47 protein-coding genes (1 of these 47 only partly in view) are annotated in these 57,671 nt (G+C 72.8%); 19 read left to right on the top strand and 28 right to left on the bottom strand.

The genetic code is table 11. The features are described 5' to 3' along the window. The 4 genes in view from ACIHAA_RS08025 to ACIHAA_RS08010 are tightly spaced (at most 1 nt apart) and all read left to right on the top strand, a layout consistent with a single transcriptional unit that may run on beyond the window. Positions 1–28, top strand: the final stretch of a protein-coding gene (locus ACIHAA_RS08025; protein ID WP_399814350.1) for an ABC transporter permease. Its footprint begins 935 nt before the window's first position; the window shows 28 of its 963 coding nt (coding positions 936–963); the start codon falls outside the window, past its left edge; it ends in the stop codon at positions 26–28. Beyond that, a complete protein-coding gene (locus ACIHAA_RS08020; protein ID WP_399814348.1) occupies positions 25–2,022 on the top strand; it encodes a dipeptide/oligopeptide/nickel ABC transporter permease/ATP-binding protein in 1,998 nt (665 codons plus the stop codon). The genes ACIHAA_RS08025 and ACIHAA_RS08020 overlap by 4 nt, the downstream gene beginning before the upstream one ends. Further along, a complete protein-coding gene (locus ACIHAA_RS08015; RefSeq protein WP_399814346.1) occupies positions 2,019–3,131 on the top strand; it encodes an oligopeptide/dipeptide ABC transporter ATP-binding protein in 1,113 nt (370 codons plus the stop codon). The genes ACIHAA_RS08020 and ACIHAA_RS08015 overlap by 4 nt, the downstream gene beginning before the upstream one ends. Position 3,132: 1 nt before the next feature. Continuing rightward, the gene (locus ACIHAA_RS08010; protein WP_399814344.1) at positions 3,133–4,068 is read left to right on the top strand and encodes a dihydrodipicolinate synthase family protein; all 936 of its coding nucleotides are present in this window, start codon (positions 3,133–3,135) and stop codon (positions 4,066–4,068) included. Between the two features lie 70 nt (positions 4,069–4,138). Here the strand turns inward: ACIHAA_RS08010 and ACIHAA_RS08005 are convergent, their stop codons facing one another. The 3 genes from ACIHAA_RS08005 to leuA all read right to left on the bottom strand — a co-directional run bounded on the left by ACIHAA_RS08005 (position 4,139) and on the right by leuA (position 8,061). Continuing rightward, positions 4,139–5,341: an exo-alpha-sialidase gene (locus tag ACIHAA_RS08005; protein WP_399814342.1), complete on the bottom strand. Its 1,203-nt coding sequence runs from the start codon at positions 5,339–5,341 to the stop codon at positions 4,139–4,141. A 112-nt stretch (positions 5,342–5,453) separates the two neighbouring features. Further along, positions 5,454–6,158: a TerB family tellurite resistance protein gene (locus ACIHAA_RS08000; RefSeq protein WP_399814341.1), complete on the bottom strand. Its 705-nt coding sequence runs from the start codon at positions 6,156–6,158 to the stop codon at positions 5,454–5,456. 181 nt (positions 6,159–6,339) lie between these two features. Further along, the gene (gene leuA / locus ACIHAA_RS07995; protein WP_399814340.1) at positions 6,340–8,061 is read right to left on the bottom strand and encodes a 2-isopropylmalate synthase; all 1,722 of its coding nucleotides are present in this window, start codon (positions 8,059–8,061) and stop codon (positions 6,340–6,342) included. A gap of 357 nt (positions 8,062–8,418) precedes the next feature. Between leuA and ACIHAA_RS07990 the strand changes: the two genes are divergently transcribed. The 9 genes from ACIHAA_RS07990 to era all read left to right on the top strand — a co-directional run bounded on the left by ACIHAA_RS07990 (position 8,419) and on the right by era (position 16,987). Then, the gene (locus tag ACIHAA_RS07990) at positions 8,419–9,486 is read left to right on the top strand and encodes a M4 family metallopeptidase (RefSeq protein ID WP_399814339.1); all 1,068 of its coding nucleotides are present in this window, start codon (positions 8,419–8,421) and stop codon (positions 9,484–9,486) included. Between the two features lie 34 nt (positions 9,487–9,520). Next, positions 9,521–9,787, top strand: a complete 267-nt coding sequence (locus ACIHAA_RS07985; protein WP_399814338.1) for a protealysin inhibitor emfourin — start codon at positions 9,521–9,523, stop codon at positions 9,785–9,787. 65 nt (positions 9,788–9,852) lie between these two features. Further along, complete coding sequence (locus ACIHAA_RS07980) at positions 9,853–11,169, top strand: GH1 family beta-glucosidase (protein WP_399814337.1); 1,317 nt, start codon at positions 9,853–9,855, stop codon at positions 11,167–11,169. Beyond that, positions 11,166–12,446, top strand: coding sequence for an MFS transporter (locus tag ACIHAA_RS07975; RefSeq protein WP_399814335.1), 1,281 nt, complete (start codon positions 11,166–11,168; stop codon positions 12,444–12,446). The genes ACIHAA_RS07980 and ACIHAA_RS07975 overlap by 4 nt, the downstream gene beginning before the upstream one ends. A 151-nt stretch (positions 12,447–12,597) precedes the next feature. After that, entirely contained in the window at positions 12,598–13,674 is a 1,077-nt protein-coding gene (locus ACIHAA_RS07970; protein WP_399814333.1) for a PhoH family protein, read from the top strand. A 12-nt stretch (positions 13,675–13,686) separates the two neighbouring features. Continuing rightward, positions 13,687–14,184 (top strand): rRNA maturation RNase YbeY, encoded by a 498-nt coding sequence (gene ybeY, locus ACIHAA_RS07965; RefSeq protein WP_399814331.1) that lies wholly within the window; start codon positions 13,687–13,689, stop codon positions 14,182–14,184. After that, on the top strand, positions 14,181–15,488 hold the full coding sequence (locus ACIHAA_RS07960; protein WP_399814329.1) for a hemolysin family protein: 1,308 nt from the start codon (positions 14,181–14,183) through the stop codon (positions 15,486–15,488). The genes ybeY and ACIHAA_RS07960 overlap by 4 nt, the downstream gene beginning before the upstream one ends. Before the next feature lie 78 nt (positions 15,489–15,566). Next, positions 15,567–15,920: a cytidine deaminase gene (locus tag ACIHAA_RS07955; protein WP_399814327.1), complete on the top strand. Its 354-nt coding sequence runs from the start codon at positions 15,567–15,569 to the stop codon at positions 15,918–15,920. A 116-nt stretch (positions 15,921–16,036) separates the two neighbouring features. Beyond that, positions 16,037–16,987: a GTPase Era gene (gene era / locus ACIHAA_RS07950; RefSeq protein WP_399814325.1), complete on the top strand. Its 951-nt coding sequence runs from the start codon at positions 16,037–16,039 to the stop codon at positions 16,985–16,987. Positions 16,988–17,011: 24 nt separating this feature from the next. Here the strand turns inward: era and ACIHAA_RS07945 are convergent, their stop codons facing one another. After that, positions 17,012–18,073, bottom strand: coding sequence for a carbohydrate kinase family protein (locus tag ACIHAA_RS07945; protein ID WP_399814539.1), 1,062 nt, complete (start codon positions 18,071–18,073; stop codon positions 17,012–17,014). A gap of 193 nt (positions 18,074–18,266) precedes the next feature. Beyond that, positions 18,267–19,652: a glucarate dehydratase family protein gene (locus ACIHAA_RS07940; protein ID WP_399814323.1), complete on the bottom strand. Its 1,386-nt coding sequence runs from the start codon at positions 19,650–19,652 to the stop codon at positions 18,267–18,269. A gap of 376 nt (positions 19,653–20,028) precedes the next feature. Here ACIHAA_RS07940 and ACIHAA_RS07935 point away from each other — a divergent pair, with 376 nt between their 5' ends. Beyond that, positions 20,029–21,378 (top strand): MFS transporter, encoded by a 1,350-nt coding sequence (locus ACIHAA_RS07935; RefSeq protein WP_399814321.1) that lies wholly within the window; start codon positions 20,029–20,031, stop codon positions 21,376–21,378. A gap of 49 nt (positions 21,379–21,427) precedes the next feature. Here the strand turns inward: ACIHAA_RS07935 and ACIHAA_RS07930 are convergent, their stop codons facing one another. The 10 genes from ACIHAA_RS07930 to hrcA form a co-directional block, all read right to left on the bottom strand. Beyond that, positions 21,428–22,420 (bottom strand): adenosine deaminase, encoded by a 993-nt coding sequence (locus tag ACIHAA_RS07930; protein ID WP_399814320.1) that lies wholly within the window; start codon positions 22,418–22,420, stop codon positions 21,428–21,430. 21 nt (positions 22,421–22,441) lie between these two features. Next, a complete protein-coding gene (locus tag ACIHAA_RS07925; protein WP_399814318.1) occupies positions 22,442–23,347 on the bottom strand; it encodes a ribonuclease Z in 906 nt (301 codons plus the stop codon). 6 nt (positions 23,348–23,353) lie between these two features. Further along, complete coding sequence (locus tag ACIHAA_RS07920) at positions 23,354–23,707, bottom strand: histidine triad nucleotide-binding protein (RefSeq protein ID WP_399814316.1); 354 nt, start codon at positions 23,705–23,707, stop codon at positions 23,354–23,356. Between the two features lie 118 nt (positions 23,708–23,825). Further along, complete coding sequence (locus ACIHAA_RS07915) at positions 23,826–27,047, bottom strand: S41 family peptidase (RefSeq protein ID WP_399814314.1); 3,222 nt, start codon at positions 27,045–27,047, stop codon at positions 23,826–23,828. 69 nt (positions 27,048–27,116) lie between these two features. Next, a complete protein-coding gene (locus ACIHAA_RS07910) occupies positions 27,117–27,659 on the bottom strand; it encodes a hypothetical protein (RefSeq protein WP_399814313.1) in 543 nt (180 codons plus the stop codon). Positions 27,660–27,744: 85 nt separating this feature from the next. Then, positions 27,745–28,137, bottom strand: a complete 393-nt coding sequence (locus ACIHAA_RS07905; protein ID WP_399814311.1) for a VOC family protein — start codon at positions 28,135–28,137, stop codon at positions 27,745–27,747. Positions 28,138–28,153: 16 nt separating this feature from the next. Beyond that, positions 28,154–28,891 carry a 16S rRNA (uracil(1498)-N(3))-methyltransferase gene (locus ACIHAA_RS07900; RefSeq protein ID WP_399814310.1) on the bottom strand — a complete coding sequence of 246 codons (738 nt, stop codon included), beginning with the start codon at positions 28,889–28,891 and terminating at the stop codon, positions 28,154–28,156. After that, positions 28,888–29,964, bottom strand: coding sequence for a nitronate monooxygenase (locus tag ACIHAA_RS07895; RefSeq protein WP_399814308.1), 1,077 nt, complete (start codon positions 29,962–29,964; stop codon positions 28,888–28,890). The genes ACIHAA_RS07900 and ACIHAA_RS07895 overlap by 4 nt, the downstream gene beginning before the upstream one ends. A 133-nt stretch (positions 29,965–30,097) precedes the next feature. Beyond that, positions 30,098–31,234, bottom strand: coding sequence for a molecular chaperone DnaJ (gene dnaJ, locus ACIHAA_RS07890; RefSeq protein ID WP_399814306.1), 1,137 nt, complete (start codon positions 31,232–31,234; stop codon positions 30,098–30,100). After that, positions 31,235–32,251, bottom strand: coding sequence for a heat-inducible transcriptional repressor HrcA (hrcA, locus tag ACIHAA_RS07885; protein WP_399814304.1), 1,017 nt, complete (start codon positions 32,249–32,251; stop codon positions 31,235–31,237). 194 nt (positions 32,252–32,445) lie between these two features. On the opposite strand from hrcA, the gene ACIHAA_RS07880 reads away from it, so the two are divergent. Further along, positions 32,446–33,192: an MBL fold metallo-hydrolase gene (locus tag ACIHAA_RS07880; RefSeq protein WP_399814302.1), complete on the top strand. Its 747-nt coding sequence runs from the start codon at positions 32,446–32,448 to the stop codon at positions 33,190–33,192. Positions 33,193–33,238: 46 nt separating this feature from the next. Then, entirely contained in the window at positions 33,239–34,042 is an 804-nt protein-coding gene (locus tag ACIHAA_RS07875) for a DUF3097 domain-containing protein (protein WP_399814301.1), read from the top strand. On the opposite strand, the gene ACIHAA_RS07870 is transcribed toward ACIHAA_RS07875, so the two are convergent. The 5 genes from ACIHAA_RS07870 to lepA form a co-directional block, all read right to left on the bottom strand. After that, positions 34,026–34,595, bottom strand: a complete 570-nt coding sequence (locus ACIHAA_RS07870; RefSeq protein WP_399814299.1) for a Uma2 family endonuclease — start codon at positions 34,593–34,595, stop codon at positions 34,026–34,028. The two genes, ACIHAA_RS07875 and ACIHAA_RS07870, sit on opposite strands and share 17 nt — an antisense overlap. 103 nt (positions 34,596–34,698) lie before the next feature. Further along, complete coding sequence (gene hemW / locus ACIHAA_RS07865; RefSeq protein ID WP_399814297.1) at positions 34,699–35,931, bottom strand: radical SAM family heme chaperone HemW; 1,233 nt, start codon at positions 35,929–35,931, stop codon at positions 34,699–34,701. Between the two features lie 99 nt (positions 35,932–36,030). Further along, positions 36,031–37,971, bottom strand: coding sequence for a SpoIIE family protein phosphatase (locus ACIHAA_RS07860; protein WP_399814296.1), 1,941 nt, complete (start codon positions 37,969–37,971; stop codon positions 36,031–36,033). 298 nt (positions 37,972–38,269) lie between these two features. Next, the gene (locus ACIHAA_RS07855; RefSeq protein ID WP_399814294.1) at positions 38,270–40,264 is read right to left on the bottom strand and encodes an AMP-dependent synthetase/ligase; all 1,995 of its coding nucleotides are present in this window, start codon (positions 40,262–40,264) and stop codon (positions 38,270–38,272) included. A 234-nt stretch (positions 40,265–40,498) separates the two neighbouring features. Next, positions 40,499–42,367, bottom strand: coding sequence for a translation elongation factor 4 (gene lepA / locus ACIHAA_RS07850; protein ID WP_399814292.1), 1,869 nt, complete (start codon positions 42,365–42,367; stop codon positions 40,499–40,501). Positions 42,368–42,779: 412 nt separating this feature from the next. On the opposite strand from lepA, the gene rpsT reads away from it, so the two are divergent. Then, positions 42,780–43,046, top strand: coding sequence for a 30S ribosomal protein S20 (gene rpsT, locus ACIHAA_RS07845; protein ID WP_399814290.1), 267 nt, complete (start codon positions 42,780–42,782; stop codon positions 43,044–43,046). Positions 43,047–43,312: 266 nt separating this feature from the next. Here the strand turns inward: rpsT and holA are convergent, their stop codons facing one another. From holA to leuS, 8 genes are all read right to left on the bottom strand, one after another. After that, positions 43,313–44,302, bottom strand: a complete 990-nt coding sequence (holA, locus tag ACIHAA_RS07840) for a DNA polymerase III subunit delta (protein WP_399814288.1) — start codon at positions 44,300–44,302, stop codon at positions 43,313–43,315. Positions 44,303–44,374: 72 nt separating this feature from the next. After that, positions 44,375–44,620 carry a hypothetical protein gene (locus ACIHAA_RS07835; protein WP_399814287.1) on the bottom strand — a complete coding sequence of 82 codons (246 nt, stop codon included), beginning with the start codon at positions 44,618–44,620 and terminating at the stop codon, positions 44,375–44,377. Between the two features lie 64 nt (positions 44,621–44,684). Beyond that, positions 44,685–45,503, bottom strand: a complete 819-nt coding sequence (locus ACIHAA_RS07830) for an arylamine N-acetyltransferase (protein ID WP_399814285.1) — start codon at positions 45,501–45,503, stop codon at positions 44,685–44,687. A 4-nt stretch (positions 45,504–45,507) separates the two neighbouring features. Next, positions 45,508–48,096 (bottom strand): ComEC/Rec2 family competence protein, encoded by a 2,589-nt coding sequence (locus ACIHAA_RS07825; protein WP_399814284.1) that lies wholly within the window; start codon positions 48,094–48,096, stop codon positions 45,508–45,510. Then, positions 48,093–48,878 carry a helix-hairpin-helix domain-containing protein gene (locus ACIHAA_RS07820; RefSeq protein ID WP_399814282.1) on the bottom strand — a complete coding sequence of 262 codons (786 nt, stop codon included), beginning with the start codon at positions 48,876–48,878 and terminating at the stop codon, positions 48,093–48,095. Before ACIHAA_RS07820 ends, ACIHAA_RS07825 begins: the two co-directional genes overlap by 4 nt. Positions 48,879–49,449: 571 nt before the next feature. Beyond that, positions 49,450–50,295: a DegV family protein gene (locus ACIHAA_RS07815; RefSeq protein WP_399814280.1), complete on the bottom strand. Its 846-nt coding sequence runs from the start codon at positions 50,293–50,295 to the stop codon at positions 49,450–49,452. A 72-nt stretch (positions 50,296–50,367) separates the two neighbouring features. Continuing rightward, on the bottom strand, positions 50,368–51,108 hold the full coding sequence (locus ACIHAA_RS07810) for a hypothetical protein (protein WP_399814278.1): 741 nt from the start codon (positions 51,106–51,108) through the stop codon (positions 50,368–50,370). Between the two features lie 143 nt (positions 51,109–51,251). Then, entirely contained in the window at positions 51,252–54,134 is a 2,883-nt protein-coding gene (leuS, locus tag ACIHAA_RS07805) for a leucine--tRNA ligase (protein WP_399814275.1), read from the bottom strand. A 476-nt stretch (positions 54,135–54,610) separates the two neighbouring features. Between leuS and ACIHAA_RS07800 the strand changes: the two genes are divergently transcribed. Both ACIHAA_RS07800 and ACIHAA_RS07795 read left to right on the top strand, forming a co-directional pair. Then, positions 54,611–55,921, top strand: coding sequence for a cytochrome b/b6 domain-containing protein (locus tag ACIHAA_RS07800; protein WP_399814273.1), 1,311 nt, complete (start codon positions 54,611–54,613; stop codon positions 55,919–55,921). After that, a complete protein-coding gene (locus ACIHAA_RS07795; protein WP_399814272.1) occupies positions 55,922–57,535 on the top strand; it encodes an NADH-ubiquinone oxidoreductase-F iron-sulfur binding region domain-containing protein in 1,614 nt (537 codons plus the stop codon). Positions 57,536–57,671 lie beyond the last annotated feature (136 nt).

Here is a 57,671-nt window from a genome sequence, read left to right as displayed (position 1 = left end):
CCCGCGGCTGCGGGAGGCCGCCCGATGATCACCACACGCGGGGGCCTCGCCCGGGCCCTGTCCCGTCCCGGTGTCCGGCTGCGCGGCTGGCGGAGGCTGCCGCCGCTGTCGAGGGGCGCGCTGTGCTTCCTCGCGGCCGTCGTCCTGGCCGCGCTGCTCGCACCGCTCGTCGCCCCGCACGACCCACTGGACCAGCAGGAGCCGGTGGACGGCACCGGGCACCCCTCCACGGCCCACTGGATGGGGCAGGACAGCCTGGGCCGGGACATCCTCAGCCGACTGCTGTACGGGGCGCGCTGGTCGCTGGCGATCGGGCTCGGGGCGACCGCGCTGGCCCTGGTCGCGGGAGCCCTGCTCGGCGCGGTCGCGGCGACCTCCCGCAAGGCCGTCGACGAGACCCTCATGCGCTGTCTGGACGTGGTGATGGCGTTCCCCGGCATCGCGCTCGCGGCCGTCCTCGTCTCCGTCTTCGGCGGCGGCATCACGGTGCTGATCTGCGCGATCGCCTTTCTGTTCACCCCGCCGGTGGCCCGGGTCGTCCGGGCGAACGTACTGGACCAGTACGGCGAGGACTACGTCACCGCCGAGCGGGTGATCGGCGCGCGCACCCCCCACATCGTGCTGCGGCATGTGGCGGTCAACTGCGCCGCGCCGGTGCTGGTCTTCTGCACGGTGCAGGTCGCCGAGGCCATTGTCTTCGAGGCGTCGCTGTCCTTCATCGGGGCGGGTGTCCGGCCCCCGGACCCGTCCTGGGGCAGTGTCATCGCGGACGGCAAGAACATGGTGCTCACCGGCGGCTGGTGGGCCACGGTCTTCCCCGGGCTGCTGATGCTGGTCACGGTGCTGTCGCTGAACATCCTGTCCGAGGGCGTCTCGGACGCCTGGGCGGCCCCGGCTCCCCGCCCTGTCGAGGCGGGGGCCGGGAAGGACGCACGGGACGCGGCCGAGGGGCCCCGGGCGGCGGAGCCCGGCGGCGGGGAGGTGGTGGCGCTGCCGGGGCTGGCCGAGGCGGCACGGCGGCTGCGCGCCCGGGCCCGCCCCGTGCCGGACGGGCCGCCGGTGCTGGCGGTGGAGGACCTCGCGGTCGGCTTCCCCGGGCGGCACGGGGGCGTGGACATCGTCGACGGCATCAGCTTCGGGGTGCGCCCCGGGGAGGTCCTCGGGCTGGTGGGCGAGTCGGGCTGCGGGAAGTCGCTGACCGCGCTCACGGTCATGGGCTTGCAGCCCAGGGGCGCCCGGGTGCGCGGCCACATCCGCTTCGGGGACCGGGACCTGGCGGCCGAGCCGATGCGTCTGCGGCGCAGGCTGCTCGGCCATGAGATGGCGATGGTGTACCAGGACGCCCTGTCCTCCCTGAACCCGGCGATGACGATCCGGGCCCAACTGGCCCAGGTGGTACGGCGGGGCGGCCGCCGGAGCCCGGCGGAGCTGCTGTCCCTGGTCGGCCTGGATCCCGGGCGCACCCTGCGCAGCTACCCGCACGAGCTGTCCGGCGGCCAGCGCCAGCGGGTCCTGATCGCCCTGGCGCTCTCCCGCGACCCGCGGCTGGTCATCGCCGACGAGCCGACGACCGCGCTGGACGTGACCGTGCAGGCGCAGATCGTCCAACTGCTGCTGGGGCTGCGGGCGGAGCTGGGGTTCGCGCTGATCCTGGTCTCGCACGACCTGGCGCTGGTCGCGGACGTCACGGACCGGGTGGTGGTGATGTACGGCGGGCAGATCGTGGAGAGCGGGGTGACCGCCGATCTGGTGGCGGCGCCCGCCCACCACTACACCCGCGGACTGCTCGGCAGTGTGCTGTCGCTGGAGTCGGCGGCCGAGCGGATGACGCAGATCAGGGGCGTGGTCCCGGCGCCCGCCGACTTCCCGGCGGGCTGCCGCTTCGCGGACCGCTGCCCGCGGGCGAGCGGGCTGTGCCGGACGACGGCGCCCGCTCCGGCGGGCACCCCGGCGCACACGGCGGCCTGCCACCACCCGGCGGTCGACCTGGTCACCACGGAGGAGAGCGAGGCCGTGACATGAGTGCGACCGCCGAGCCGTCCGGGACCCCGGGCCCGCTCGTGGAGCTGCGCGACGCCCATGTCGTCCACCGGGATCGCAGCGGCGGCCTGTTCGCCCGGGACCGGGTGTACGCCCTGACCGGCGCCGCGCTGCGGGTGGCGCCCGGTGAGACGGTCGGTGTGGTCGGGGAGTCGGGCTGCGGCAAGTCGACGCTGGCGAAGGTGCTGGTGGGCGTGGAGCGGCCGACGTCCGGGAGCGTGCTCTTCCGGGGCCGCGACCTGTGGTCGATGCCCCCGGCCGAACGCCGGGCAGCCGTCGGCGGCAGCACCGGGATGGTCTTCCAGGACCCGTCGACGGCCCTGAACCGCAGGCTGACCGTGCGCCGGATCCTGCGGGACCCGCTGGATGTGCACCGGCGCGGGACACCCCGGGAGCGGGAGGAGCGGGTACGGGAACTGATGGGCCTGGTGGGCCTGCACCGGGCCCTCGCCGACGCCCTGCCCGGGCAGCTCTCCGGCGGCCAGCGGCAGCGGGTGGCCATCGCCCGGGCGCTCGCCCTGGATCCCGAGCTGGTGGTCGCCGACGAGCCGACCAGCGCGCTGGATGTGTCGGTCCGCGCACAGATCCTCAACCTGCTGCTGGATCTGCGGGAACGGCTGGGTCTGGCGCTGGTCTTCGTGTCGCACGACATCCAGACCGTGCGGCGGATGAGCGACCGGGTCGTCACCATGTATCTGGGGCGGATCGTCGAGGAGGCCCCGGCCGGGCGGGTCACCGCCCATGCCCGCCACCCCTACACCCGTGCCCTGTTCTCCGCCACGCCCGGCCTGCTGGATCCCATCGACCCGATCCCGCTGGCCGGTCCGGTGCCGTCGGCCACCCGGCCGCCGAGCGGCTGCCCGTTCCGCACCCGCTGCTGGAAGGCGGACGAGGTGTGTGCCGCGGCGATGCCGGACTTCTCGGGCGCGTCGGCCGCCGGACACCGCTTCCGCTGCCACCATCCTGTGCAGGAGGGCGAGCCGACCCGCGACCTGGTGCGCCGGGCGGCCGGCCCCTCCCCGGCCGCCGCCCCGGCCGGGGAACCGCCGCACCCCGTACTGCCCGACCAGAAACACGCCCGGGAGCCCTGAGATGACCCTGCCCGCCCCGCTCACCGGTGTGGTCCCGCCCGTCTGCACGCCCCTGACACCGGAGCGCGAGGTGGACGTCCGCTCGCTGCTCGCGCTCGTGGACCATCTGCTGTCGGCCGGGGTGGACGGGCTGTTCGTGCTCGGGTCGTCCTCGGAGGCGGCCTATCTGACGGATTCTCAGCGGCGGCTGGTGGTGGAGGCGGTGGCCGCCCATGTCTCGGGCCGGGTCCCGGTCCTGGCCGGGGCGATCGACATGACCACGCCCCGGGTGCTGGAGCATGTGGCGTACGCGGCCGGGGCCGGGGCGGACGCGGTGGTGGTGACGGCCCCCTTCTACACCCGCACCCATCCCGCGGAGACCGCCCGCCACTTCCGTCTGGTCGCCGAACGCTCCCCGGTGCCGGTCTTCGCCTACGACATCCCGGTCTCGGTCCCCGCCAGGCCGAGCCCCGGCCTGGTCCTGGAGCTGGCCGCGGAGGGCACCCTGGCCGGGCTGAAGGACTCCAGCGGTGATCTGGCCGCCTTCCGCACGGTGGTGACGGGCGCCCGGGCCCACCCCGGGATCAGCGGCTTCAGCGCGCTCACGGGGTCCGAGCTGGTCGTGGACTCGGCGCTGGCGCTGGGCGCGGACGGGGCGGTGCCCGGGCTGGCCAATGTGGACCCCGAGGGATATGTGCGCCTGGACCGCCTGTGCCGTGCGGGCGACTGGACCGCGGCGCGGGCGGAGCAGGAGCGGCTGTGCGCGCTGTTCGGTATGACCGGCGCCGGGGACCCCGCGCGGATGGGCGGCAGTTCCGCGGGGCTGGGCGCCTTCAAGGCGGCCCTGTGGCTGCGGGGGGTGATCGCCTGTCCGGCGACGGCCGAGCCGCAGGTGGCGCTGTCGGAGGCGGAGACGGAACGGGTGGGCAAGTATCTGGCGGCGGCGGGGCTGCTCTGAGGCCTCTCGTTCGGATCGGGCCGGGCCAGTGAGCCCTGATTTGGCTGATCCACACGGAAGACCCTGGCCGTCAGCCCGGGGAGCCGACCGGGAGCCGCCGGAACACGAGGGTGTCGTACATGCCCTTCGCCCCGGTCTCGTAGAGGATCGCGGCCCGTCCGTCGCGCAGTTGGACCAGGTCGCTGTAGGCCGCCGGGCGTGGGGACAGGGTGAGGATCCTGGTGAAGCTCGCCCCGCCGTCGGTGCTGCGCCACAGGGCCATCGCCCGGCGTGCGGTGGGCACCGAGGGTCCGGAGAAGAGCAGCGGGGCACGGTCGCCGCGCAGTTGGAGGACGCTGCCCTGGACCACGGGGACGTCGTCCAGGGTGTGCTGCACGGCGTAGGGGCGCTCCAGGGTCTCGCCTCCGTCGTCGGAGTAGCTGTCGAGGCGGTTGCCCGCGCTGGTGCCGTTCTGGTCGCGGGCGCTGACGTAGACGCTTCCGTCGGGGAGTTGGGCGGCGCTGCTCTCGTTGGAGTTGTCGTGGCCGTCCGGGGTGTCGTCGCTGTAGCCGAGGTGCCAGGTGCTGCCGCCGTCGTCGGAGTAGAGGGCGTGCGCGCCGTAGTACCGGGCCTCCCGTCCGGTGTCGCCGGAGCCGGGGCGGGGTGCGGCGGAGTGGTCGGCGGCCACCACGAGCCGCCCCGCGTACGGGCCCCGGGTGAGGGCGAGGGCGTGTCCCGGGCCGGTGGCGTACCAGCGCCAGCCGGGGCGCTTGACCGAGGAGGTGATCTCCCGGGGCGGCGAGAAGTGCCGTCCGTCGTCGCGGCTGGTCTGGACGAAGACCCGGCGGCCCTGACGCGACGTCACCTCGCCGCGCATGATCTGCGCCTCGCTCACCGTCCCGCCGTTGTAGCAGGTGACCAGGACGATCCGCCCGGTCCACGGGTCCACGACGGGCGCCGGGTTGCCCCGGGTGTCCCCCCGGCCCGCCGCGACCACGGCGAGTGGCCCCCAGGTGCAGCCCCCGTCCGGGGACCGCCGGAGCACGACGTCCACGGCCCCGCTGTCCCCGGACCCGTTGCGCCGCCCCTCGGCGAAGGCCAGCACGGTCCCCGCGCGGGTGACGACCGCCGCGGGGATCCGGTAGGTGTGGTAGCCGCCGCGTCCGGCCGTGTAGGGCACGGAGGAGACGCAGCCGTGGGCCGCGGAGGCGGGGGTGCCGGCGGCCGGTGCGGTGGCGGTGAGCGGGGCGAGGAGCACCGCGGCGCCGAGGACGGCGCGGCCCAGAAGTGTCATCCCTCTCCCTGGGGTGGCGTCCCGAGCGGGACGGTGACAGGTGACGGTCACAGACTCCCCAGAGCCGGGGCCGCTGATCCCTTGAGCGGCCGTCACTCACCGGTCCGAGTGACTACGAGGGGGTGCGTGCCGCCGCCAGCAGCCGGGTCACATCGTCCGAACAGATCGTCAGGGCCGCGCCCGCGGTGGCGAGTACCTCGCGTTCGGCGGGGGTGTAGGGGCCGTCCGCGAGGGCGATACGGGCACCCTGGAGGAGGATCGACTCGCGTCCGGCGGGTGCGAGATGGGGGGCCAGCGGGTCGAGGGCCTCGTGCAGCTCTATGGCGAGGCTCGCGCCGCCCGGTTCGCCGCAGACCCGGCCGGTGTCCGCGATCAGGGCCTCGACCAGGGCGCCGAGGCCCTCCACCGTGCAGTCGTCGAAGCCCGCGGAGCGGACGGCGGCTGCGGCCGTCTCCAGCGCCGTACGCGAACAGGTGCCGCCCGCGGCGAGGACCGCGAGGGCCACGGTGTGGACGGCGTCGCGGAGCATCGCGGAGAAGCGGGTGGTGGTGGGGTGGTCCAGGACGTCCATGCCGTAGCGGTGTCGGCAGGCGGCGCACTCCACGACCGGGCCGGTCTCGCCGCGCGGCAGGACCGGGACCCCGGCCAGGGCGATCCGGCGGCGTCCGGTGAGGCGCTGGTAGTTGCGGTCGCCCCCGCAGCCGGGACAGAAGAACTCGCCGTCGCCGACGGCGGTCCATGCGGTGCGGAGGCCAAGAAACTGCGAAACACGGGCCCCTCGGACCCCGCGGCCGTTGCGTCCCCGTCCTGGCAGCACGTCGCACCTCCTCAGCGCCACGGCAACATCGCCGCGCAGGCGTGATGTTAGCCACATTGTTGATGCCGAGTCAGTACCCCGGACGAGACCTCTCCGTGATCTTCGGCCGAATTGGCCGGTCCACGACGTGGCCCCGCCCGCCCAAGGGGCGGACGGGGCCGGGAAGATGCCGGTCAGCGGGTCAGCGGGCGGCGCGGTTGACCGCGGAGACAACCGCCTTCAGCGACGCACGTGTCGTATTCGCGTCGATGCCGATGCCCCACAGCACCTTGCCGTCGATCGCGCATTCGATGTACGAAGCCGCCTGCGCGGAGGCTCCCTCGCTCATCGTGTGCTCCTGGTAGTCCAGCAGGCGTACATCGACGCCCACGGACTGGAGTGCGTCGAAGAAGGCCGAGATCGGACCGTTGCCGGAGCCGGTGAGGACGGTGTCCTCGCCGTCGACCGTGGCGTCGGCGGTGAGGGTGTCGACGCCGTCCTGGTCGGTGGTCGTCTGGCCCGTCCTGATCTGGATGCGGCCCCAGGGGTTCTCCGGGTTCGGCAGGTACTCGTCCTGGAAGACGCTCCAGATCGCCGCCGGGGTGACCTCGCCGCCCTCGGCGTCCGTCTTCGCCTGGATGATCTTCGAGAACTCGATCTGCATCCGGCGCGGCAGGTCCAGCTTGTGGTCGTTCTTCAGGACGTAGGCGACACCGCCCTTGCCGGACTGCGAGTTCACCCGGATGACCGCCTCGTAGGAGCGGCCGACGTCCTTGGGGTCGATCGGCAGATAGGGCACCGCCCACTCGATGTCGTCGACCGTCCTGCCCTGGGCGGCCGCCTCGGCCTCCATGGCGTCGAAGCCCTTCTTGATGGCGTCCTGGTGGGAGCCGGAGAAGGAGGTGTAGACGAGGTCCCCGATGTACGGGTGGCGGGGGTGGACCTCCATCTGGTTGCAGTACTCCCAGGTGCGGCGGATCTCGTCGATGTGGGAGAAGTCGATCTGCGGGTCGACGCCCTGGGAGAAGAGGTTCATGCCCAGGGTGACCAGGTCGACGTTGCCGGTGCGCTCGCCCTGGCCGAACAGGCAGCCCTCGACGCGGTCGGCGCCGGCCATCACGGCCAGTTCGGCGGCGGCGACGGCGGTGCCGCGGTCGTTGTGCGGGTGGGCCGACAGGCAGACGTACTCACGGCGGGAGAGATTGCGGTGCATCCACTCGAAGCGGTCCGCGTGAGTGGAGGGGGTGGAGCGCTCCACGGTGGCGGGCAGGTTGAGGATGATCTCGCGGTCCGGGCCGGGCTGCCAGACGTCCATGACCGCCTCGCAGACCTCCAGGGCGAAGTCCAGCTCGGTGTCGGTGAAGATCTCCGGCGAGTACTGGTAGCCGAACTCGGTCTCGGGGCCGAGCAGTTTCTCCGCGTACTCGGTCACCAGCCGGGTGCCGTCCACGGCGATCTGCTTGATGTCGTCCCGGGAGCCCCGGAAGACGACCCGGCGGAAGACCGGGGCGGTCGCGTTGTAGAGGTGGACGTTCGCCCGCCGCGCGCCCTTCAGGGACTCCACGGTCCGCTCGATCAGGTCCTCGCGGGCCTGGGTCAGCACGGAGATGGTGACGTCGTCCGGGATCGCGTTCCCGTCCTCGACGATGGAGCGCACGAAGTCGAAGTCGGTCTGGCCGGAGGCCGGGAAGCCGATCTCGATCTCCTTGTAGCCCATCGCCACCAGCAGGTCGAACATGGCCCGCTTGCGCGCCGGTGACATCGGGTCGATCAGCGACTGGTTGCCGTCGCGCAGGTCGGTGGAGAGCCAGCGCGGGGCGCGCTCGATCCGCCGGTCCGGCCAGCTGCGGCCGGGCAGGTCGACCTGCTCGTACGGGCGGTACTTGTGGACCGGCATGGACGTGGGCTGCTGGCGGTTCGCCATGATGCGTGGGCTCCTCAGGGTGTCCGGGAGGACGGCCGACGGCGCAACGCCGAACTCCGCGGAGAGGGGGTCGGCCTCGACTACAGGCCCTCGCCGCGGCAGCTAAGGAGGAGCAGCCCGATACGCATGATGCTCCGCATCGTAGTCGAGCCGTGCCGGATACGAGGGTCCGTATCAGTATGCGGGACCGGCACGACAAACCGGACATAAAGTGCGCCACCTCACAGTCGGGCCCGCAATCGCCCAAGATCACCCCCATAGCACCCCATCCGGCACGGAAGATCCCTCCAGGTGGCTTTTCACCAATCATGGTTGCGGGTAGTGACATCTCTGTCACGGAGTGCGATGGTGCCCGACATGGACACCAACGGGGGCTTTGAGCCCGTCTTCTGCACGATCGTGCCGCCCCATGTCCTCGACAGACTCGCCCGTCACGAGGACTCCGCGCTCGCCACGCCCGCCCGCCGCACCCTGGAGCGGGACGCCCTGGAGCGCACCCGCCGCCGGCTGACCACCGTCATCGGCGCCGTCGCCGCGGCCCCGCCCGCGGCGGGCGCCGGCACCCCGCACCGCACCGTCTACGACGCCCGCCACCAGCAGGACCTGCCCGGCACCAAGGTGCGCGGCGAGGGCGACGCGGCGGGCGAGGACGCCTCGGTCAACCGTGCGTACGCGGGCCTCGGCGCCACCTTCGAGCTGTATCTGCGGGCGTACGGCCGCGACTCCATCGACGGCAGGGGCCTGCCGCTGGACGCCAGCGTGCACTTCGGCGAGAACTACGACAACGCCTTCTGGAACGGCGAGCAGATGGTCTTCGGCGACGGGGACGGAGAGGTCTTCGTCGACTTCACCAGCTCCGTCGACGTCATCGGCCATGAACTCACCCACGGCGTCACCCAGTACACCGCCAATCTCGCCTACTTCGGCCAGTCGGGCGCCCTCAACGAGTCGCTCTCGGACGTCTTCGGCTCGCTGATCAAGCAGTACTCGCTCGGCCAGACCGCCGCCGAGGCCGACTGGCTGATCGGGGCCGGACTGCTCGCCCCGCGCGTCCACGGCACGGCGCTGCGCTCGATGAAGGAACCGGGCAGCGCCTACGACGACGAGGCGCTCGGCAAGGACCCGCAGCCGGGGACGATGGACGGCTATGTGCACACCGGCCAGGACAACGGCGGGGTGCACATCAACTCCGGCATCCCCAACCACGCGTTCTACCTGGTCGCCGCCGAACTCGGCGGCCACGCCTGGGAGCGGGCCGGACAGATCTGGTACGACGTGCTGACCGGCGGCGAACTGGAGTCGCAGGCGGACTTCGCGGACTTCGCCCGGCTGACCGCGGCCGCGGCCCGCACCCGCTACCGCGAGGGCCCCGAACTGGAGGCCGTCCTCAAGGCCTGGGAACAGGTCGGGCTGGAGACCTCGTAGCCCCGGCACCCGTCCCCGTACTAGAACAGGTCCCATGCAGATTCGGGTGAGGCGAACAGGCGGTTTCGCGGGCATCGAGCGCCGGGCCGAGGTGGACACCTCGCTGCGGGCCGACGCCCCCGAGTGGCACGCCCTGGCCGAGCGGGTGCTCGCCGCCGGTCCGGGCGCGCCCCCGGCCGGGGTGCCGGACGGCTTCAGCTACGAGATCACGGTGGACGGCCGGACCGTGTACTGCGCGGATCCCCAGCTCACCGAGGACCAGCGGGAGCTGGTCTCCCGGGTGCTCAAGGAGGGTGCGTGAGACCCGAACCCGGGCGGTAACCGCCGTTCCCTGCGCGCCCGTTGACTCCCTTACCGGCGGTAAGGATGATCCGGCGCATGGTGACGAACCCGATATCCCCCTTCCCCGCGGACTTCCTGTGGGGCGTGTCCACCTCGGCGCACCAGATCGAGGGGGCGGCCGAGCTGCGGGAGCCCTCGGTGTGGGACGCCTTCACCTCCGTGCCGGGCCGGGTGAAGGACGGCTCGACGGCCGCGGTGGCCTGCGACCACTACCACCGCTACCGCGAGGACGTGGCGCTCCTCGCGGACCTCGGTGTGGACGCCTACCGCTTCTCCGTCTCCTGGCCCCGGGTGAACTCCCCCGGCGGCCTGGACTTCTACGACCGCCTGGTGGACGAGCTGTGCGCGGCGGGCGTGCGCCCGGTCGTGACCCTCTTCCACTGGGACCTGCCGGTCGCGCTCGACTGGCTGGAGCGGGACACCGCCTTCCGGTTCGCCGAGTACGTGTCGCTGGTCGCCGGGCGGCTCGGTGACCGGGTGGCCCGCTGGATCACCCTCAACGAGCCCGCCGAGCACACCCTGCTGGGCCATGCCCTCGGGGTCCACGCGCCCGGGCGGCGGCTGATGTTCGACGCGCTGCCGGTCGCCCACCACCAGCTGCTGGCCCACGGTCTGGCCGTACGCGCCCTGCGCGCGGCCGGGGCGGACGGCATCGGCATCGCCAACTCGCACGGGCCCGTCCGGGCCGCCTCCGAGGGGCAGCAGGACCGGGCCGCCGCGGACTTCTACGATCTGCTGCTCAACCGGCTCTTCGCCGATCCCCTGCTGCTCGGCCGCTACCCGGAGGGCATCGCCGAGCTGATGCCCGGCGACACCGGGGCCGATCTCGACGTGATCGCGGAACCCCTCGACTTCTACGGCGTCAACTACTACGCCCCGGCCCGGGTGGGCGCCCCGTCGGGCGAGGACACCGACATCGGCGGGCTCTCCCTTCCGGCCGAACTCCCCTTCTCCCTCAAGGAGATCGATGGGTACCCGGTCACCGACTTCGGCTGGCCGGTGGTCCCCGAGGCGCTGACGGACCTGCTGACCGGCTTCCGCGCACGCTACGGCGACCGGCTGCCGCCCCTGGTCGTCACCGAGAACGGCTGCTCCTACGAGGGCATCGACGACCAGGAGCGCATCGCCTATCTGGACGGCCACATCCGGGCCCTGCACCGGGCGGTGGCGGCGGGGGTGGACGTACGCGGCTACTTCGTGTGGTCGCTGCTGGACAACTTCGAGTGGGCGGAGGGGTATGCGCGCCGCTTCGGCCTGGTGCACGTGGACTACGCCACGCTGAAGCGCACCCCGAAGGCGTCCTACGGCTGGCTGCGGGAGCTGCTGCGGGCGCGGGGATGACCACCCCGGCGCCCGCGTCCGGGCGGCCCGCGGACCGGCCCGCGGCCGCCCTGGCCGAGCCCGCCGAACGGGTCGGCCGGGGCTGGACCGCGACCCTGTCGCTGGCCAACGGGGCGATCTGGGTGGGCTGGTACGGCCCGCTCCAGATCCTGCTGGCCGCGCAGGCGAAGGACCTCGCGCCCGGCTCCGGGCTGTCCAAGGAGACCCTGCTGGCCTGGGTCACGGGTGCGGGCGCCGGGGTCTCCCTGGTCGCCAACCCGCTCTTCGGCGCGCTCTCGGACCGCACCACCGGCCGCTGGGGGCGCCGTACCCCGTGGACCGCGACGGGCGCGGCGGGCGGGGCCCTGTCGCTGCTGCTCCTCGCCGGGGCGCGCGGCCCCCGGACCATGGCGCTGGGCTGGTGCCTGGTGCAGCTCACCCTCAACGCGGCCTTCGCGGCGGTGACGGCCGCGGTGCCGGACCGGGTGCCGCGGCTCCAGCGGGGCGCGGTGGGCGGCTGGCTGGGGGCGGCGCAGATCCTCGGGGTGGTCGGCGGGACGGGCCTGGCGACGGCGTCCGGGGGCATCGGGGCGGGCTATGCGGCGTGCGCGGGGTGCACCGCGCTGGGCGTGGTGCCGTATCTGCTGCGTCCCGCGGACCTCCGGCTGGCGGAGGCGGACCGGCCGCCCTGGTCCTGGCGGGGCTTTCTGGCCGGGTTCCGGCTGGACCTACGCCGCCATCCCGATCTGGGGTGGGCCTGGCTGACCCGCTTCCTGATCAATCTGAGCAACGCGCTGGTGCTGCTGTATCTCCTGTACTACCTGCGGGACCGCCTCCACCGCCCCGACCCGGAGCAGGGCGTCCTGGTGCTCACCGCGGTCAACGGCCTCACCCTGCTCGCGACGGTCGTGGCGGGCGGTGTCCTCTCCGACCGGATCGGGCGCCGCAAACCGTTCGTGGTCTGCTCGGGGGTGGTGATGGCGGCGGCCACGGCGGCCCTCGCGGCCCGGGCGACCTGGCCCGCCGCCGTCGCCGCGGCGGCGGTGCTCGGCGTGGGCTTCGGGGTGTTCACCTCGGTGGACTTCGCGCTGATGACGGACGTCCTGCCGACGGCCCTGGACCGCGGCCGGGACCTGGGCCTGATCAACATCGCCAACGCCCTCCCCCAGGTCGCCGCCCCCGCCCTGGCCGCCCCCGTCGTCACCCACCTGGGCGGCTACCGGGGCCTGTATCTGACGGCGGCGGTGATCGCGCTGGCCGGTGCGGTGCTGGTCGGACGCATCAAGGGGGTGGACTGAGCGGGGCCCGCGGCACCCCGGCGCGAGGCCGGTGTGCTCGTGCGAAAAGCCCTACGGCGTTGTCGGCGGTGCGTCGTACTCTTGAACCGCGAGGCCGCCATCGGCTGCGCGGCCGTACGGAGGAGGAATTGCAGGCCTACAGAGCCGGCCCATGACTCAGACACCCACAGCTGACACCCCCGCGCAGGGGCAGGCGCGCACGCAGATCACCGTCCCCGCCAAGCACCCCATGGTGATGGTGCTCGGTTCCGGCGACTCCCTGCTGCGCGTGATCGAGACGGCCTTCCCGGGGGTCGACATCCACGTCCGGGGCAATGAGATCAGCGCGGCCGGCGACCCGGCGGACGTCGCCCTGGTGCAGCGCCTGTTCGCAGAGATGATGCTCGTGCTCCGCACCGGGCAGCCGATGACGGAGGACGCAGTGGAACGCTCGATCGCCATGCTCCGGGCGACTGAGAACGGCGAGGGCGACGGCCCCGAGACCCCGGCCGAGGTGCTGACGCAGAACATCCTGTCCTCGCGCGGCCGGACGATCCGCCCCAAGACGCTCAACCAGAAGCGGTACGTGGACGCGATCGACCACCACACCATCGTCTTCGGCATCGGCCCCGCGGGCACCGGCAAGACCTATCTCGCCATGGCCAAGGCGGTCCAGGCCCTCCAGTCCAAGCAGGTCAACCGGATCATCCTGACCCGTCCGGCGGTCGAGGCGGGCGAGCGTCTCGGCTTCCTGCCCGGCACGCTGTACGAGAAGATCGACCCGTATCTGCGCCCGCTCTACGACGCCCTGCACGACATGCTCGACCCCGACTCCATCCCCCGGCTGATGGCCGCCGGGACGATCGAGGTGGCGCCGCTGGCCTATATGCGCGGCCGCACGCTGAACGACGCCTTCATCATCCTCGACGAGGCCCAGAACACGAGCCCCGAGCAGATGAAGATGTTCCTCACCCGCCTCGGCTTCGACTCCAAGATCGTGATCACGGGCGATGTCACCCAGGTGGACCTGCCGAACGGCACCAAGAGCGGTCTGCGCCAGGTGCAGGAGATCCTGGAGGGCGTCGAGGACGTCCACTTCTCCCGCCTGTCGTCCCAGGATGTCGTCCGGCACAAGCTCGTCGGCCGTATCGTCGACGCCTACGAGAAGTACGACAGCCAGAACGGCACCGAGAACGGCACGCACAAGCCCGGCCGGGGCACGTCCGGGCACGGGCACAAGGGGAAGTAGAACAGCAGCACCATGTCGATCGACGTCAACAACGAGTCCGGCACCGAGGTCGACGAGCAGGCGATCCTCGACATCGCCCGCTACGCCCTCGCGCGGATGCGCATCCACCCGCTGTCCGAACTGTCGGTGATCGTCGTCGACGCCGACGCCATGGAGCAGCTGCACGTGCAGTGGATGGACCTGCCGGGGCCGACGGATGTCATGTCCTTCCCGATGGACGAGCTGCGGCCCCCGGCCAAGGACGACGAGGAGCCCCCGCAGGGCCTGCTCGGCGACATCGTGCTGTGCCCGGAGGTCGCCGCCCGGCAGGGCGCGGAGGCACCGACGGAGCACTCCATGGACGAGGAACTCCAGCTCCTGACGGTGCACGGGGTGCTGCACCTGCTGGGCTACGACCACGAGGAGCCCGACGAGAAGGCCGAGATGTTCGGTCTTCAGGCCGCCATCGTGGACGGCTGGCGCGCGGAGAAGGGCCTCACCGGCCCGTCCCCGGCGCCGACCGTGTCATGAGTCCCCAGCTCGTCGTCGGCGCCGTCGCCCTGGTCGTGGTCGCCTGGCTCGCCGCCTGTGCGGAGGCGGGCCTCGCGCGTGTCTCCAGCTTCCGCGCCGAGGAGGCCGTGCGCAGCGGGCGGCGCGGCAGTGCCAAGCTCGCGCAGATCGCCGCGGACCCGACCCGCTATCTGAATGTGGCGCTGCTCGTCCGGGTCGCCTGCGAGATGGCCGCGGCCGCGCTCGTCACCTATGCCTGTCTGCGGGAGTTCGGCTCGACCGGCGAGGCCCTGCTCGTGGCCATCGCGGTCATGGTGCTGGTGTCGTATGTCGCGGTGGGTGTCTCCCCGCGCACCATCGGCCGACAGCACCCGCTGAACACGGCGACGGCGGCGGCGTACGTCCTGGTGCCGCTGGCCCGGATCATGGGCCCGATCCCGCCCCTGCTGATCCTCATCGGCAACGCCCTCACCCCCGGCAAGGGCTTCCGCCGGGGCCCCTTCGCCTCCGAGGCGGAGCTGCGGGCCCTGGTCGACCTGGCGGAGAAGGAGTCGCTGATCGAGGCCGAGGAGCGCCGCATGGTGCACTCGGTGTTCGAGCTGGGCGACACCCTGGTGCGGGAGGTGATGGTCCCGCGCACGGACCTGGTGGTCATCGAGCGCTACAAGACCATCCGCCAGGCGCTGACCCTGGCCCTGCGGTCCGGCTTCTCGCGCATCCCGGTCACCGGGGAGAGCGAGGACGACATCGTCGGGATCGTGTATCTGAAGGACCTGGCGCGCAAGACGCACATCAGCCGGGACGCCGAGGCGGAGCTGGTGTCCACCGCGATGCGCCCGGCCGCCTTCGTGCCCGACACCAAGAACGCGGGCGACCTGCTGCGGGAGATGCAGAAGGAGCGCAACCACGTCGCCGTCGTCATCGACGAGTACGGCGGCACGGCCGGGATCGTCACCATCGAGGACATCCTGGAGGAGATCGTCGGCGAGATCACCGACGAGTACGACCGTGAACTCCCGCCGGTGGAGAGCCTGGGCGACGACCGCTACCGGGTCACCGCCCGCCTCGACATCGGCGACCTCGGCGAGCTGTACGGGCTGGAGGCGTACGACGACGAGGACGTGGAGACGGTCGGCGGACTGCTCGCCAAGGCGCTCGGCCGGGTGCCGATCGCGGGGGCGTCCTCGGTGGTCGAACTCCCCGACGGCCGGGAGCTGCGGCTGACCGCGGAGGCCGCCGCGGGCCGCCGCAACAAGATCGTGACCGTGCTGGCGGAGCCGGTGGGCGCGCCCGAGGAGGCTCCGGCGGATCCGGCGGCCGAGTAGGGGCCCCGTACCAGGCGGTCCCCAGGGGTGCGTGCCCCTGGGGACCGCCTTGTCGTTCCGGCTCCGTATGCTCGGCTCATGACCGACAGCAGCGCGCTCGACCCCGAGGACCGCAAGATCGTCACCCTGGCCCGCTCGGTGCGGGCCCGCAACGGTGTGCCCGAGGGGGCCGCCGTGCGCGACGAGACCGGGCGCACCTACGCCGCCGGGACCGTGGCCCTGGAGTCGCTGGGGCTGAGCGCCCTGCGGACGGCGGTGGCGATGGCGGTGGCGTCGGGCGCGACCTCGCTGGAGGCGGCTGCCGTGGTCACGGAGGCCTCCTCGGTGTCCGCGGAGGACCGGGCGGCGGTGCGGGACCTCGGCGGCCCCGGCACTCCGGTGCTGCTGGCAGGCCCGGACGGCACGGTCACCGGGACCGTGACGGCGGGCTGAGACCCGGCCGCGGCGCCCGCCGCGGGGGCCCGCGCGGGGTGCCGCCGACGCCCTCGGGGGCGGGAACGGCGGACAGCCGTGCGGTGGGGCTCCGTGGATCAGGGAGAATGGGCGCCATGAGCGTGCGCAGCCAGTCATCCGAGCCGACCGAGGCAGACCACCGGGCGGGATTCGCCTGTTTCGTGGGCCGCCCCAACGCCGGCAAGTCCACCCTCACCAACGCTCTGGTCGGGCAGAAGGTGGCGATCACCTCGAACCGGCCGCAGACGACCAGGCACACGGTGCGCGGCATCGTGCACCGGCCGGACGCGCAGCTGATCCTGGTGGACACCCCCGGTCTGCACAAGCCGCGGACGCTGCTCGGCGAGCGGCTCAACGACGTGGTGCGCACGACCTGGGCCGAGGTGGACGTGATCGGCTTCTGTCTGCCCGCCGACCAGAAGATCGGCCCCGGTGACCGCTTCATCGCCAAGGAGCTGGCCGGGATCCGGAAGACCCCGAAGGTCGCGATCGTCACCAAGACGGACCTGGTCGACCCCAAGACCCTGGCCGAGCAGCTGATCGCGATCGACCAGCTGGGCAAGGAGCTGGGGATCGAGTGGGCGGAGATCGTGCCCGTGTCGGCGGTCGGTGACAAGCAGGTGGAGCTGCTGGCCGATCTGCTGATCCCGCTGATGCCCGAGGGGCCCGCGCTCTATCCCGAGGGCGATCTGACGGACGAGCCGGAGCAGGTCATGGTGGCCGAGCTGATCCGGGAGGCCGCGCTGGAGGGCGTGCGGGACGAACTGCCGCACTCCATCGCCGTGGTGGTGGAGGAGATGCTGCCGCGCGAGGACCGTCCGGCCGACAAGCCGCTCCTGGACATCCACGCGAATGTCTACATCGAGCGGTCCAGCCAGAAGGGGATCATCATCGGCCCCAAGGGCAAGCGGCTGAAGGACGTCGGCATCAAGTCCCGCAAGCACATCGAGGCGCTGCTCGGGACCCCGGTGTTCCTGGACCTCCATGTGAAGGTGGCCAAGGACTGGCAGCGGGACCCCAAGCAGCTGCGCCGCCTGGGCTTCTGACCGGTCACCGCCGGGCGGCGGCGCTCACGCCGGTCCGCGGAAGCCGATCGTCGGTACGGCGCGCCGCCGCGGCCAGGGCTCCCCGCACTCCCCCGGCACCAGCCGGTCCAGGAAGGCGTACCGGCTGAGGGCCGCCGGGTCCTGGTCCTCGTAGGACTGGACCCGGCGCCACCAGGCCGCGACCTCGGACCAGCCGGGTGCCGACAGCGAGCCGCCGAACTCCTGTACGGAGAGGGCGGCCGTCAGCCCCGCGAAGGCCAGCCGGTCGGCCAGCGGCCACTCGGCCAGCGTGCCGGTCACGAACCCGGCGACGAAGACATCGCCCGCGCCCGTCGGATCCAGTGCCTCCACGGCGATCGCGGGCACGGCGGCGGTCTCCCCGGTGCGCCCGTCCACCGCGTAGGCGCCCTCCGCGCCGAGGGTGACCACGGCCAGCGGCACCCGCTCGCTCAGGGCGTGCGCGGCGGCGCGCGGGCAGTCGGTCCCCGTGTAGCGCATGGCCTCCTCGGCGTTGGGCAGGAACGCCTCGCAGTGTTCGAGGTCGGCGAGGCCCGCCAGATCCCAGGCGCCGGTGTCGTCCCAGCCCACGTCGGCGAAGATCCTGGTGCCCCGGCCCGCGGCCTCGGCGATCCAGGGCTCCGGGCGGCCGGGGGTCAGTGAGGCGACGGCGGCCCGGGCGCGCGGCGGGCGGATGGGCGCGGTCTCCTGCGGCGGCGGCTCATGGCCGTGGGAGACCATGGTCCGCTCGCCCTCGTAGGCCATGGAGACGGTGACCGGGGAGTGCCAGCCGGGGACCCGCCGGGAGGCTGAGAGGTCGATGCCCTCGCCCTGCTCCAGCTCGTCCCAGCAGTACTCGCCGTAGTGGTCGTCGCCGAAGGCCGCGGCCAGGGAGGTCTTCAGGCCGAGCCGGGCCAGCGCGGCGGCCATGTTGGCGACACCGCCGGGGCTCGATCCCATGCCGCGCGCCCAGGACTCGGTGCCCCGCACGGGGGCGGAGGCCAGTCCGGTGAAGATGATGTCGAGGAAGACCGTCCCGGTGAGGTACACGTCCCGGGGCGGGTCCCCCGGGGCGCGCAGGGCGGCCAGCGGGTCGACATGGGAGTGGTGGTACGCACCGTCCTCGAGGTGGGGGTGGGGATGCGGCTCCTGGGGCGTGCCGGGGCGGCGCTCTCGTCCCTCTCCGGTGGTGGCGGTCACGGTGGGCTCCCTGACGTGGTGCGGATCCAGTCAGTGTGCACCAGCGCCGTGGCCCACGGCGGTGGTGGCGGGGAGCCGTGCCCTACCAGCGGGGGACCGCCGGGGTGGTCCAGCCGGGGTCGGCGGCCCGCATCGCCGCCGCGTCGTCGCGGTCGCGCAGGGTACCGTCGTCGGCGAGCCAGCGGGCGTGGAGGGCGGCCAGCCGGTCGCGGTCCAGGGTGACCCCGAGTCCGGGCGCGTCCGGTACGGCGATCCGGCCGCCGCGGAAGGCGAGGCGCTCGGTGATGACGTCCTCGGACTGCCAGGGGTAGTGGGTGTCGCAGGCGTGCGTCAGGCCGGGCACGGTGGCGGCGGCATGGGTCATCGCGGCGAGGGAGACGCCGAGGTGGGTGTTGGAGTGCATGGAGAGCGCGACCCCGAAGGCACGGCAGACGGCGGCGAGTTCACGGGTGGCGCGCAGACCGCCCCAGTAGTGGTGGTCGGACAGCAGGACCTGGACCGCACCGCGGGTGAAGGCCTCCTGGATCTCCGGGAAGGTGGTCACGCACATATTGGTGGCGAGCGGCACCGCGCAGCCCGCGGCGACCTCGGCCATCGCGTCCGTCCCGAGGGCGGGGTCCTCCAGGTACTCCAGCAGGCCGTCCAGTTCCCGGGCCACCTCGAGCGAGGTCGCGACCGTCCAGGCGCCGTTGGGGTCCAGACGCAGCGGATGCCCGGGGAAGGCGTCGGCGAGCGCCCGGATCGCGGCGGTCTCCTCCTCGGGCGGGAAGACCCCGCCCTTGAGCTTGAAGGAGCCGAATCCGTACCGCTCCTTGAACGTCCGGGCCTGGGCGACCACGCCCGCCGGGTCCAGTGCGGCACCCCAGTCGTCGGGCTCGCAGGCGACGCCCTCGGGGTGGGCGGCCCATCGGTAGAACAGATAGGCGCTGTACTCGACCTCGTCCCGCACCTTGCCGCCGAGGAGGGCGTGCACGGGCAGGCCGAGCGCCTTGCCAAGGGCGTCGAGGCAGGCGACCTCGACGGCGGAGACGACGGAGAGCCGGAGCTTGTCGGCGGTCTGCACCCCGCGCAGCCCGCCCGTGTCCAGTCGGCCGCCGGTCGGCTGCGCCTCGACGGCCACCTGGTCGGCGAGGGCGAACAGGCCGCCGGTGTCCGCTACGTGACGATCAATCAGATACGGGACGAAGGATCGGGCGAAGTCGAGGTACCTGGTGTCGCCATAGGTCTCGCCGACCCCCGTGGTCCCGCCTGCGGTCACCACCTCCACGATCAGCCGGGGCGTGTACGGCTGGTGGACGCCCTGGGTGTTCAGCAGCGGCGGGTCGGCGACCAGGATCGGCGTCAGACGCACCTCGTCGATGGTGAGGTCCCGGCGGGTCGCGGCGGTCACAGGGCTGCTCCTACGAGGTCGGGCCCCCGGGGGGCGCTGTGGCGGGAACCTGGTCCAGTGAGGGACCTGTCTCTCCATGGAGACATCGTCCATATATGGAGACGAGGCTAGGCAGGCACCCGGGGCCCGTCAATGGCTCCGCGCGCACCGGTCGCGCACCCGTCGCACGCCGGGCCGCAACGGGAGCGCGAGAGTGCCGAACCGGGGCGCGGGGGTGCCGAACCGGGGCGCGAGGGTGCCGAACCGGCGCCAGAACCGGTTCCCGCCACCAAAAGGGCGCTCTTATACCCGGCTTCACCAGCAGCAAACTGAAGAGTGGCCCAGATCACAGTTCCTGCGCTTCTTATGGAAACCGCGTGCTTGATACAAATTGCCCGCGCGTTCCTGTCGTTCGACGGACGGCGCCCCTCCCCCTCTTTCTTTCCGCCGTCCTTTCGCACGCCCTGGAACGCCCGTGTCCTCGCGCACCGCCCCGCCCTGGCCCCTCGTCGCCCTTTTCACGGCCGGGTATCTCGCCTCGTATCTGCTGCCCACCATGGTGGGCAGACTCGACACCGGTCTGCCGCTGTCCGCCACCGAGGCGGGCTCCATCGGCAGTGCCCTGCTGCTGAGTTCGGCCGCCGCGGGCTTTCTGCTGGCCGCCCGGGTCCACCGCGTCGGCCCCCGGCGGCTGGCCCGGGCCGGACTGCTGCTCGCGGCCGCCGGGTACGGCGCCGCCGCCGTCAGCCACAGCATCCCCGTGGTGGTCGCCGGGGCGGTCGCCGGAGGCTTCGGCTCGGGGACGGCCACCACGGTCGCCGCGACCGGCATCGCCGCGCAGCCCGACCCGCACCGGGCGTCCACCCTGGGCCTGTTGAGCGTCTCCGCGCTCGCCGGGATCGTCTATCTGACGGTCCCCCAGCTGGGCCCGGGCCATGGCCTGCCGCTCGCCGCGATCGCCCTCACCGCCCTGCTGGCGTGGCCCGCGACCGGCCGCCTCGCCTCCCCCGCCCCCGTCACCACGGCCCCCGGCGGCACGGGCCGCCTGCCCCACCGCGCCCCCGGGCTCGTCCTGGCGGGCGGCATCCTGTGCTGGTCCCTCGCCCAGAACTCCCTCTGGGGCGTCAGCGGACGCATCGGCCTCGACCAGGCGCACCTCACCGAGGTCACCGTCGGCCTGGTCTTCGCGGTGGCGCTCGGCGCGGGACTGCTCGGTGTGATCGGCGCGGGCGTGCTCGGTCCCCGCCTCGGCCGGGCACTTCCGGTCGGCGGGGGCACCGTGCTCATCGCGGGCTGTATCGCGCTCAGCGCCTCCGCCACCGGGCCCACCACCTTCGCGACCGGTGAGATCGCCTGGAACGTGCTCTACCCGATCGTGCTGTCGTATCTGCTCGGGCTGGCCGCCTCCCTGGACCGGCGCGGCCGCTGGGCCGTCCTGGTCGGCTCGGCGTCCTCACTCGGCACCGCGGCGGGCCCCCTCACCGGCAGTGTGCTCGCCACGCGGGCGGGCTTCCCGGCGATGGGCGCCGTCCTCGCCGCCGGGCTTCTGGTGGTCGCCCTCCCGCTGGCCGCGGTCGCCCGGCACACCGGCGGCCGTCCGCTCCTGCCGGGCACGATGCGCCGCCGCAGGACCGGCCCTCTGCTGGAGGCCGCCGCGCTCGCCGTGTCCACGAGCGGCCCCGGCGGCACGGTCCCGGCCGCCGGGCTCCCCGAACAGCCCGTCGTGGAGATCCCCTTCGACACCCCGGCGCTCCCGGACCGCGCGGCCTACGGCACGGCCGGCCCCCGCCAGGCGACGGCCGCACCGGGCCCCGGAGCCCCATAGCGAGCGGCCCCGGCGGGTGTACGAACCCGCGGGGGCCTCACTCCGGGGACTACGCGAACTCGTAGGCCTCCACCTCCGCGAGGTAGCGGGCCCGCCGCTCCTCGTCGTGCTCCAGGAAGGAGGCGACGAAGGAGTTGCGGGCCAGCTCGCGCATCCGCTCCTTGGTCAGGCCGAGCGCCTCGCGCACCGCGTGGAAGTTGTCCGCCACATAGCCGCCGAAGTACGCCGGGTCGTCGGAGTTGACGGTGCACAGCAGCCCGGCGTCCAGCATCCTGGACAGCGGGTGGTCGGCCAGGACGTCGACCGCGCGCAGCCGGACGTTGGACAGCGGGCAGAGGGTGAGCGGCACCCGCTCCCGCACCAGCCGCTCCACCAGCGCCGGGTCCTCCAGGCAGCGCAGCCCGTGGTCGATGCGCTCGACCCCGAGCACGTCGAGGGCCTCGGTGATGTACTCCGGCGGCCCTTCCTCGCCCGCGTGCGCGACCCGGCGCAGCCCGAGGGCGGCGGCGGCCTCGTAGACCTCGCGGAATTTGGCCGGGGGATGGCCGACTTCGGCGGAGTCCAGGCCGACACCGACGATCCGGTCGAGGTGGGGTTCGGCGGCCCGCAGGGTCTCCAGGGCCGAGTCGGCGGACTCGTCCCGCAGGAAGCACATGATCAGCTGGGTGGAGACACCGTGGTTCTCCTCGCTGCGGCCGAGGGCGCGCCACAGCCCTTCGACGACCGTCCCCATGGGCACGCCCCGGGCGATATGGGCCTGCGGGTCGAAGAAGATCTCGGCATGGCGCACGCCCTGGGCCGCGGCCCGCTCCAGATAGGCGTTGGCGAGGTCCTCGAAGTCCCGCTCGGTCCGCAGGACGGCCATCAGCTCGTAGTACAGGTTCAGAAAGGACTGGAGGTCTTCGAAGGCGTAGGCGCTCCGCAGCTCCTCGGTGTCGGCGTAGGGCAGCTCGACACCGTTGCGTGCGGCGAGGGCGAAGGCCAGCTCCGGTTCCAGGGTGCCTTCGATGTGCAGGTGCAGTTCCGCTTTGGGGAGGGGCATCAAAGCATCGTAAGGCCCTGGTCACACCCGTTTCGGGACCGGCACCCTGAGCAGATCGTGGGCCACGGTCAGCTCCCCCTCGAAACCGGCGGCCCGCGCCTGCCGCTCGAACTCCTCCGGCTCCGGGTAGCGCTGGCTGAAGTGGGTGAGGACCAGATGCCGCACCCCGGCCTCGCGGGCCACCCGGGCCGCCTGCCCGGCGGTCAGATGCCCGTGGTCGACGGCGAGTTGTTCGTCCTCGTCGAGGAAGGTCGACTCGATGACCAGCAGGTCGCAGCCGTCCGCGAGGGCGTACACCCCCTCGCAGAGCCGGGTGTCCATGACGAAGGCGAAGCGCTGCCCGCGCCGCACCTCGCTCACCGCCTCCAGCGGGACCCCGCCGAGGGAGCCCTCGCGCTGGAGGCGGCCTACGTCCGCGCCCCTGATCCCGTGCTCGGCCAGCCGTCCGGGCAGCATCCGGCGGCCGTCCGGTTCGACGAGCCGGTAGCCGAAGGACTCCACGGGGTGGGAGAGCCTGTGCGCGTCGAGGGTGTAGGCGCCGGTCGTGGCGAGCACCCCGTCCTCGGCGACGGGCGCCTCGGTGAGCGCGACGGTCTCGCGGTAGGCGGTGGCATGACGCAGCCGTTCGAAGTACCGCTGCCCCGACGCCGGATAGTGCGCGGTGATCTCGTGCTCCACCCGGTCCAGGTTGATCCGCTGGATGACCCCGGCCAGCCCCAGGGAGTGGTCCCCGTGGAAGTGGGTGACACAGATCCGGTGCAGATCGTGGGCGGCGACCCCGGCGCGGAGCATCTGCCGCTGGGTGCCCTCGCCGGGGTCGAAGAGGATGCCCTCGCCGTCCCAGCGCAGCACATAGCCGTTGTGGTTGCGCTGGCGGGTCGGGACCTGGCTGGCGGTGCCGAGGACCACCAGTTCACGGACGGACACGGCGTCTCAGCCGGGGGGCCACTGGAGGCCGCGGCCGCCGAGCACATGGGCGTGCGCGTGCCAGACGGTCTGCCCGGCGCCGCTGCCGGTGTTGAAGACCACCCGGTAGCTCTCCAGCTTCTCCTTCGCGGCGACTTCCCCGGCCTCGCGGAGCACATCGGCCGCCACGGACGGCGCGGCGGCGGCGAGGGACGCGATGTCCCGGTGGTGCAGCCTGGGGATGACCAGGATGTGGCTGGGTGCCTGGGGGTTGATGTCCTGGAAGGCGACAGTGGTGTCGGTCTCCCGGACGATGGTCGCCGGAATGCTGCCCGCGGCGATCTTGCAGAACAGGCAGTCGTCCTGCGGCTCTCCCGCCATGTGCCGTGCCTCCTCACAGGAACTGATCACTACGACGGCATCGTATCGGCCCGGCCCGCCCGCCGGACCGGAAAGGTCAAGCGGGCGGGCACCGGCAACACCCCGCGCGGTGCGGGGATCACAGGGACGGCAGCTCCGGGGGCCGCTTCACCGGGTTCTCCTCCAGCGCGGCCAGCGCCAGCCGCACCGCCTCGTCGAGCTGGACGTCCCGTCCGGCGGCGTGGTCCTGCGGGGTCTGGACCACCTCGACATCGGGATCGACGCCGTGGTTCTCCACCCCCCATCCGTAACCCTCCAGCCAGAAGGCGTACTTGGGCTGGGTCACCAGGGTCCCGTCGACCAGCCGGTACTTGCTGTCGATCCCGATGACACCGCCCCAGGTCCGGGTGCCGACCACGGGCCCGATCCCGAGCGCCTTGATCGCCGCGTTGACGATGTCGCCGTCCGAACCGGAGAACTCGTTGGCGACGGCCACGACCGGGCCGCGCGGCGCGTCCTCCGGGTAGCTGTACGCCCGCAGCCCGCGCGGCAGGTCCCAGCCGACGATCCGCCGGGCGAGCTTCTCCACGACGAGCTGGGAGGTGTGGCCGCCCCGGTTCTCCCGGACGTCCACCACCAGCCCGTCCCGGGCCACCTCGACCCGCAGATCGCGGTGGAGCTGCGCCCAGCCCGCGCCCACCATGTCCGGCACGTGCAGATAGCCGAGCCGTCCGCCGGACTTCTCGTGCACATACGCCCGCCGGTCCGCGACCCAGGCGTGGTACCTGAGGGGCTCCTCGTCCGCGATCGGGACGACCACGGCATGGCGGGGGTCGCCGCCGCCCGCCGGGGAGACGGTCAGTTCCACCGGTGTGCCCGCGGTCCCGACCAGCAGCGGCCCCGGTCCGGCCACCGGATCGACCGGGCGTCCGCCGACCGCGACGATCGCGTCCCCGGCCCGTACCGCCACGCCGGGCGCGGCCAGCGGTGCCCGGGCGTCCGGGTCGGAGGTCTCCGAGGGCAGCACCCGGTCGATACGCCAACTGCCGTCCGGATGGCGGGAGATGTCTGCCCCGAGCAGCCCCTGCCGCCGGTCGGCACCGGGCCCGTGGCCGTACGGCGTGACATAGGCGTGCGAGGTGCCCAGCTCGCCGTGCACCTCCCACAGGAGGTCCACCAGGTCGTCATGGGTGGCGATCCGGTCCAGGAGGGGCCGGTAGCGGTCCAGCACCCCGTCCCAGTCGACCCCGCCGAGGTCGGCACGCCAGAAGTTGTCCCGCATGAGGCGGCCGGTCTCCTCGTACATCTGCCGCCACTCGGCCGCGGGGTCGACGGTCGCCCGGATCCTGGACAGGTCGACGGTGATGTTGGCGTCGCTGTCGTCGTCGTGGGGGGCGCGCCGGTCGCTCGGGACGACCTTCAGCCGGCCGTCGGTCCACAGCAGGATCCGCTTGCCGTCGCCGCTGACCGCGAACCGGTCGGCGTCCGGGGCGAGATGCTCGATCCGCTGCTGGACCAGGTCGTAGCGCTCCAGCTCGGACTTGGGGTCGGGGTCGTCGGGGGTGGCCCGCGAGGTGCCGAGGACACCCTGCACCGGGTGCCGCAGCCAGAGCACCCCGTCCTTGGCGGCCCGCAGCCCGGAGTAGCGGGCGGCCTCGACCGGGAAGGGCACGATCCGGTCGGCGAGCCCGTCCAGGTCGATACGGGTGGTGGGGGCGCCCTCGCTGTCGGGGGTCTCGTCCTTCTCCGGCGCCTCGAAGGGGCGGCCGTGCCGCTGGGGTCCGAAGGGGGACGGGGTGGTCGCCGCGAGCGTGATCAGATGCGGCCGGGAACCGCCGACGAAGGCCAGGTCGAAGACGTGCTCGTCGTAGACCGGGTCGAAGGAGCGGGCCGAGAGGAACGCCAGGTGCTTGCCGTCGAGGGTGAAGGCGGGCGCGTAGTCCCGGAAGCGCAGCGGGGTCGCCTCGGTCACCGACAGATCGGCCGTGTTGGCCAGCTTGAGCTGGCGCAGCGGGCGGGGGCCGGGGTGCGACCAGGCGAGCCATGCCGAGTCGGGCGAGAAGACGAGCCCGGTGGCCTCGCCGTCCTCGGCGCGGTCGACCTCGCGGACCTCGCCGCTGTCCCGCTCGACGAGCAGCACCCGTCCGTCGTGTGCGGCGACCGCGACCCGGCTGCCGTCGGGCGCGACCGCGAGGGACAGCACCCGGCCGAGGCCTCCGGCGGCGAGCCGCCGCGGGGTGGCGCCCGGGGCGAGCCCGGTGGCGGGCGCGAACTCCAGGGCGTCCTCGCCCTCGGCGTCCGTCACCCACACCACCCAGCTCTCGCCGTCCGCGCGGAAGGTGTGCGGCAGCCGGGCCCGGACGCCGGGTTCGGAGGCGAGGGCGCGGGCGGGGCCCGAGCGGTGGGTGATCCAGTGGACGGCGCCGCGCACCGCGACGGCGCTGCCGCGTCCGGTGTGGTCGGGCGAGGCGGCCCCGAACCAGCGGCTCGCGCTCACCGGGTAGGGGTGGAGGTCGGCCCGCTGCCCGCCGAGCCGCATGTCCAGCCGCCGGGGTTCGGCACCGTCCAGGTCCTCCAGCAGCCACAGCTCCCCGGCCGACGAGTACACGATCCGGGTTCCGTCACCGGAGGCGTGGCGGGCGTAGAAGCCGTCGAGCGGGGTGTGGCGGCGCAGGTCCGAGCCGTCGGCGAGCGAGGAGTAGAGCGCTCCGGTGCCCTCGTGGTCGGAGAGGAAGGCGATCCGGTCCCCCACCCACGACGGGTACTCGATGTTGCCGTCGAGGTCCTCGTGCAGCCGTACGAACTCCCCGGCCCCCTCGCCCTCGCCGCCGGACCGGTCGATCCACAGCTTGCCCGTCGTGCCGCCGCGGTACCGCTTCCACCAGGCGGCCTCACGGCCCATGGGCGCGGACAGCAGCACCGTGGCAGGGCCCTGGGCGACCTCGCCGACCGGCCCGTACGGGAGGGTGTCGGCGGGGCCGCCGTCGAGCGGGACGGCGCGCGCCCAGGTGCGGCGCAGCGAGGCCTGGCCGACCGTGCTGAGGGCGAGCACCCGTCCGTCCGGGGTCCAGCCGCGCACCTGGGTCTTCGCGCTGCCCCAGTGGGTCAGGCGCTGGGCGGGGCCGCCGTCGAGCGGGGCGGCGTACACCTCGCGGGCGCCGTCGCGGGTGGAGGTCCAGGCGACCGTCCGGCCGTCGGGGGATATACGGGGGTGGTCGACAGGGACGCTGTCGACGCTGACCCGCCAGGCACGGCCGCCGTCGAGCGGGGCGACCCAGACGTCGTCCTCGGCGGTGAAGGCGACCAACTCGCCGTGCAGATGCGGGTAACGGAGATACGCGGGCGATACGGACTGAGTCACCCGATCACCCTAAGCAGCAACGGCCCCCACGGACAGGGGTTTTGCCGGTTGACCGGTGTGTCGCGGAGGTCATTTGCCCTGGACCGGCCAGCAGGTGGGGTCGCCCTGGCACCAGATGGTCCGGGTCACGGTGACGGTGGGACCGGGCTCGCCGGGGGCCGGGCGGTAGGTGCCGGGCGGGCGGTAGGTCGGGGTGGGGGCGGCGTCGCAGTTGCCGAGGCCGGTCACATGGAAGCGCTCCCGGCCGCCCACCGTGGCCCGCAGGTCCCCGCGGACGCACCGCCCGTCGACGACCCGGGTGATCCTGCCCCTGACGGAAATGTCCTGGCCGCTGTCCGTCTTCCCCTGGCAGTCGACGGAGACGACGGTGGTCTCCGAGGGGGCGGGGGTGGCGCTGCTGCCGTAGCCGCCGGTGCAGCTGAGCCACTGGACGTTCACCTGGTGGCGCTGGAGTTCCCTGGTGGCGGTCTGGTCGGTGGTGTACGCCGCCGCCGCGCTGCTCATGTCTCCGGGCTGGCAGGCCGTGATCCCGCCGACGGCCAGGGCCAGCAGCCCGGTCGCCGCCACGGGGCGCCCGAGCCGCGGCCGCCGAATCCGTCTCAGAACCCGCATGGTGACAGCCTGCCACTTTCCCGCCACTCGCGGTAGAGCGCATACGGCCACCCCGGACGCACCCTGCACGCCCCTCCCGGCGCCGTCAGCCGTCTAGCAGCAGCCACTCCTGAAGCTCCACCAGATTGCCCTCGGGGTCCTTGAGATGGGCCACGCGCAACCGTTCGGTCAGCGGCGCCGGACCGTGCAGCAGGACGGCGCCGCGGGCGGTGATCCGCTCGCAGTACGCGTCCAGGTCGTCGACCCGCAGCACCACGAGCGAGCGGTGGCCCAGGGCCTCGTCGCCCAGTTCACCGAGGGTGCGGGCCATCGCCTCCCGGTCCTGGAGCGCGATTCCGGCCGAACCGGCGGCGGGGCTGAACTTCTCGTAGGGCCCCTGCTCCGCCTCCGACTGGGGCCTGAGGCCGAGGACGTCGGCGTAGAAGCGGTAGCAGGCGGCGAAGTCCGAGACCAGCAGCCTTACCTGGGCGAGTTCCATCGCGTGCTCCCGGAGGTCAGGACCAGCGTCCGGTGCGGCCGAGCAGCAGCGCGGCCGCCGCGGTGCCCGCGGTCGAGGTGCGCAGGACGGTGTGCCCCAGCCGGAAGGGCCGGGCGCCCGCCTGCTCGAAGAGGGCCAACTCCTCGGGCGCGACGCCCCCTTCGGGCCCGACGACGAGGACGATCCCGCCCTCGGCGGGGAGTTCCACGGTGGCGAGGGGTTCCTCGCCGCTCTCGTGCAGCACCGCGGCGAAGTCGGCCGCGGCGAGCAGTTCGGCGACCTGTTTGGTCGTCGCGGGCTCGGCCACCTCGGGGAAGCGCGTCCGGCGGGACTGCTTGCCCGCCTCACGGGCAGTGGCCCGCCACTTGCCGAGCGCCTTCAGCCCCCGCTCGCCCTTCCACTGGGTGATGCAGCGGGAGGCCGCCCAGGGCACGATCGCGTCGACGCCGACCTCGGTCATGGTCTCGACCGCCACTTCGCCCCGGTCGCCCTTGGGCAGGGCCTGGACGACGGTGATACGGGGCGTCCCCGGCGGCTCCTCACAGAGCGCGGCCACCCGGACGATCAGCCGGTCCTTGCCCTCGGTGGCGAGGACCTCGCACTCGGCGCGGTGTCCGGCGCCGTCGGTGAGCACCACGGCCTCCCCGGGCCGCAGCCGCTTCACCGAGACCGCGTGGCGCCCCTCGGGGCCGTCGAGCACGAACTCGGGCCCGGCGCCGTCGAGCCGGTCCACGACGAAGACGGGCGCGGTCACCGTCCGCCGCCCCGCGCGGCCAACGACCCGGCCGCCTCCGCGAGTTCCGCCGCCAGCACCTCCACCAGCCGCCCGGCGGGCAGCTCGCGGGCCAGGCGGTGGCCCTGGCCCGCCCACAGCGCCATGCCCTGCGGGTCGTTCGCCTTGGCGGCCGCCTTGCGCAGCGGCGAGGTGAGGTGGTTGATCTCGGGGTAGGCCACGGGCGCGTACGGGCCGTGCTCCCGCATGAACCGGTTGACCAGACCGCGCGCCGGGCGGCCGGAGAAGGCGCGGGTCAGCCCGGTCCGGACGAACAGGGGGTCGGTCAGGGCCCGCTTGTGCAGGGGGTGGGCGCCGGACTCGGGGGTGGCGAGGAACGCGGTGCCCAGCTGGGCGGCGCTGGCGCCCGCCGCGAGCACGGCGGCGATCTGGCTGCCGCGCATCAGACCGCCGGCCGCCACGATCGGGATCCGCACGGCCTCGCGGATCTGGGCGACCAGGGAGAGCACTCCGATGCCGGAGCCGTCGTTCTCGGCGCTGTCGCGGTGGGTGCCCTGGTGGCCCCCGGCCTCGACGCCCTGGGCGATCACCGCGTCGGCGCCCGCCTCCTGCACTGCGAGGGCTTCCTCTGCGGTGGTGGCGGTGACCAGGGTGAAGGTGCCCGCGCGGCGCAGCGAGTCGAGGACCGAGGGGGCGGGGATGCCGAAGTGGAAGGAGGCCGCCGGGACCGGGTCGTCCAGCAGGACGGCGAGCTTGGCGTCGTAGCCGTCGTCGCGACCGCTGTCGGGGTCGCCCAGCTCGGTCTTGTACCAGGCGGCCTCACCGGCGAGCTGCTCGGCGTAGACCTCGACGGAGGCCGGGTCGGCCTGGTCGTGCTGCGGCATGAACACATTCACACCGAAGGGGCGGCCGGTGAGGCCGCGGAGCTGTTTGATGTCCTGGTACATGCCGTCGGCGGTCTTGTACCCGGCGGCGAGGAAGCCCAGCCCGCCGGCCTCGGAGACGGCGGCGGCCAGCTGCGGCACGGCGACACCACCCGCCATGGGGGCCTGCACGATCGGATGGCGGAGGAGATCGGTCAGCACGGAGGACATGACGGCATGTTGTCACGTCCTTCGAACAAGTCCGAATCCGCCCTTCCCCTGGCATGTGCCAGAGGAATAGCCCGGATCGGGGGACGGCCGGTGTCCTCAGGGCCTCCCGGCCCCGGCCGCCCCGCCGTCCGCGTCAGCGTCCGTTGAACGCGTCCTTCAGCCGCGAGAACAGCCCCTGCTGGCCCGGCTGGAACTGGCCCTGGGGCCGCTCCTCGCCGCGCAGCTGGGCCAGCTCCCGCAACAGGCGCTCCTGCTCGGGGTCCAGCTTCGAGGGCGTCTGCACCTCGACATGGACGATCAGATCGCCCCGGCCGCCGCCGCGCAGATGGGTGACGCCCCGGCCGTGCAGCGGGATCGACTGCCCGGACTGGGTGCCGGGGCGGATGTCGACCTCCTCCATGCCGTCCAGCGTCTCCAGCGGCACCTTGGTGCCGAGGGCCGCGGCCGTCATCGGCAGAGTGACGGTGCAGTGCAGATCGTCGCCGCGGCGCTGGAAGGTCCGGTGCGGCAACTCGTGGATCTCCACGTACAGGTCACCGGCGGGACCGCCGCCGGGGCCGACCTCGCCCTCGCCCGCGAGCTGGATCCGGGTGCCGTTGTCGACACCGGCGGGGATCTTGACGGTGAGGGTCCGCCGGGAGCGCACCCGTCCGTCGCCCGCGCACTCCGGGCAGGGGTTGGGGACGATCGTCCCGAAGCCCTGGCACTGGGGGCAGGGCCGGGAGGTCATGACCTGGCCCAGGAAGGACCGGGTGACCTGGGAGACCTCACCGCGGCCGCGGCACATGTCACAGGTCTGCGCGGTGGTGCCGGGTGCAGCGCCCTCGCCGTTGCAGGTGTTGCAGACGATGGCCGTGTCGACCTGGATGTCCTTGGTGGTGCCGAAGGCCGCCTCGTCGAGTTCGATCTCCAGCCGGATCATGGCGTCCTGGCCCCGGCGGGTGCGCGAGCGCGGACCGCGCTGCGACGCCGTGCCGAAGAAGGCGTCCATGATGTCCGAGAAGTTCCCGAAGCCGCCTGCGCCGAAGCCGCCCGCGCCTCCGCCGCCCGCCTGGGACAGGGGGTCGCCGCCGAGGTCGTAGACCTGCTTCTTCTGCGGGTCCGAGAGCACCTCGTACGCCGCGTTGATCTCCTTGAACCGCTCCTGCGTCTTCGGATCGGGATTGACGTCCGGGTGCAGCTCGCGAGCGAGCCGGCGGAACGCCTTCTTGATCTCATCCTGCGACGCGTCGCGGCGCACGCCGAGTACGGCGTAGTAGTCCGTGGCCACTTAAGACTCCGCCAGGATCTGTCCGACGTACCGTGCCACCGCTCGTACCGCTCCCATCGTTCCCGGGTAATCCATGCGGGTCGGTCCGACCACGCCGAGTTTCGCTACTGCCTCGCCGCCCGAACCGTAGCCCACGGAGACCACCGACGTGGAGTTGAGTCCCTCGTGAGCGTTCTCATGGCCGATACGCACGCGCATGGCCGGATCCTGCGCCTCACCCAGCAACTTGAGGAGGACGACCTGCTCCTCCAGCGCCTCCAGGACGGGCCGGATGGTGAGAGGGAAGTCATGCACGAAGCGGGTCAGATTCGCGGTGCCGCCGATGATCAGGCGCTCCTCGGTCTCCTCCACCAGGGTCTCCAGCAGGGTGGAGAGCACGATGGAGACCGAGCCCCGGTCCTCCGGTTCGAAGACCTCGGGGAGGTCCTGCACCAGGGGCGGGACATCCGCGAAACGACGGCCCGCGACCCGGCTGTTGAGCCGGGCCCGCAGATCTGCGAGTGACGTTTCTCCAAACGGCGCGGGGCAGTCGATCACACGCTGCTCGACCCGGCCGGTGTCGGTGATCAGCACCAGCATCACCCGCGCGGGCGCCATCGACAGCAGCTCCACATGCCGCACCGTGGAACGGGTCAGCGACGGATACTGCACGACGGCGACCTGCCGGGTGAGCTGCGCCAGCAGCCGCACCGTGCGCGCCACGACGTCGTCGAGGTCGACGGCGCACTCCAGGAAGTTCTGGATGGCGCGGCGCTCGGGCGGGCTCATCGGCTTGACGGCCGCGAGCTTGTCGACGAAGAGGCGGTAGCCCTTGTCCGTGGGGATGCGTCCGGCGCTGGTGTGCGGCTGGGCGATGAAGCCCTCGTCCTCCAGCGCGGCCATGTCGTTGCGGACGGTGGCCGGGGAGACGCCCAGGTTGTGCCGTTCGGTCAGGGCCTTGGAGCCCACCGGCTCCTCGGTGCCCACATAGTCCTGGACGATGGCGCGCAGCACTTCGAGCCTGCGTTCACTGAGCATGCGCACACCTCCAGTGTCTGTCCCCTCGGCGCTTCCCCTGGCACTCTGCGCGGGTGAGTGCCAGCATCCCCGCGCCAAGTGTACGGCCGTGGGGTACGCCCGCGGCAAGGCCGGTGCCCCGTGCCGTGCCGACCTGTCCCGACCTGCCCCGGGGTGTCCCACCGGGGCAGGTCGGCAGCGGATAGCGTCGTGCCATGACGGTCAGGTGGGAAGAGTCGGGGTGGGAGGCGCTCGGCGCCCGGGCCGGGCGCACCCGGCTTCCGGGCTGGGACTGCACGGCGGGACTGGTGGTCGGCGAGCACGGCGCGCTGATGATCGACGCGGGGTCGGGCCCGGGCGAGGGCGCCCGGCTGTGCGCCGATGCGCGGCGGCTGCTCGCACCGCTCGGCGGGGACCGGCGTGTGACACATCTCGCGTTCACCCACCCGCACTTCGACCATGTCTTCGGGGCCGCGGCGTTCGCGGACGCGGAGGTGTTCGGGGCGGTCGGCGTGGACGCGGTGCTGGCCTGCGAGCGGGACGCGCTGGTCGCCGACGCGGTGCGGCACGGGCTGGATGCGGCCGAGGCGGCGCGGGCCGGGGAGGCGCTGGTCCGCCCGCGCCATCCGGTCTGCGGGGAACGGATGCTGGACCTGGGCGGGGTGCGGGTGCTGCTGGCGAATCTGGGCCCGGCCCATACCGCCCACGATCTGGCGGTCTTCGTCCCCGGCTCGGTCCCCGGTGAGCGGGAGGTGGTGTTCTGCGGCGACCTGGTGGAGGAGTCCGGGGAACCCCAGGCGGGCCCGGACGCGGTCCCCGCGCGCTGGCCCGCGGCCCTGGACCGGCTGCTCGCGCTGGGCGGCCCGGACGCGCTCTACGTACCGGGGCACGGCGCGGTGGTGGACGCGGCGTTCGTCCGGGCGCAGCGCGACGAACTGGCGGCCCGTTTCGGCGTGTCGTGACGCCTTCCGCGCCGCTCGCGGCCCCGCTTCTCCTATCGTCATCCGAATGCGCCAGTACTCGCCCGATCTGACCCCGCCGTGGAAGAAGTCCGGCCCGGTGCCGGAGATCCCGGCCGACCCCGGTCTGGTGGTCGAGGAGCCGGGCACCGGGTTCTGCGGTGCGGTGATCCGCTGCGAGGCGGGCACGGTGACCCTGGAGGACCGCTTCGGCAAGCACCGGGTGTTTCCGCTGGAGCCCCGGGGGTTCCTGCTGGAGGGCAGGGTGGTGACCCTGGTGCGCCCGTCGGCCGCGCCCGCGCGCCCCACCCGCACGGCATCGGGTTCGGTGGCGGTCCCGGGGGCGCGCGCGAGGGTGGCCCGCGCGGGCCGCATCTATGTGGAGGGCCGCCACGACGCAGAACTCGTGGAGAAGGTGTGGGGCGACGACCTGCGCATCGAGGGCGTGGTCGTGGAGTATCTGGAGGGCGTGGACGATCTGCCGTCGATCGTGGCCTCCTTCGCGCCGGGTCCGGACGCGCGGCTGGGCGTACTGGTGGACCACCTGGTGCCGGGTACGAAGGAGTGGCGCATCGCCCAGTCGGTGACCAGCGAGGACGCGCTGGTCGTCGGCCATCCGTACATCGACATCTGGGAGGCCGTGAAGCCGTCCTCCCTGGGGATCCCCGGCTGGCCCCGGATCCCGCGCGGCCAGGACTGGAAGAAGGGCGTGTGCCGGGCGCTGGGCTGGCCGGAGAACACGGGGGCGGCCTGGCAGGGGATCCTGGCCCGGGTGAACTCCTACAAGGATCTTGAGCCGGAGCTGCTGGGGCGGGTGGAGGAGCTGATCGACTTCGTCACTGCGCACCCGTGAGCGGCAGGACACCGAACCGGCTGGTGTCGAGCTCGATCCCCACGATCGGCAGCGGCACAGGGTCCCCGAACTTGCGCGTCCGCTCGGACCGGTAGTCCGCGGACATACCGCTGCCGGCCGGCTCCGTCAGCACGAGGCATTTGCCCTCGAAGGGGTCGATGATCAGGTACACCGGAACACCGCCTGCGGCGTAGAGCGAGCGCTTCTCCACATAGTCCCGGTGGACACTGGTCCTGGACACCACTTCCAGCAGCATCGTCACGGCGGGAGCGGGAACGAGCCGCCCCGGGCTGTCGTCGGCTCCGATTTCGATGACGACGAGATCGGGCTGGGGCTCACTGTCCTCACACGGGAAGGCCACGTCCTGCGTCTGGAGCCGTTCCCATCGGTGGGCGGGAATCTGGTCCTGCACGGACTGCACGATGCGGTTGTGGACCTTGTCGGGCCCGGCCATCATCACGATTTCCCCCCGGATGAGCTCAGCCTTGAAGCCCTCCGGAACCACGAGGTTCTCGAAGGCCTCATGCACCCGGCGATCATCCACAGCGGTCATCTCCGTGGCCCTCCGCTCTCCGCCGCCGCGTGTACGGCGGCAGCCTACGGAACCAGGTTAGGGACCCAACCGGCGTTCCGCGCCGATTCACTCGTCCGAGCGGTCAGTCCACCAGGTCCCGTACCACCGCGTCCGCCAGCAGCCGTCCCCGCAGCGTCAGCACCGCACGCCCCTCGCCGTAGGGCGCCTCCTCCAGGAGCCCGTCCGACAGGGCGCGCCGGGAGGCCGCGAGCCCCTCCTCGCGCAGCAGCGACAGCGGCACGCCCTCGCGCAGGCGCAGTTCCAGCAGGATCCGCTCCACCCGGCGGTCCTCCGCCGAGAGGATCTCCCGCCCGGCCCCCGGGGAGCGTCCGGCCGCGAGCGCCGCCGCGTACGCCCCCGGATGCTTGACGTTCCACCAGCGCACGCCGCCCACATGGCTGTGCGCGCCGGGGCCCGCGCCCCACCAGTCGGCGCCGCGCCAGTACAGCTCGTTGTGCAGACAGCGGCCGGCCCCCGAGGAGGCCCAGTTGGAGACCTCGTACCAGTCCAGGCCCGCCGCGGCGAACGCCTCGTCCGCGATCAGATAGCGGTCCGCGTGGACGTCGTCGTCCGTCATCGGCACCTCGCCCCGGCGGATACGGCGGGCGAGCCCGGTGCCCTCCTCGACGATCAGGGCGTACGCCGAGACATGGTCGGGACCGGCGCCGAGCGCCGCGTCCAGCGAGGCCCGCCAGTCGTCGTCCGACTCGCCCGGGGTGCCGTAGATCAGGTCCAGGTTCACATGCTCGAACCCGGCCGCCCGCGCCTCGGCAACGCACTCCTCGGGGCGGCCCGGGGTGTGGGTGCGGTCCAGGATGCTCAGCACATGGGGGCGGGCGCTCTGCATCCCGAAGGAGATCCGGTTGAAGCCGCCCTCCCTGAGGGTCGCGAGGTACTCGGGGCCGACCGAATCCGGGTTCGCCTCCGTCGTCACCTCGGCGTCGTCCGCGAGCCCGAACTCCTCCCGGACCGCCCCCAGCATCCGTACGAGGTCCCCGGCGGCGAGCAGCGTCGGGGTGCCGCCCCCGACGAAGACCGTGCGGACCGGGCGCGGGTCGTCGCCCAGCACCTTGCGGGACAGCCGGATCTCCTCGATCAGCGTTTCCGCGTAGTTGTCCCGGGAGGCCAGCACCCCGCCCGTGCCGCGCAGCTCCGTCGCCGTGTAGGTGTTGAAGTCGCAGTAGCCGCAGCGCGTCGCGCAGTACGGCACATGGAGATAGAACCCGAGGGGGCGCTCGGCGGCCCCGGCGAGCGCCTGCGCGGGCAGCGCGCCGTCGTCGGGGACGGGCTCGCCGTCGGGGAGTGCGGAAGGCATGTCCTCCATTGTCCAGCACGGCGGGCAAGACCGTTTTCCCGCGGTGTGCGCGCTCCTGAGCGGGCCCGCCATGGTGGGCACGCTCCTGCGCGCGGAGTGTCACTCCGCGCGCAGGACCAGCAGGGCGAGGTCGTCCTCCGGTGGAGTCCGGCCGAAGTCGTGCACCAGCGTCCGGATCCGCTCCGCGACCAGCTGGGCGCTCAGCCCGACGCAGCCCGCGAGGGCGGTGGCGAGGCCGTCCCCGTCGTCGAACTGACGGGAGCCGCTGCGCCGCTCGGTCACCCCGTCCGTGACGCACAGCAGCGTGTCGCCGGGGCGCAGCTCGAAGGTCCCGCACCCGTAGGTGACGTCCTCCACGACCCCGAGCAGGGTCTGCGGCTGTGCCACGACCTGCACGTCACCGTCCGGGCCCAGCAGCAGCGGCAGCGGATGCCCGGCGGAGGCGAGCGTGCAGCGCACCCCGCCGTCGAAGGGGACCAGCTCCCCGTAGAGCAGGGAGAGGAAACGCGCGTTCGGGCCGCCGTCGGCGACCGGCACGGGAGCGCCCGCCGCCACCAGCGCCCGGGCGGCCGCGTCCGACGCCTCCGTGGCGTCGTCCAGCAGGAGCTGGTTGAGACGGTCCAGGACGTCGGCGACCGCGTAGCCCTCGCGGGCCAGCAGGCGCAGCCAGGGGCGGGCCAGACCGATCACGACCGCCGCCTCCGGGCCCTTGCCCTGGACGTCGCCGAGCGCGAAGCACCACCGTCCGCGCCCGGCCGGGAAGAGGTCGTAGAAGTCGCCGCTGGGGCCGCCGCCCTTGTCGGAGGGCTCGTAGACGAGGGCGCTGCTCACCCCGGGGATCTCGGCGACGGCGCCCGGCAGCAGGCCCCGCTGGAGCACCCTGCTGATGGTGGCCTGGCGCGCGTACTGGCGGGCCGCGCCGATGGCGAGCGCCACCCGGCGGCTGAGGTCCTCGACGAGCCCGGTCACCTCGTCGGGGAAGCACGGCAGCCCCGCCCGCCCGATGACCAGGGTGCCGAGCGGGCGGCCACCGGCGATCAGCCGGTACGCCAGCGCCGCCCCGGTCGCGCCGCGCGGGCCGAGCGCCTCCCCCGGCCAGGGCACGGGCACCGCCCGGGACCGCACCGACTCCGGGAGCAGCGGCGGGTCCTTCTCCAGCACCCGGCGCAGCTCCTCGATGCAGTTCTCACTGCCGTGCCAGACCCGGGCGAGCCGCGGCCCGGTAGCGACGGCCGTCTCGGGTCCGTACCAGCCGGTCGCCTCGTCCTCCAGCCACACCGCGCACCAGTCGGCGAGCCGCGGCACCAGCAACTGCCCGGTGAGCGCGGCCACCAGGTCCTCGTCGAGCTGTCCGGCGAGCAGGTCGGACGCCTCGGCGAGGAAGGAGAGCGCGCCGCGGCCCCGCCAGTCCCGGTCGGGCACCCCGCGCCCCGGCTCGGTGAAGGCGGTGGGCTCGGGCCCGGGAAGCCCGTCCCCGCCCGCCCCGCCGTACCGGACGTCCTCCCCGTCGTACGCCTCGATGCCGTCCGCCACGGCCGTCGCGCCGTCCAGGGGCAGCTGCGCCCAGACGGTCTTGGTCGCGGTGCGGTAGGTGATCCCCCAGGCGGTGCAGAGCGCGGCGACCAGGCGCAGACCGCGGCCGTATTCGGGTATCCCGTAGACGCGCTCGCTGGTGTCGTCGCGCACCGGGCGCGAGGGGTGGTGGTCGGAGACCTCGACCAGCAGGCCCGGCGGTTCGTCGTCCGCCTCGCGCAGCCGGCAGACGAGGTCGACGTCCGTGCCCGCGTGCACCACCGCGTTGGTGACCAGTTCGCTGACCACGACCAGGGCGTCCTCGGCCAGCCGCTCGGTGAAGGTGCCGGGCTCGGCCTCCTCGGCCCAGGCGTCCAGGGCGGCACGCAGGAATCGGCGGGCGGCGCCCGGCGCGAGCGGGCCACCGGGCAGCGTCGTACGCACCACCGGGCAGGGGCTCGCGCCCTCGTGCGCGGGCGTGTCAGGGGCACGGGAGATGGTTTCCCGTTGGGTGGGAATGGCCCCCATGGACGGCTCCCCGAGCGGTTCCGACGAACTCCGAACGACCACGCCTCCGGCGCTGCGGACAGAGTGACAGACCGGACCCGTTCATGAGCACCGAGTTACCGAAGTGGGCCGTTAAGGGTGAGAACAGGGTCATGGATGCGTCCGAAGACGGACACTTTCGAACAACCACGCCCTGCTGTGGGCTCGTTGGGAGTCGTCGGCGCCGCCGGGCCGATTATCGACGGGCGGCGATGGCTCGCGAACGGCCGACGATCCCGGCCGCTCCCGCGCCTCCCGCGGGCCCGCGCACCTGTTCCCCCTACGCCTCCCGCGCGCCCGCGTACATCTCGTCGATCAGATGCTTGTACTCCCGCTCCACCACCGGCCGCTTCAGCTTCAGGCTCGGGGTGATCTCGCCGTGCTCCACGTCGAGGTCCCGCGGTAGCAGCCGGAACTTCTTGATGGTCTGCCACCGCTGGAGGCCGGTGTTGAGCTCCCGGACGTAGCCGTCGACCAGTTCCACCGTGGCGGGGGCGGCGACGACCTCGGCGTAGGAGCTGCCCTCCAGGCCGTTCTCCTTGGCCCACTCCAGGATGGCGTCCTCGTCCAGGGCGATGAGGGCGGTGCAGAAGTTCCGGTCGGCGCCGTGCACCAGGATGTTGGAGACGTAGGGGCACACCCCCTTGAACTGGCCCTCGACCTCCGCGGGCGCGATGTACTTGCCACCGGAGGTCTTGATGAGGTCCTTCTTGCGGTCGGTGATCCGCAGATAGCCGTCCGGGGACAGCTCGCCGATGTCGCCGGTGTGGAACCAGCCGTCCGCCTCCAGCACCTCGGCGGTCTTCTCCGGCAGCCGGTGGTAGCCCTGCATGATGCCGGGGCCGCGCAGCAGGATCTCCCCGTCGTCCGCGATCCGCACCTCGGTGCCGGGCAGCGGCTTGCCGACCGTGCCCGTACGGTAGGACTCGCCCGGGTTCACGAAGGAGGCCGCGGACGACTCGGTGAGGCCGTAGCCCTCCAGGATGTGGATACCGGCGCCCGCGAAGAAGTAGCCGATTTCGGGGGCGAGGGCGGCGGAGCCGGAGACACACGCCCGCAACTGCCCGCCGAAGGCCTCGCGGATCTTGGCGTAGACGAGGGTGTCGGCGACCTTGTGCTTGGCGGTGAGGGCGAAGGGCGCGGAGCGGGTGCCGGTGCGCCGGAAGGTGTCCTGGGTGACCTTGGCGTACTCGCGGGCGACCTCGGCGGCCCACTGGAAGATCCGGTACTTGGCCGCGCCGCCCGCGCGGGCCTTGGCGGCGACGCCGTTGTAGACCTTCTCGAAGATGCGCGGCACGGCCGCCATGTACGTCGGCCGCACCACCGGGAGGTTGTCGATGATCCTGTCGACGCGGCCGTCGACCGCGGTGACGTGCCCGACCTCGATCTGGCCGGAGGTGAGCACCTTGCCGAAAACATGCGCGAGCGGCAGCCACAGGTACTGGACGTCGTCCCCGTCGACCAGGCCGGTCGCGGCGATCGCCTTCGCCATGTACGACCAGTTGTCGTGCGGCAGCCGCACTCCCTTGGGGCGGCCGGTGGTGCCGGAGGTGTAGATGAGGGTGGCGAGCTGCTCGCCGGTGATCGCGCCGACCCGCTCCTTGATCAGCCCGGGGTGCTGCTCCAGATAGGCCGCACCGCGCTTCTCCAGTTCGGCGAGGGTGAGGACGAGGCCCCCGGGGACCGGACCGCCGGGGACGGAGTCCGCGGAGTCCGCGGAGTCCGCGGAGCCTTCGGAGCCTTCGGAGGCTGCGGAATCGGCGGAGGCTGCGGCATCGGCGGCATCGAGGTGCCCGGACTCCTCGATGCCCGCCGGGTCGATGACGACGACATGGTGGAGGTCGGGCAGGCCCGAGCGCTTCTCCAGGACCTTGGCCAGCTGACCGGCGTTCTCCGCGACGAGCACCTTGCTCTCGGAGTCGGAGAGGATGAACGCCGACTCCTCGGCGTTGGTCTGCGGATAGATGGTGGTCGTGGCCGCGCCGGCGCACATGATGCCCAGGTCGGCGAGGATCCACTCCAGCCGGGTGGAGGAGGCGAGAGCCACCCGCTCCTCGGGCCGTACGCCCAGCTCGATCAGTCCGGCCGCGATCGCGTGGACCCGCTCGGCGGCCTGCCCCCAGCTCAGCGACCGCCACTCGTCGGGACCCTCGCCCGAGGAGGGGGGCACCGGGTGGCGGTAGGCCTCGGCGTCCGGCGTGGCCTCGACGCGCTCCAGGAAGAGGGCCGCGACGGACGGCGGACGGTTCTCGATCAAAGTCCCTGTGTGGCTCACGTCATCCTCCGGGCCCGCGACGGTGCGGCTGGCTGATTTCTGCTGTTCCGACTCGCGGGCGCTGCTTAACTCACGAGTAACCATCGAGCAGGCATCAGAGTAGAGCCCGACCAGCCGGTTTGTAAGGGGCGAGCACTGTCGCCTCCTCCACAGTGCCACTCCGGACATGCGCCGGGGCCCGCCGCACTTCGTACGACGAGCCCCGTTCCGCCCGGTTTGTGCGGTGCGCGATGGCTACTTTTTGCCCTTGGCCGGCCCCGCGCCGTCATCGCTGGAGAGCACCGCGATGAAGGCCTCCTGCGGAACTTCCACGGAACCCACCATCTTCATCCGCTTCTTGCCTTCCTTCTGCTTCTCCAGCAGCTTCCGCTTACGGGAGATGTCACCGCCGTAGCACTTGGCGAGGACGTCCTTGCGGATGGCGCGGATGGTCTCGCGGGCGATCACCCGGGAACCGACGGCGGCCTGCACCGGCACCTCGAAGTTCTGCCGCGGGATCAGCTCCTTGAGCTTGGCGACGAGACGGACGCCGTACGCGTACGCCTGGTCCTTGTGCGTGATCGCCGAGAAGGCGTCGACCTTGTCGCCGTGCAGCAGGATGTCCACCTTGACCAGGGAGCTGCTCTGCTCGCCGGTGGGCTCGTAGTCCAGCGAGGCATAGCCGCGGGTCTTGGACTTCAGCTGGTCGAAGAAGTCGAACACGATCTCCGCGAGCGGCAGCGTGTAGCGGATCTCGACCCGGTCCTCGGACAGGTAGTCCATGCCGAGCAGCGTGCCGCGGCGGGTCTGGCACAGCTCCATGATCGCGCCGATGAACTCGGTGGGCGCCAGGATCGTGGCGCGCACCACCGGCTCGTAGACCTCGGCGATCTTCCCCTCGGGGAACTCGCTCGGGTTGGTGACCGTGATCTCCTCCCCGTCCTCCATGATCACGCGGTAGACCACGTTGGGCGCGGTGGCGATCAGGTCGAGCCCGAACTCGCGCTCCAGCCGCTCGCGGACCACATCGAGGTGCAGCAGACCGAGGAAGCCGACGCGGAAGCCGAAGCCGAGGGCGGCGGAGGTCTCCGGCTCGTAGACCAGCGCGGCGTCGTTGAGCTGGAGCTTGTCCAGGGCCTCGCGCAGGTCGGGGTAGTCGGAGCCGTCCAGCGGATACAGGCCCGAGAAGACCATCGGCTTCGGGTCCTTGTACCCGCCGAGCGCCTCCTCGGCGCCCTTGACCTGGCTGGTGATCGTGTCACCGACCTTGGACTGGCGGACGTCCTTCACACCGGTGATCAGATAGCCCACCTCGCCGACGCCGAGCCCGTCGGCCGGGAGCATCTCGGGCGAGCTGACGCCGATCTCCAGCAGCTCGTGGGTCGCGCCGGTCGACATCATCCTGATGCGCTCGCGCTTGTTGAGCTTTCCGTCGATGACACGGACATAGGTGACGACACCGCGGTACGAGTCGTACACCGAGTCGAAGATCATCGCGCGGGCGGGCGCGTCCGCGACACCGACCGGGGCCGGGATCCGCTCCACGACCCGGTCGAGCAGCGCCTCGACGCCGAGCCCGGTCTTCGCGGAGACCTTGAGCACGTCGTCGGGGTCGCAGCCGATGAGGTTGGCCAGCTCCTCGGCGAACTTCTCGGGCTGCGCGGCGGGCAGGTCGATCTTGTTCAGCACGGGGATGATCGTGAGGTCGTTCTCCATCGCCAGGTAGAGGTTGGCGAGGGTCTGGGCCTCGATGCCCTGGGCGGCGTCCACGAGGAGGACGGTCCCCTCGCAGGCGGCGAGCGACCGGGAGACCTCGTAGGTGAAGTCGACGTGCCCCGGGGTGTCGATCATGTTCAGGATGTGCGTGTTGCCCGCATCGTGGGTCGGGGCCCAGGGCAGACGCACCGCCTGGGACTTGATGGTGATGCCGCGCTCGCGCTCGATGTCCATGCGGTCGAGGTACTGAGCGCGCATCTGCCGCTGCTCGACGACGCCGGTCAGCTGGAGCATCCGGTCGGCGAGCGTGGACTTGCCGTGGTCGATGTGCGCGATGATGCAGAAATTGCGGATCAGCGCGGGGTCGGTACGGCTCGGCTCGGGCACATGGCTAGGGATCGCGGGCACGCAGGGTCCTGATTCTTGAGGCGTCCGCAGTGTCTGCGGTCTCGGGTCGGATCGATACGTAGCCTCCATGGTCCCACGCGCAGGAGGCTGCGACCGGTGTGGGCCGCACCGGAACGGGGCGAGGCGCCGCATACGGGGGTGCGGGGGGTGGGCCGGGGCGCGTATACGGGGTTGCGCGGGGGCGGGGTGGAGTCCGGTGCAGGGGTGCGCGGACGGGGGCCGGGGGTACGGGACGGGGGGCGGCGGGTGCGCGGGGCACGGGTGCGCGGCGGGCGGTTTGGGTGGGCCGGAGGGCGGCTGGTAGCCTGGGTGGCTGTGTCTCCTGCCCTCTCAGCTGCGAGGCACGTCTTCAAGAAATCATCGGCGCGCGGGACCATCCGTTTCGCGTGCCTGAACCTGAAAAGGCTCATTCGTGGCGAACATCAAGTCCCAGATCAAGCGGAACAAGACGAACGAGAAGGCGCGCCTGCGCAACAAGGCCGTCAAGTCCTCGCTTCGCACCGCGATCCGCAAGGCCCGTGAGGCTGCCGCCGCGGGTGACGTCGAGAAGGCCACCGAGTTCCAGCGCGCCGCCGCGCGCCAGCTCGACAAGGCTGTCTCGAAGGGCGTCATCCACAAGAACGCGGCCGCCAACAAGAAGTCGGCTCTGGCCTCCAAGGTCGTTGCCCTCAAGGGCTGAAACGTGATGTGACGCCGGTGGAACCGAGCGGGCCCTCTCTCATCCGCTCCCACCCGGCACCCCGGGCTTACACGCGGCCTGCGTTCGCCACGCGGGTGTAAGCCCACAAGCTTTATCCAAAGACCCCGCCTCTCGTCCTTCCCCGGACGAGAGGCGGGGTCTTTGGTGTGGATGACGAGGGACGGGGGACGGCCTCGGCGGGCGCCCTCGGGCTCCGCCCACCCCCGGTGATCTTGGGCCTGTGGCGTGCTCCGGCGCCCTTGGGCCTACGCCCGTCCCCGGGACCGGGCTGCTCTGGCGATGGTGACGACCGCCTTCTCCAACGCGTACTCGGGGTCGTCGCCGCCGCCCTTCACGCCCGCGTCCGCCTCGGCCACCGCGCGCAGCGCGACCGCCACCCCGTCGGGTGTCCAGCCCCGCATCTGCTGCCGCACGCGATCGATCTTCCACGGCGGCATGCCCAGCTCCCGGGCGAGGTCGGCGGGGCGTCCGCCGCGCGCCGACGACAGCTTGCCGATCGCCCGCACCCCCTGCGCGAGCGCACTCGTGATCATCACCGGGGCCACCCCCGTGGCCAGCGACCAGCGCAGTGCCTCCAGGGCCTCCGCCGCGCGCCCCTCGACCGCGCGGTCCGCGACCGTGAAGCTCGACGCCTCGGCACGCCCCGTGTAGTACCGCCCGACCACGGCCTCGTCGATCGTGCCCTCGATGTCGGCGACGAGCTGCGACACCGCGGAGGCCAGCTCCCGCAGATCGCTGCCGATCGCGTCGACCAGCGCCTGGCACGCCTCGGGCGTGGCCGAACGCCCCTGGGTCCGGAACTCCCCCCGTACGAAGGACAGCCGGTCCGCCGGCTTCGTCATCTTCGGGCAGGCGACCTCCCGTGCTCCGGCCTTGCGGGCGGCGTCCAGCAGGCCCTTGCCCTTGGCGCCGCCCGCGTGCAGCAGCACGAGGGTGATCTCCTCGGCGGGCGCACCGAAGTACCCCTTCAACTCCTTGATCGTGTCGGCCGACAGGTCGTGCGCATTGCGCACGACCACGACCTTGCGCTCGGCGAAGAGCGACGGGCTCGTCAGCTCGGCGAGCGTGCCCGGCTGCAACTGGTCCGAGGTCAGATCCCGTACGTCCGTGTCGGCGTCGGCGGCCCGGGCAGCGGCCACCACCTCCTGCACGGCACGGTCGAGAAGGAGGTCCTCCTGCCCCACGGCGAGGGTGACAGGGGCGAGCAGGTCGTCATGCGCGGTCTTCTTGGCCATCACGGACAGCATCGCATGCGCCACTGACACCGCGGTGCCGCATCCGCCGGGCCGGGCGGACGCGGCAGCGGGCTACGGCTCCTCCCGCCAGCCGTCCCACTCCTGCGCGAAGGTGTCCAGCGCCGCCGGGTCGAGCCGGTCCTCCTCGTCCCGCAGCACCACCAGCCACTGGGCGTCCTCGGCGTCGTCCTCACCGGCCAGCGCGTCCCGCACGATCCGCGGTTCCTCGTCCAGGGCGAACCGCTCCCCGAGCGCCTCCACCGCCTCCTCCGCCGCGTCACGGTCGGGCAGCACCAGCACATGTCTCACATCACTCACGACCCCATCTTCCGCGACCCGCACCACCGCCCACACGGGGGTACTCCCCCGGTGCCTCCGGCCGTCAGTCGTTCCCGGTGGTCCGGCGTACTGTCGGGACGTGGGCCAGGGTGATCCCGAACTGTTGGCGGTACAGGTCCAGCACCTCCTGGTCGCTTTCCAGGTCCGACACCTCCTTGGTGCCGTCCGGGGTCGTCGTGGTGAGGCGGTGGCCGCTGAGGGTGAGCCGGCCTCCGTCGTCCGTGACCCGTGAGCACACCAGTGAGCGCGTGAAGTGCGAGGCCGGTGACGTGGTGTTCCACCAGACGCCTCCCACGAAGTCCTGAAGCACTCGCGGGCGCACCTCCAGCCGGTACTGGGGTTCGCCGTCCCGCAGTACGTCGAGGTCTCCGAAGTCCTCCCCTCCCCCGCGCCCCCCGGCCTCGATCACCCGGAACGCGCCGCCCGGGTCCCGCTGCTCGCCCCGGTCCCCGAACGCCAGCGGGAAGTGGCTGTGCGCCCCGAACCCGACATCGACCAGCCAGTCGCCCCCGTCCACCGTCCGCACCCGCAGTGCGAGGTGGTCGAAGGGCACCCCGAGCCGCTTCCCCTCTCCGTACACCCGCGCCGCGAGCAGCGTGACGTCGAAGCCCAGACCGGCCAGCAAGGCCGCGAACGCGCCGTTGAGTTCGTAGCAGAAACCGCCCCGGCGAGCCCCGACAATCTTGTCGAACAGCTGCTTCTCCTCCAGCAGGATCTCCTCGCCGAGGTGGATCGACAGGTTCTCGAACGGGACGGCCCGCAGATGACGGAGGTGGAGCTCGCGCAGCACATCGATGGTGGGCCACGCGGGGTGCTCGGCCCCGATCCTGTCGAGGTACGCCTCAACCTGTGCAGAATTCATGACCTCAGTCTCTCGCGACCCTCAGGTCATCGCCCCCTCCTACGACAGCGATCGCTCCGTCCCGGTCCGTCCGCAGCACCAGCGCGCCCTCGCTCCGCAGGGCCGCGACCGTGCTCGGCGCCGGATGGCCGTACGGGTTGTCCCTGCCGCACGAGATCAACGCCAGTCGCGGCGCGACCCTGCGTATCAGCCCGGGCGCCTGGTACGCCGACCCGTGATGCGCGACCTTGAGCACGTCCACGGGCCCCAGCCCGGCTCCCTCGGGGGATCTCAACAAGGCTTCCTGAGACGGTGGTTCGAGGTCGCCGAGCAGAAGCAGGGTGAGTCCCGCCGCCCGTACGAGCAGGGCCACGCTCGCGTCGTTCGGACCGTCCGGGGAGGGCGCCGGGTCCGGCGGGGGCCACAGCACCCGCCAGTCGAGCCCCGCCAGACGGCGGCGCTCCCCGGCCAGGGCACGCACGACCGGGATGTGCCGGGCGGCGGCCCGGGCGCGGACGAACGCCGCCTGTTCCACGGGCTCCTGGAACCCGGTCGTCTCGATCTCCCCCACCGACCGGCCGCGCAGCACCCCCGGCAGCCCCGCCACATGGTCGGCGTGGAAGTGGGTCAGCACCAGCAGCGGGATCCGGGTGACACCGAGTGCGGTCAGGCACCGGTCCACCAGCGCCGGATCGGGACCCGCGTCCACGACCACGGCCGTGCCGTGGCCCGCCGCGAGCACGGTGGCGTCTCCCTGCCCCACGTCGCACATCGCGAACCGCCAGCCCGGCGGGGGCCATCCGGTGATCACCCGGATCAGCGGAGGCGGCCGCACCACCACGAGCAGCAGCACCGCGGCGCAGGCCCAGGCCAGCCAGGGGCGCCGCAGCAGCCTCGGGCCGAGAAGGAGCACGACCGCCGTCAGGGCTGCCAGCAACGCCGCCCCGGCCCAACTGCCCGGCCAGTCCACCGCACCGCCCGGCAGCGAGGCACCGTTGCGGGCGATTCCGGCGATCCATCCCGTCGGCCAACTCGCGCACCAGGCGGCGGCCTTGGCGAACGGCATCGACAGCGGCGCCACCGCCAGCGCGGCGGACCCCAGCACGGTGGCCGGTGCCACGGCGGCCTCCGCGAGCAGATTGCAGGGCACCGCGACCAGGCTCACCCGCGCCGAGAGCACCGCGACGACCGGCGCGCACACGGCCTGGGCGGCCCCCGCGGCGGCGAGTGCCTCGGCCAGTCGCGGCGGCACCCGGCGGCGTCGCAAGGCCTCGCTCCAGCGCGGGGCGACCGTGAGCAGGGCACCGGTCGCAAGGACCGAGAGCAGAAATCCGTAACTCCGGGCCAGCCAGGGGTCCCAGAGCACCAGCAGCAGCACCGCGGTGGCCAGGGCGGGCAGCAGGGATCTGCGCCGCCCGGTCGCGAGGGCGAGCAGCGTGACCGCCCCGCAGGCCGCGGCCCGCAGCACACTCGGGTCCGGTCGGCACACCACGACGAGCCCGGTCGTGAGCGCACCGCCGAGCAGTGCCGTCCCGCGCAGCGGGAGGCCGATCCGGGGCGCCAGACCGCGCCGCTCCGCGCGCTGCGCCAGACCGGCCGGACCGACGAGCAGGGCGAGCAGGATCGTGAAGTTGCCTCCGCTCACCGCCAGCAGATGGGCGAGATCCGTGCGCTTGAAGGCGTCGTCCAGTTCGGGCGCGATCCGCGAGGTGTCCCCGACGACCAGTCCGGGCAGCAGCGCCCTCGCGTCCGGATCGAGCCCGTCGGCCGCCTCGCGCAGCCCGGCCCGCATCCGTCCCGCCCACCGCTGCACCGCGGAGGGGCTGCCCACGACCAGGGGCGGCCCTCCCCTCAGGCGCACCACGGCGGCGACGCGGTCGCCTCCCGTCAGCGGGGGAGCCAGCCGGGCGGTGACCCGCACCCGGGTGGAGGGCAGCAGAGCCATCCAGGGCGACCGTACGTCCCGCCGGGCGGCGTCCGCGGAACCGGGGCCGGGACCGGGACCGGAACCGGGACCGCGGGAGGGGGCCGGGCGGTGGTCCAGGGCGACGACGATGAGTACCGGTGTCCTGGTCGCCTCCACGGTTCCGTCCGGCCTTGTCAGCCGCTGGACCTCCCCGTCGAGCAGCACGGCGGTCGGTGCCGGGTGGTCCCCGGTGATCCGGGGCCGGGTGAGCCGTGGATCGGAGGTGATCTCGATGTCCGCGGTGACCTCGGTGCGCCGGTGCGCGAGAGCGGGCACCGGCCCCCGCCGCAGGTCCGCCGCCTGTAGTCCGGCGGATGCCACCGCTGCCGCGACGCAGAGCAGTGCCGCGCCGACGGACACCGTCGGCCATGGGCCGCGTGCACGGCGGCCGCTCCCGGCCCCAGCTCTGCGCCCCGCCAGCAGTCCTGCGGCCGCCAGCAGCGCGACGAGCACCGCACCCATGACCCAACCGGCCGGGGCGTCCAGGGCCCAGGCGGCTCCCGCCCAGGCCGCCAACGCGGGCCCCACCAGCCGCAGATCCACCGGCCCTTCGCCCCCGGGCCCCGCGGCTTCCTCCCCCTCGCCCCCGGGTTCCGCAGGCGCCGTCGTCGACCTCGTGGACGGACAGGGCTCCCCCGGCGTCCTCATGGCCGCACGAGATTCCGTAGGTCGGCGAAGCGGTGCTCGCCGATGCCGTTGACTTCGCGGAGTTCGTCGACCGAGCGGAATCCGCCGTGCTGGGAGCCGTAGTCGACGATGTGCTGCGCCAGCACCGGCCCCACCCCGGGCAGCGCGTCGAGCTGGTCCACGGTCGCCGTGCTGAGCGAGACCGGAGCGGCAGGGGCCGCGTGGCCGGATGCGGGGGCCGCCGGTCCCGCACCCGGCGCCGGTGCGGGAGCGCCCACCACGATCTGCTCGCCGTCCACCAGCAGGCGGGCGCGGTTGAGGCTGTCGGTGTCCGTACCCGGGCGCACTCCACCGGCGGCGCGCAGGGCGTCCGCGACCCGGGATCCGCCCGGGAGTCTCAGCAGGCCGGGCCTGCGCACCTTGCCGGTGACATCCACGACGACCGCCCCGCCCCCGGGCCCCGTACCTCCGGTGGGCCCGGGGCCGGACGGATCCCCGGGCTCCGGTGACCGCTCGGCGCGCAGGGACTCCGCGGTTCCGTACGACGCCGCCGCGCGCACCACCTGGGGCGCCCGCACCTGCTGCGTGCGGCCGGACCAGAAGTGCTGCGCCGCGAAGACCACGGCCACCACGAGCAGCACGCCCAGCGCGGCCACGCTCCTGCGTTCCAGACCGCATCTCGACTGGATCCACAGCGGCATCCGCTCACGCAGAGCCGCTCCGACCCGCTCCCGCCGGGTCAGGTCGGCCGCCCCCGGACCCGGTGCGGTCGGGGTGCGCCACGGCAGCCGTAACCGCTGCACTTCACCGGCGGGTGCGGGGAGAGGCCCGGCCCCGGCGGGTGCGGGGAGAGGCCCGGCCCCGGCGGGTGTCGTGGACGCAGGCGGCCTCTCCGGCCGGTCCACCGCCCCCAGCGGCCCACTCCCGCTCCGATACCCGTCCACAGCCCGCGCCCGGCCGTCCACAGCCCGCGCCCGGCCGTCCATCATTCCCGGCGCATCCGATACCCCCGGCGCCCCCACTGCCCCCGGCATGAAAAGTGCCTCCGCGCGCAGCCGCAGGGCGTCGGCCGAGGGGCCCGTGTGCGGTCGTCGCGGGCGTCCCCTCGCGTGGGGCGGCCGGTGGCGTGTGCGGCTGTCGGAAGCGGGGCCGCGGCCCGGGCCGCTGGTGGGGACGGCCATGCGTGAACGTGATCGAAGTGCCATGCGCCGAGGATCGGGCAGAACGCCACCCTCGCGATGATCTTGGTCAATTCCCGGGGAAAACCGCCCGGTTGTGGATATCTCCGTCACTCACACGAGCACCACAGCACACAGCACCCCACGCGGAGCCCGCCAGCCCCGGCGGAGCCCGCCAGCCCCGTGGAACGCCCCCTCAGCGCGGCGACACGACCGCCCCCAGCAGCCCCGGCCCCGTATGCGCCCCGATCACCGCGCCGACCTCGCTCACATGCAGCTCGGCCAGTCCGGGGACCCGTGCGCTCAGGCGGTCCGCGAGGGCCGATGCCCGTTCCGGGGCGGCGAGATGGTGGACCGCGAGGTCGACCTGGCCGCCGCCCGCCCGCTCGGCCACGATCTCCTCCAGGCGGGCGATCGCCTTGGACGCCGTGCGCACCTTCTCCAGCAGTTCGATGCGGCCGCCGCTCAGCTGGAGCAGCGGCTTGACCGCGAGGGCGGAGCCCAGCAGCGCCTGGGCGGCTCCGATCCGGCCGCCGCGCCGCAGATAGTCCAGGGTGTCGACGTAGAAGTAGGCGGAGGTGTCCGCGGCCCGCTTCTGCGCGGCGGTGACCGCCTCGTCGGCCGTGCCCCCGGCCTCCGCGGTCTCGGCGGCGGCCAACGCGCAGAAGCCCAGGGCCATCGCGACCATCCCGGTGTCCACCACCCGCACCGGGACCGGGGCGTTGCGCCCGGCCAATACGGCGGCGTCGTAGGTGCCGGAGAGCTCGGAGGACAGATGGAGGGAGACGATGTCGGTCGCGCCGGACTCGGCGACCTTGCGGTAGGTCTCGGCGAACAGCTCGGGGCTGGGCCGGGAGGTGGTGACGGAACGCCGCTTCTGGAGGGCCTCGGCGAGGGAGCGGGCCGAGATCTCGGTCCCCTCCTCCAGCGCCCGGTCGCCCAGGACCACGGTGAGCGGCACCGTGGTGATGCCGTGGCGCTCCATCGTCCGCGGCGGCAGGTAGGCCGTTGAATCGGTGACGACAGCGACATGGCGGGACATGTGCTGGAGGTTACCCGCCGAAACGCGCCGGGGGCAGTCCGCCCCCTCCGACCTGGTCGTACCTTGGCGGAATCATGTGGTGCTCTCGGGTCGGGGCTTCCGCTGCCAGGGGTGGGCGGCCCGCGGTCCGGGCGGGGCGAGCGAGGGCCGGGGCCCCGGCTCGTGGGCCGCGCGGGATTCCGGTGTCTCCGGCCAGATCTGCTCGCCGTCGGCCGGGGCCCCGGGCGCCGGAGCCTCGGGCCAGGGCGCGGCGGTGGGCGCGGGCCGCTCCTTGGTCCAGTGGCGCAACGCGCCCGCCTCCAAGTCGATCTGCGCACTGAGGCTGTCGAGGTCGTCCTCCGCGAACCGGCGGGCCCGGTCGTGCGCGGCCCAGCGCAGCGCGTCCGCGGACCGGGTGATCCGCTCGGTGCGCTCGCGCAGATCGGGCAGCCGGGCGGCGAGCACGCTCCGGTCCGGCGCGGTCTCCAGGCGCCGCAGCTCCGCGTCCAGTTCCCGTCCGTGCACGCTGAGGCGCTCGAAGAGGCCCAACGACTCCTTCAGTGACTCGTCCTCGGCGGCTCCCGCGTGCAGCGCCTCCTGGGCGGCCCGCATCGAGGTGCGCAGCGCCAGGCGGAGCTGCGCCAGTTCACCGGCGGGGCCCGGCTGGGCGTAGGTCCTGGCGCGCAGGGTCGTGTCCTCGACCGTGCGGCGGGCCTGGGCGATCGTGCGGTCCACGCCCCGTTTGGCCGCGCCGAACGCCTTCGCCGTGACATACACGCCGAACACCAGGCAGAGCACGAACAGGAGCGCGATGACGGTCAAAACGGTTTCCACGACGCTCCTCCTACGAGGCCGGCCATGACGGTGGCTGCACCGCTCTCCCACGGTAAACGCACAGGGCAGGTCCAGGGTTCCGCCAGAACCCCGAACCTGCCCTCGGACACGCCCCGGGAGGTCCCCCGGGTCCCGCGTGTTCCTTACGCGGTCACGATGTTGACCAGCTTCGGTGCGCGCACGATCACCTTGCGGATCGCGGCTCCGCCCAGCGCGGCGACGACCTTCTCGTCGGCCAGGGCCACCTTCTCCAGCTCCTCCTGGGAGATCGAGGGTGACACCTCAAGACGCGCCTTGACCTTGCCCTTGATCTGGACCACGCAGGTCACGGTCTCGTCCACGACATACGCCGGGTCGGCGACCGGGAAGTCCCGGTGCACGACCGAGTCGGTGTGGCCCAGCCTGCCCCACAGCTCCTCGGCGATGTGCGGGGCCAGCGGGGCGACCAGCAGCACCAGGGCCTCGGCGACCGGGCGCGCCACCGGGCCGCCCGTCTTGGTCAGCTGGTTGTTCAGCTCGGTGATCTTGGCGATGGCGGTGTTGAACCGCAGGGCCTCCAGGTCCTGGCGCACACCGTCGATCGCCTTGTGCAGCGCCCGCAGGGTCTCCTCGTCGGGCTCGGCGTCGGTGACAGTGGCCTCGCCGGTCGTCTCGTCGACGACATTGCGCCACAGCCGCTGGAGCAGCCGGAACTGGCCCACCACCGCGCGGGTGTCCCACGGCCGCGACACGTCCAGCGGGCCCATCGCCATCTCGTACAGGCGCAGGGTGTCCGCGCCGTACTCGGCGGCGATCTCGTCCGGAGTGACCGCGTTCTTCAGGGACTTGCCCATCTTGCCCAGCAGGCGGCCGACCTGCTCGCCCTGGTAGAAGTACGCGCCGTCGCGCTCCTCCACCTCGGCGGCCGGGACCGCGATGCCGCGGCTGTCGCGATAGACGTAGGCCTGGATCATGCCCTGGTTGAACAGCTTGTGGAACGGCTCGGGCGAGGAGATGTGGCCCAGGTCGAAGAGGACCTTGGACCAGAAGCGCGCGTACAGCAGGTGCAGTACGGCGTGCTCGGCGCCGCCGACGTAGAGGTCGACCCCACCGTGCGGCATGCCCTCGCGCGGGCCCATCCAGTAGCGCTCGATCTCCGGGTCGACCAGCTTCTCGCTGTTGTGCGGGTCCAGGTAGCGCAGCTCGTACCAGCAGGAACCGGCCCAGTTGGGCATGGTGTTGGTCTCGCGGCGGTACTTCTTCGGGCCGTCGCCCAGGTCCAGGGTGACGTTGACCCAGTCCTCGTTGCGCGAGAGCGGGGTCTCGGGCCGGGTGTCGGCGTCGTCCGGGTCGAAGGTGCGCGGGGAGTAGTCCTCGACCTCGGGCAGCTCCAGCGGCAGCATCGACTCGGGCAGCGCATGGGCGACGCCGTCCTCGTCGTAGACGATCGGGAAGGGCTCGCCCCAGTAGCGCTGGCGGCTGAACAGCCAGTCGCGCAGCCGGAAGTTGACGGTGCCCTGGCCGATGCCCGTGCGCTCCAGCCACTCGGTGATGCGCGCCTTGGCGTCGGTCACGCCCAGGCCGTCCAGCGAGACCGACTCCCCGGTGGAGTTCACGATCTTCGCGTCGTAGGAGGCGAAGGCGTCGTCCCAGGCGGAGGTGTCGGTGCCGCGGCCGTCGGTGGGCTCGACCACGCAGCGCACGGGCAGCTCGAAGGCGCGGGCGAAGGCGAAGTCGCGGCCGTCGTGCGCGGGGACGGCCATGATCGCGCCGGTGCCGTAGCCCATCAGCACATAGTCGGCGATGAAGACGGGGACCTGCTCGCCGCTGACCGGGTTGACGGCGTAGGCGCCGGTGAAGACGCCGGTCTTGTCCTTGGCCTCGGCCTGCCGTTCGACGTCGGACTTGGAGGCGGCCTGGGCGCGGTAGGCGGCGACGGCCTCGGCGGGGGTGGCGTGGCCGCCGGTCCACAGCTCGTGGGTGCCCTCGGGCCAGGCCGCGGGGGTGAACTTCTCGACCAGCGGGTGCTCCGGCGCCAGCACCATGTAGGTGGCGCCGAACAGGGTGTCCGGACGGGTGGTGAAGACCGTGACGGCCTCGCCGTCGATCGGGAAGTCGACGCGGGCGCCCTCGGAGCGGCCGATCCAGTTGCGCTGCTGGAGCTTGATGGCCTCGGGCCAGTCCAGCCCGTCCAGGTCTTCGAGCAGCCGGTCGCCGTAGGCGGTGATGCGCATGTTCCACTGGCGCAGCTTGGCCTTGAAGACGGGGAAGTTGCCGCGCTCGGAGCGGCCGTCGGCGGTGACCTCCTCGTTGGCCAGGACCGTGCCCAGGCCGGGGCACCAGTTGACGGGGGCGTCGGAGGCGTAGGCCAGGCGGTACTGGCCGAGCACGTCGGCGCGCTCGGCGCCGCTCAGCTCGTTCCAGGCGCGGGTGGTGCCGGGAACCGCGCGCTCACCCGACTCGAACTGGGCGATCAGCACGGAGACCGGGCGGGCCCGGCGGGCCTCCTCGTCGTACCAGGAGTTGAAGATCTGGAGGAAGATCCACTGGGTCCACTTGTAGTAGTCCGGGTCGATCGTGGCGAACGACCGGCGCCTGTCGTGGCCCAGGCCCAGCCGGCGCAGCTGGGACTTCATGTTCTCCATGTTGGCCTCGGTGGACACGCGCGGGTGCGTGCCGGTCTGCACGGCGTACTGCTCGGCGGGCAGGCCGAAGGCGTCGAAGCCCAGGGTGTGCAGGACGTTGTGGCCGGTCATGCGCTGGAACCGGGCGTAGACATCGGTGGAGATGTAGCCGAGGGGGTGGCCGACGTGCAGGCCCGCACCGGAGGGGTAGGGGAACATGTCCATGATGAACTTCTTGGGCCGGGCGACCAGCTCCGGGTCGCCCGCCAGGTCACCGGTGGGGTTCGGCGCCTCGTAGGTGCCCCGGGCGTCCCACAGGTCCTGCCAGCGTGCCTCGATCTCGGCCGCCATGGCGGCCGTGTAGCGGTGCGGCGCGGCCTCCGCCGACGCGGCTGCGGTGGCGGCGGGGTTCGTCTCGCTCATGATCCTCAAAGCTCCATCGATCGTCTCTGCCGGCGGCTGCGACATCCAAGAAACGAAAAATCCCCTCGCACAGGAGGGGACGCCGCGCCGATGCCGACCATCCGGTGCACCGGGGGGTCGGGACTGATCAGCGCGGCCCGCTAAGCAGAAGGCGTACGGCACGCATGGCGCCAGGGTACCCCAGCGCCCCAGGAGGCCGCGAGGGAGCTCAAATCGGCACGCCCCGGATGCGAAAGTGACTGAACCCAACGCGGGGCGGAACCGTACTCACTCACCGACGGTCCAGTTGTGAAGGTCTCGAAAAGCTGAACAAGGTTCAAGTGTTACTCCGCGTAACGGCTGCTTGTCGGACATCGCCGCCGCCCCGTCGCCTCTTGATAACAACGCAATAACTCAAACCTCGTACCGCCCGGTTTGGAGCCCCTCTAGAGTGCGGCAGCGGGACCGCCTTCCCGAAACTGTTCGGAGTTGCCCCCATGAACCCTCCCCGTAGTAACAGCTCGCTACCCCGGCCGGGCCGCTCGGCCTACGGTGTGGCGTCGGCTGTCGTACTGCTGCTCATACCCGTCGTCGTGTTCGCGGGCGGGAACGCAGTCCGGGACTTCCTCAACTTCGGAGCGGGCGTCCTCGCGCTCGTCTCCCTCAGCTGCTCGGTGATCTGGGGACTCATCGCCCAGGACCGGATCTTCCTCAACATCCGCCAGCGGATCGTGGCGCAGGCCGTGCACCGGACCACCGCCGTGGCCTCCATCGCCTTCCTGCTGGTGCACATCACGGTCAAGCTGGCGCTCGACCACACCGTGCTGATCGCCGCACTGATCCCCTTCAGCCTGGGCATCAGCGGCTCGGCCGGACTCATCGGCCTCGGCTCCCTCGCCGGACTGCTCATGATCTTCGTGGGCGTCACCGGCGCCCTGCGCAGCAACTTCGCCTCCCCCGCCCCGGTCGCTGCGCGCTGGCGGGCGATGCACATGCTGGCCTATCCGTCCTGGTGCGCCGCGCTGGTCCACGGCCTGTTCGCGGGACGCGCGGCGAAACCGTTCTTCATGGTGTCCTACGAGCTGTGCCTGCTCGGCGTCATGGCAGCCCTGGCCCTGCGGGCCGCGCCGCGCCCGTTCAAGCGCAAGGTGGCCGACCGGGTCTTCGCGGTCATCGGGGCCGGCGACCGGGCGGGGCGCGAGGAGCTGGACGCCAGCCGGGCCCGCAACGCGGAGGCGGCCGCCGCGCCGGGCGGCTTCGGGGCGCGCGCGGCGGGCCGCGGTGCCACCGAGGGGGGCCTGATCCCTCCGCAGCCCTCCTCGCCGTTCTACGAGACCCCTGCGGCCCGCGCCATGGCCCAGGAGCCCGCGGGCGGCTTCGCGGCCGCCTACCGGGCCGTGTCCACGCCGCCGGGCGTCCAGATGCCGATGACTCCGGACCCGACCCTGGGCATGGCGATGCCCGGTCTGCCCCCGGACGACCGGATGCCCCGGGCCGACGGGCCGAACAGCACCTCCGGCAGCTGGCCGATCCCCTCGCCGCCGCCCGTCGGGGAGGCCCCGCCCTCCGCCTACGACCCGCTTCAGGACACCGGCTACACCATCCCCGCCTATGGCAATCCGGAATACCCGGGACACAACGCGTACGGCGCGAGTGAGATGTACGACACGGGTGAGACGAACGCGGCCTACGACACGTACAACTCGAACAACACGTACAACAGCGGCCCCGCGACCCAGACGCGCCCCGGCGCCTACGGCACGCCGGGAGCCGGCGAACCCTGGAACGCGCCTTCCGGAGGTTTTTAAGTGAACGAGGCCCTGCCCGACGTCCCAGAGGTCCGTGTGGTCGGACTTCCGCAGCTCACGTCGGGCTTCGACCTTGTCGAGAGACTCGACCTGCCGATGCATCTCAAGGTGCACGGTCCGCTCGAGCCGGTGGGCGGCGAGCAGCTCGCACAGCTGGCCGAGCAGATCTCGCTGAAGGGGCGCGGCGGCGCCGGTTTCCCCTTCCACCGCAAGCTGCGGTCGGTCGCCGAGTCGGCGATCCGCCGGGGCATCCGGCCGGTGGTGGTCGTCAACGGAAGCGAGGACGAGCCCGCCTGCCGCAAGGACACGGTGCTGATCAACCGTGCCCCGCATCTGATCCTGGACGGCGCGCTGCTGGTGGCGGAGGCCCTCGGGGCCCGGCAGCTGGTGATCGGGGTGACCCGCGCCTCCACCGAGCGCTCGATGGAGCAGGCGCTGGCCGAGCGGGGCCTGAGCGACCGGCGCGGCGCGCCGATCAGGGCGCGGGTGCAGCGCAACCCGGTGCGCATGGTCACCGGTGCCGCGGCGTCGCTGGTCCGCTCCATCGACGGCGGCCCGCCGATCCCGCCCGGGCGCAAGACCAGTGCGTCGCAGAGCGGGGTGGGCGGGGCACCCACCCTGCTGTCGAACGCCGAGACCTTCGCCCAGCTGGCGATCGCCGCGCGCATCGGCGCGGAGCGCTACTGCAACACCGGGCTCTACGACGAGCCCGGCACCGTCATGCTCACGGTGTCCGGCGCGGTCAGCCGACCCATGGTGATCGAGGTCCCCACGGGTGTGCCGCTGCGGTACGTGCTCCAGCTGGCGGGCGCCCCGCCGGTGCCGCAGGGCGTGCTGACCGGCGGCTACCACGGCAAGTGGATCGACGCGGCGACGGTCGGCGAGGCGATCGTCTCGCGCAACTCCCTGGACGCCGTCGGCGGCTCGCTCGGCGCCGGGGCGATCCTGCCGATCAGCCAGGAGACGTGCCCGCTCGGCGAGTCGCTCCAGGTGGCCAAGTGGCTGGCCGAGGAGAGCGCGGGCCAGTGCGGCCCCTGCTATCTCGGGCTGCCCGCCGCGGCACGCGGCATGGAGGACATCCTGAGCGGCGGCGGTCCGGCCGCCCTGGAGGCCCTCAAGCAGGTCGCCAAGGCCGTGAAGCGGCGGGGGGCCTGCTCGCACCCGGACGGGTCGGCGATGTTCCTGGAGTCGACCATCAAGGCCTTCACGGACGACCTGGCGGCCCATGTGCTGGGCAACGGCTGCGGCAGGCCGGTGGAGGGCGTGCTGCCGCTCTTCGAGGGCGGCCGGGCCCCCTCGGGGATCCCGGGCGGCGGCCAGGCAGAGCCGGAGGCGGGGGCGAGCCGGCAGAAGATCCACGTCGACTGGACGCTGTGCCGGGGCCACGGCCTGTGCGCGGACATCCTCCCCGAGGTCTTCGAACTGGGCGCCGACGGCTTCCCGACGGTCGCCCAGGCGGCGGTGCCGCGGTATGCGGAGGCCAAGGCGCTGCGGGCGGTGCGCCGCTGTCCCGCGCTCGCGCTGCGCATCGAGGAGGACACCCGCTCCGCACCGGCCCGGAACAACCTTCCGGTGCTGTCCCAGGGCCGCGGCCGCCGCGCCCTGGGCCGCTGAGCCGTCCCGTCCGCCCGCACGCGGAAAAAGGCCGTCGGGGGGGGGGGGCCCCCCCGCGGGGGCCCCCCCCCCGCCCGGGGCGGCCGGGGCCCGGCGGCCCCCCCCCCCCCCCCCCCGCCGGCCCCCCGGGCGGGCG

The sequence above is a fragment of the Streptomyces sp. NPDC052040 genome (assembly GCF_044548405.1).
In the GTDB taxonomy this organism is placed as follows: domain Bacteria; phylum Actinomycetota; class Actinomycetes; order Streptomycetales; family Streptomycetaceae; genus Streptomyces.
The sequence above is the reverse complement of the archived record's forward strand: the minus strand, read 5'-3'. Positions and strand labels throughout refer to the sequence as shown.

Coding starts and splice junctions, on each gene's coding strand:
- ACIHAA_RS07825 (WP_399814284.1), bottom strand. CDS start 48,096: ATGAGGACGCCGGGGGAGCCCTGTCCGTCCACGAGGTCGACGACGGCG.
- ACIHAA_RS08010 (WP_399814344.1), top strand. CDS start 3,133: ATGACCCTGCCCGCCCCGCTCACCGGTGTGGTCCCGCCCGTCTGCACG.
- hemW (WP_399814297.1), bottom strand. CDS start 35,931: ATGCCTTCCGCACTCCCCGACGGCGAGCCCGTCCCCGACGACGGCGCG.
- ACIHAA_RS07975 (WP_399814335.1), top strand. CDS start 11,166: ATGACCACCCCGGCGCCCGCGTCCGGGCGGCCCGCGGACCGGCCCGCG.
- leuS (WP_399814275.1), bottom strand. CDS start 54,134: ATGAGCGAGACGAACCCCGCCGCCACCGCAGCCGCGTCGGCGGAGGCC.
- ACIHAA_RS07880 (WP_399814302.1), top strand. CDS start 32,446: ATGACGGTCAGGTGGGAAGAGTCGGGGTGGGAGGCGCTCGGCGCCCGG.
- ACIHAA_RS07815 (WP_399814280.1), bottom strand. CDS start 50,295: ATGTCCCGCCATGTCGCTGTCGTCACCGATTCAACGGCCTACCTGCCG.
- ACIHAA_RS08015 (WP_399814346.1), top strand. CDS start 2,019: ATGAGTGCGACCGCCGAGCCGTCCGGGACCCCGGGCCCGCTCGTGGAG.
- ACIHAA_RS07830 (WP_399814285.1), bottom strand. CDS start 45,503: ATGAATTCTGCACAGGTTGAGGCGTACCTCGACAGGATCGGGGCCGAG.
- ACIHAA_RS07860 (WP_399814296.1), bottom strand. CDS start 37,971: ATGGGGGCCATTCCCACCCAACGGGAAACCATCTCCCGTGCCCCTGAC.
- ACIHAA_RS07875 (WP_399814301.1), top strand. CDS start 33,239: ATGCGCCAGTACTCGCCCGATCTGACCCCGCCGTGGAAGAAGTCCGGC.
- era (WP_399814325.1), top strand. CDS start 16,037: ATGAGCGTGCGCAGCCAGTCATCCGAGCCGACCGAGGCAGACCACCGG.
- hrcA (WP_399814304.1), bottom strand. CDS start 32,251: ATGCTCAGTGAACGCAGGCTCGAAGTGCTGCGCGCCATCGTCCAGGAC.
- ACIHAA_RS07905 (WP_399814311.1), bottom strand. CDS start 28,137: ATGGAACTCGCCCAGGTAAGGCTGCTGGTCTCGGACTTCGCCGCCTGC.
- holA (WP_399814288.1), bottom strand. CDS start 44,302: ATGGCCAAGAAGACCGCGCATGACGACCTGCTCGCCCCTGTCACCCTC.
- ACIHAA_RS07985 (WP_399814338.1), top strand. CDS start 9,521: ATGCAGATTCGGGTGAGGCGAACAGGCGGTTTCGCGGGCATCGAGCGC.
- ACIHAA_RS07955 (WP_399814327.1), top strand. CDS start 15,567: ATGACCGACAGCAGCGCGCTCGACCCCGAGGACCGCAAGATCGTCACC.
- ACIHAA_RS07930 (WP_399814320.1), bottom strand. CDS start 22,420: ATGCCCCTCCCCAAAGCGGAACTGCACCTGCACATCGAAGGCACCCTG.
- ACIHAA_RS07910 (WP_399814313.1), bottom strand. CDS start 27,659: ATGCGGGTTCTGAGACGGATTCGGCGGCCGCGGCTCGGGCGCCCCGTG.
- leuA (WP_399814340.1), bottom strand. CDS start 8,061: ATGGCGAACCGCCAGCAGCCCACGTCCATGCCGGTCCACAAGTACCGC.
- ACIHAA_RS07940 (WP_399814323.1), bottom strand. CDS start 19,652: ATGGAGAGACAGGTCCCTCACTGGACCAGGTTCCCGCCACAGCGCCCC.
- ACIHAA_RS08020 (WP_399814348.1), top strand. CDS start 25: ATGATCACCACACGCGGGGGCCTCGCCCGGGCCCTGTCCCGTCCCGGT.
- ACIHAA_RS08005 (WP_399814342.1), bottom strand. CDS start 5,341: ATGACACTTCTGGGCCGCGCCGTCCTCGGCGCCGCGGTGCTCCTCGCC.
- ACIHAA_RS07970 (WP_399814333.1), top strand. CDS start 12,598: ATGACTCAGACACCCACAGCTGACACCCCCGCGCAGGGGCAGGCGCGC.
- ACIHAA_RS07800 (WP_399814273.1), top strand. CDS start 54,611: ATGAACCCTCCCCGTAGTAACAGCTCGCTACCCCGGCCGGGCCGCTCG.
- ybeY (WP_399814331.1), top strand. CDS start 13,687: ATGTCGATCGACGTCAACAACGAGTCCGGCACCGAGGTCGACGAGCAG.
- ACIHAA_RS07920 (WP_399814316.1), bottom strand. CDS start 23,707: ATGGCGGGAGAGCCGCAGGACGACTGCCTGTTCTGCAAGATCGCCGCG.
- ACIHAA_RS07960 (WP_399814329.1), top strand. CDS start 14,181: ATGAGTCCCCAGCTCGTCGTCGGCGCCGTCGCCCTGGTCGTGGTCGCC.
- ACIHAA_RS07990 (WP_399814339.1), top strand. CDS start 8,419: ATGGACACCAACGGGGGCTTTGAGCCCGTCTTCTGCACGATCGTGCCG.
- ACIHAA_RS07895 (WP_399814308.1), bottom strand. CDS start 29,964: ATGTCCTCCGTGCTGACCGATCTCCTCCGCCATCCGATCGTGCAGGCC.
- ACIHAA_RS07870 (WP_399814299.1), bottom strand. CDS start 34,595: ATGACCGCTGTGGATGATCGCCGGGTGCATGAGGCCTTCGAGAACCTC.
- ACIHAA_RS07980 (WP_399814337.1), top strand. CDS start 9,853: ATGATCCGGCGCATGGTGACGAACCCGATATCCCCCTTCCCCGCGGAC.